Below are 50,816 nucleotides of genomic sequence, written 5' to 3' on the forward strand. Positions count from 1 at the left end.
GGAGTACTACAAGTGCCTATGGTTTTAAGCGTTTGGGATGACGAATACGGGATTTCGGTTCACGCCCGGCATCAAACTACCAAAGAAAATATTTCAGAGATCGTCAAGGGTTTTCAACGCGATGAAGACCATAAAGGTTACGAGATAATTATTGTAAACGGCTGGGATTATGTTGCTTTGGTTGAAGCTTATGAAAAAGCAGCCACAATTGCCAGAAAAGAACATTCTCCGGTGCTTATTCACGTGAAGGAATTAACCCAACCTCAGGGCCATTCTACCTCGGGATCTCACGAGCGGTATAAAAACGAACAAAGACTTACCTGGGAGCGGGAATATGATTGTAATGTGAAATTCAGGGAATGGATCATCAGCAATGATTTTGCTACGGAAGAAGATCTTGAAAACATCGAAAAAGAAATAAAGAAAGAGGTTCGGGAAGGTAAAAGAACCGCCTGGGATAATTATGCAAACCCAATGAAAGAGAAGCAAAAGGAGTTGATCAAACTTCTTGCGGAAATTTCAAAATCTTCCGAAAAAAAGAATGAGATAGTAAGCCTCGCCAAAGAGTTAAAAGCAATAAAAGATCCGCTTAAAAAGGATGTGTTTTCCGCAGCCAGAAAAAGTTTACGCTTCCTTGTTCAGGACGAGCTGGCATTGAAGCAGGAACTTCTGGGTTGGATGAAAACATTTGAAGTCCTGGTAAAAGATGCCTATAGCAGCCATTTATATATGGAAAATCAATCTCCTGTTGAAGAGGTAAAACCTCAATACGGCGCAGATGCCCAGGAAGTGGACGGGCGTATTATCCTTCGTGATAATTTCGACCAGATCTTTGGAAACAAACCGGAGACCTTAATCTTCGGAGAAGATTCCGGGGAAATTGGTGACGTGAACCAGGGCTTGGAAGGGCTTCAGAAAAAATACGGAAAACTTCGGGTAGCCGATGTAGGAATTCGTGAAGCAACAATTTTAGGTCAGGGAATTGGGATGTCGATGCGGGGCCTTCGTCCAATTGCAGAGGTCCAGTATTTAGATTATTTAATGTATGCCCTGCAAACCATTAGTGACGATCTTTCTACCTTGCAATACCGTACCAAAGGAAAACAAAAAGCTCCGCTTATTATAAGAACCCGTGGTCACAGATTGGAAGGAATCTGGCATAGTGGCTCCCCAATGGGTGGTATTTTAAACCTGGTACGCGGAATTTATGTTCTCGTTCCAAGAAATATGACCAAAGCGGCAGGATTCTACAACTCCCTTCTCGAGCAGGATACGCCGGCACTCCTTGTGGAATGCCTGAACGGATACCGCCTAAAAGAAAAAATGCCTGAAAACCTGGCTGAGATACGCACTCCTTTTGGGAAAGTAGAAACGGTAAAAGAAGGGAAAGACATTACTCTGGTTTCCTACGGTTCTACTCTAAGAATTGTTGAGCAAACCGCCCACGAGCTGGAAGAATTCGGGATCAATGCTGAAGTTATTGATATACAATCCCTGCTTCCATTCGATTTAGATCACGATATTGTAAAAAGCGTAGAAAAGACCAATCGTCTTCTCGTGATAGATGAAGATGTTCCAGGAGGAGCTTCAGCATTTATTCTGGATAAAGTGCTCAACGAACAAAATGCATACAGATTCCTGGATAGTAAGCCAGATACTTTAACGGCAAAAGAACACCGTCCTGCCTATGGTACCGATGGCGATTATTTTTCAAAACCATCATCTGATGATATCTTTGAAAAAGTTTACAGCATTTTTCACGAAGTAAATCCTGAAAAATATCCAAAACTTAGATAAAAAATTAATTAGTTAAAGGTGAAAAGCCACGGATAATTAAATAAATCCGTGGCTTTTTTATTCCGATTTTTTAAGAACGGCCTTACTTTCTCACATCCAGTTTTTTGAAGTAACTTCTGCCTTATACAATACATAATTTATGTAAGGCAAAACCTCCTTAGCAACCGCATAAAATCTTAGATCGCCTCCGGCAGTATGAAATACGATATTTACCAGGTTTCTTCGGCGATACCAGATTGGTTGCTTCACACTAATAGATTGTATTTTAAACAATTCCAGGGTTTCTTCGGTCTTATTCCAAAATCCCTTTTTCTTTTGTAAGAATTCCTCGGTTACTATTAGTTTTCGGGCTTTAAATGCAAGTATTTGTAAACTTACAGCAGCAATAATATATAAGCCCGCCAGAACCAGAACCGCCCAGAATTGCAATTTTATAAAATCTGTAAAATACCATAAAGACAGGAAGACCAACACAGGCAACATCGCCAGTGAAATTTTCCGGAATAACAATAACTTATCCGGTTTAAAAATAGTTCTGAAGCTGGATTCAGAAGATTCAGGATATAAAAAATATTTTATTCTTTTTACGATCCCTTTTCCTAATCCGGGAATCTTTATTTTATTTTTCTGAAGTTCATTCTCACTACTGGATAAGGAAATCTGGGCTTCGTAAAGATTTAAACGCCCCTGAACAGGATTTGTTTTGATTCGCATCAACTGAAGCCTTCTGGGTTGCAGGGAAACTTTGGTATTGGTCTTCAAACCCATTTCTACCTCCATTTTATTCTTATTCTGCTGAATTTTTAAACCGTAATATTTAATAAAAACTTCAATAATTGTAATACTGATACTCAACAGCAAAAGCAGTACAAAAAGCATCGCTAGGAAGCCGATGGATTGCAATACCCCTGAAAACTGAGAGACATAAACTTCAACATCCTCCATCCGATCTTCAAAATAAGTATTTATCCTGTTGTAAATTGTCATTACAAAAACGAAAATAAAAGACAGACCGCGTAAATAATTGGTGCTTATCCCAATTTTCAGTAATGTAAAAACTCCAACTTTATGGGTCCAGGCTTCCTGGCTTTCTCCTTCTATTGTAGATTCCTTACCAAATTGTTCTGTTTCAGTTTTCTCAGATTTAGCCTTTAAAAGAATTTTCGAAAGCCTGTTAGCATCCTCTCCGGAAATAGCTTTTATCTCCACTTCCTTTTGATTGCTTCCGGCGGTATCTATTACGAGGCTATAAACCTTTATCAATCTTTGCAGAATAGATCGCTTAAAATAAACTTGCTGGATCTTATCAAAAGGAATCGCGGTGTTTTCCGTAGAAAAAACCCCTTTTTCCAAAATAAATTCTTCCCGCTCATAATCAATATAAAAAATAAACCTGCGATAATACAGGTAGCTATAGATTAAGGTCAAAACTAATAATACAAGCAAACCTAAGCCGGTGTAGATTAAAGTAGTTTTACTAGGGCTACTTAATAATAAATAGGCACCCAGAGCCCAAAACATTCTAAATAATTTATAAAGACTGGAAAGGTAAATTAGAAGAATCCCGGCTATGGATTGGTGCTGGGTGGTGCTATAGGCTTCAGGATTCATCATTGGAGATCTTTACCGCAATGGCTTCTTTTAATTTGAGTGCCATTTCCGGTTCTAATCCGGGAATGGTGATATCGCTCCCACTTCCTCCGGCGGTAAAAACATTGAGGCTGGAAATGCCTAAAACCTTATCCCACACCCCTCGTGAAATTGAAGCGTGTTGCACCCTGTTAAATGGAATTACAGTTGTCTTATTGAAAATAAAACCTCTTCTGTAAATAATGTCTTTTTCCCTTATGGAATAACCCAAAGTTTGAAGCAGCTTATAATTGTTCCAAAACCGGAATACAAAAGCTATTAAAATAATTGAAAAAATAAGCCCTGACTGCAGAGGATCTAGCTGAAAAAACCAGAAAACACCTAGCGCAATAAACAAGACGAGCATAAAAATGCCCGTCTGAATATTCATTTTTATAAGATACTTAGACGAAACTGAAGAAAAAGCTACCGACTCATATTTGGGTAAAGAAGCTAAATCTATCTGTTCGTTATTAAAATCTTGGGCTATGGGATCCATTTTTTATCAAAATTAGGTTTTCTTTTTTCCAGAAAAGCATCACGTCCTTCTTTGGCTTCATCGGTCATATAGGCAAGACGCGTAACTTCTCCTGCAAAAACCTGCTGACCAACCATTCCGTCATCGGTCATATTCATGGCGAATTTCAACATTTTTATAGAAGTTGGCGATTTTTCCATAATTTCCTGCGCCCATTCATAAGCGGTATCTTCCAGCACATCGTGCGGAATTACCGCATTAACCATTCCCATTTCGTAAGCTTCCTGGGCTGAGTAATTTCTTCCGAGGAAAAAGATCTCACGGGCTTTCTTCTGGCCTACCATTTTCGCAAGATAAGCCGATCCATACCCGGCATCAAAACTGGTTACATCGGCATCGGTTTGTTTGAAAATAGCGTGTTCCTTACTGGCAAGCGTTAGGTCGCAAACCACGTGCAAACTATGCCCGCCACCTACAGCCCAACCGGGAACCACGCAAATAACAGCTTTCGGCATAAACCGAATTAGACGTTGAACTTCCAAAATATTCAGGCGGTGATAACCATCTTCCCCAACATAACCCTGGTGCCCGCGTGCTTTTTGATCACCTCCGCTGCAAAATGCCCACTTCCCATCCTTAGCTGAAGGTCCTTCTGCTGAAAGCAAAACAACGCCAACAGAAGTATCCTCGTGGGCATTATGAAAGGCATCCAGTAACTCGCTGGTAGTCTTAGGCCTGAAGGCATTTCTAACCTCCGGGCGGTTAAAAGCTATACGGGCTACCCCATTGGCTTTCTTATAGGTTATATCTTCATATTCTTTAACTGTTTTCCAGTCTATTTTGCTCATAAGTTCTATTTTAATGTAAAAATAAGATTTTTTGATGCTTCCGAAGAATTTAAAATTTAAACAAAAGCGCTTAGATTTGCATTGTTTTTGATATAATTACAAAAAACTCCCAAATGAAATTCCGCTTACTTTTTCTTTTTTTCTTCTTCTCTGGTATTTCAGGCCTTGTAGCTCAGGAATTTGAAGCCTGGAATGCCGCCGATTTTGAATTGAACCGGAAGGAACTCAACCGAAGCCTGGAATATTTTGATTTTGGATTTGAGAAATCTAACTTTAATTTACCCAATGGAAAATTCCTTAATATAAACCAAAATAAAAGAAACGGAATAGATATCGTTGCCCTAATCGATGAAAAGAATAACTACCGGCAGCGCACTGTAGATATTGGTTCGCCCATCCCTAAAAAGGAAAGAAAGGATTTTGAAATCTCTAATAACACTGGATTGTACAACCGGGCTGAAGTAGAAAACGAGGCCCTTAATTCAAACCCCTATTACCGAAACCAACGAATTTACCAAAACGCTCTCCACAACTCAGCAGTGAGAAGCATGTATGGGCGCAGACCATATTATTCTCCTTACGGCAGGTATTATTGATTTTCTCTTAGGTAAATCCCGTCTTCAGTGATGTCGATCTTGCGTTGCTTATAAAGATTTCCTGCAGCTCGCTTAAAACTCTTTTTACTCATCTCCAGCATATTTTGTATCTGGGCAGGATCAGATTTATCGGTGAGTTTAAGATGGCCGTGGTTTGCGGCGAGTTCATCTAAAATGCGTTGGGCATTGGGTTCAATACTTCGGTAGCCGGGCCGCTGAAGCATAACATCTATTTTCCCGTCGGGCCTTGTTTTTTTGATTATACCTTTCATATGATCCCCTACATTAATAGGCTGGAAGATCTCATCGTTATAGATCAGACCCTGATGAATTTCATTGATGATCACGTTATAACCCAAGTCAGACTTATTACTGATAATTAGATCTACTTCTTCAAAAGGTTCGACAGTTAACTCAGAATTATCAAGGAAAGCGTGAACCTTACTGGAAGCCACCAAGCGATTGGTTTCTTCGTCTAAATAACAAAAAATCAAATATCTACCACCTTGTTTCATCGGGTAAGCCTGTTCCTTGAAAGGAACAAACAAATGCTTTTCTAGTCCCCAGTCAAGGAAGGCACCGAATTCATTTACTTCCACACACTTTAAAAAAGCGAATTCATCAAGTTTCACCAAAGGTTTCAGCGTAGTCGCTACCGGCCTTTCTTCGTGGTCCAGGTAGACAAAAACTTCAATTTCTCCACCTATTTCCCAGGTTTCAGGGATGTATTTATTCGGAAGCAAAACCTCATCACCTTCTTCATTGGTAAGAAAAAGTCCGGGCTCGGTTTCCCGATCTATAGTAAGGGTGTGATATTCACCAATATTCAGCATAACAAAAATTTAAAATGCAAAGATACTTTATAATTACCGGCTTTCACTTAAAAACAGGAAATCCGCTTGTTGTTTCCAAAAAGCGGATTTCTCATTATATGTTCCGGTCTATTTATAGACGCTTTCTTTCTTGAAATGTTTGGTAAGCAGGTAATATACCACCGCACGATACTTGTTCCGGTTAGATTTCCCGTATTTCTCCATTACCGCATTTATGCCTACGTCCAGTTTCTCGTCGTCCTTAAGCCCCAGCTTTTTGATGAGAAAATTCTTTTTCACAGTTTCCATTTCAGACTCTGAAGAACTTGAAACAGTTTCCGCATCGCTTCTGAAGATACTTGGGCCTAAAGCTTCGGTCACTTTTCGTAATAGATCAACATCGGGCTCCTCTCCTACTTTTTCCTTTACGTCCTGGATATACTTTCCAACTTTTTCATCGGTTTTAGTTGCCATACTTTTTATTTTAAATGGTTAATAAACTTAAAGTTAGCAAAAACAGGACTTAATACCGAAGATCAAATCTTAAGATTTCATAAAATTGAAGTATTCCAGTAAGACTTCATCGTTAAGTTTTCTGGGAGTAAAAATCTCCAAAAGTTTAGGCCTTTTAGATTCATTAAAAAAGCTTTGCAGTTCCTTCTCAATTTCTTCTGAATTTTTAGCTGAAATATATTCCACCCCGTAAAGTTCACAAACCGGTTTTGCATCCAGTTGATGTATCGTCTCAAAATAAGTATCGAAATTCTCGGTATTCTTATTCCCCGGAAGTATTCTGAAAATTCCTCCGCCCTGGTTATTCAGAACAATTATCCTGAAATTAGAAGGCAGGTAGTTATTCCAGAGAGCATTACTGTCATAGAAAAAACTAAGGTCTCCTACGATAAGAAGCGTTGGTTCTATTGAAACGCAGGCGGCTCCGGCTGCGGTCGAGACACTGCCATCTATTCCGCTTGTGCCACGGTTACAAAAGATCCTCAAGGTCTCTTTCCATTTGAACAACTGCGCATAACGGATAATGGAACTGTTCCCCAGCTGAAGCATATAGTTTTCAGGAACCTCAGGAGCGACAAGCTGCATAGCCTTAAGATCGGAATATGGAATTTCATCCATATATTCTTCGTGCCTTTGCTGGCGTTTCTGCCAGATCTCTTTCCAGTAGTTCCCGTAATCGCTCTCCTTATTCTTTCCCAAAGGAAGAAAATTGCTGAAAAACGAATTTACATCGGTTTCAAAATGTTTGTTCAGGCAGAAAAAGGTGTTGTATGCTTTTTTATCGTCAATATGCCAGTGTTGGTGGGGCTGATATTTCCTTAGGAAAGCTTTGATCTTTTTAGAAACAATCATTCCCCCAAAAGTGAGCAGTATCTCCGGCTGGAGTTTTTTAAAAAACTCATCAGGATTTGCTTCCCTTTCAATAGGACCAATTACAGTATCTATTCGGGTAATGAAATCGGGGTGGTGCAAATTTGAGGTGGTTTCGGTAAAAAAGATCACCGAATCATCTTGCGCCAGTTCGTCCAAAAACCTTTGTTCAACTGCATTGGGTTGAGCCACTCCCACGATCACCATCTTTCGCTTTGCCTTATTCCAGATATCGGCATAGGCGCTTAATTGTTTTTCGGTATAAGTGCGCTCCTTGAGCTCTGGCAAGATCTGCAGCGGATTCACCTCAACATTTTCAACAAGGTCATACAAGGGCTCGTAAAAAGGCACATTGATGTGCACGGGGCCTTTTCCTTCTATGGCCTTATTCAATGCCAGATTGATCTCCCTTTCGTTGTGTTTCTGCGCTTCAAATTGTTTCTGCTGAAGCTTGGGATCAGTGGTGGTTTGGTCTAAAACCAGCTCTGAGTGCAAATTCGCCGAATAAAGAATATGATTCTCAAATACGTTTTTCTGTCTTATGGTTTGTCCGTCGCCAATGTCAATGCGCTCTATTGGCCTATCGGCTGAAATTATCACCAAGGGAATGTCACTGTAAAAAGCTTCGGCTATGGCGGGATAATAATTCAGCAAAGCCGATCCTGAACTGCAAACCAGCGCCACCGGCTGCTTTAGTTGCTGAGCAATTCCCAGGGCAAAAAATGCCGCGGAACGCTCATCTACTATGCTGTATGGTTTTATTTCGGGATGATGGGTAAATCCAAGGGTTAGCGGGGCATTTCGCGATCCGGGGGAAATTACTACGTGATGTATATTTTTGGCCACACAAAGTGCTACAACCGAGCGGGCAACTGGTATTTTGGAATATTTCACAAATCTATGTTTTGAAAAGTCGTCCAGCTGAAACTGAGTTCCAACTCAAAGAAACGCTCTATTTCTCACCCAAAATTACAATTTTCAAGCGGATTTATTTTACTAATACGGCCTTGATGGTTTGTGCCTTGTTTTGTGTCTCCTCAAACTCCTGTACAGGATCTGAATCTTTGGTAATCCCGCCCCCAACAAAGATCTCGGCTTCATCATCTTCAATCTTCATACAGCGCAGGTTGACAAATAATGACGTTGACGAACTGATGCTTGCATATGCCTGGTTCTCCTGGTTTCTTCGGTTCGAGCTGCGCTTAGTTTCTTTTTTGAAATTCAACTCACCCAGAAAACCGGTGTAGAATTCGCGGTCGTAATTTTCGTTTTCTAATATGAACTGCTTAGCAATATCCCTGGGCATACCACAAACGGCAGGAGTGGGATGAAGCGTCATAATCAATTCTTTTAAATTTGAAGTGCCGGGTTGAATATCGCCCTGAATATCGGTGCGCAGATGCAGGAGGTTTCCGGCTTTCGTTGTATAGGCCTCAGATCTATCCACCTTTCCGATGGTTACCTTTTCGACGTTTTCCAGAATAAAATCGGTCACGATCTTTTGCTCTTCAATTTCCTTCTTTCCCCAGGTCACATCGGTAATTCCCTTAAAAGCCTGAGTTCCCGCCAGGGCCATCGTTTTAAATTTATTCCTTTCTACCTTAAGCAGGGTTTCAGGAGTTGCGCCCAACCAGATATCTGTTTTTGGATGAAACCAGATATAAACAAAAGCCTCTTTATATTTCTTCAGCAGATCCTTAAATATTTCCAGCGGCCCCAATTGAGTTTCCACTTCTTCCTTTCGGGACAACACCACTTTTTTAAAGGCTCCGGCTTTAATTTCGTCAATACCTTTCTGAACAAGATTTTCGTGAGCAGATTTTTCCTTCTGAATAAATTGTTCCGGTGGAAAATCAGGACTTTCCTTCTCCAGGGCCTTTTCGTGATCTATAAACCCGGAATATTCCGTTTGCAGGAATTCAGCTTTTTCCTGCGGAATAATATAGGTTGGTAAATCATTCTGAAAAGGTGCGAAAACAAATCCGCTTTCATTAAAATCATCCACAAGATTTTCCGAAGCATCATCCTGCAACAAAGCGGTGGTCATTCCCCTGCCCGATCCCGGATCGTGCCAGGCTGCAAAAGGCTTATCTTGTTGCAAATGCTCTTCAAGCCGATTAAAAAATTCTTCTGCATTCATCATTTACTTATTTTTTGGTAAAGCAATAGTGGTGAGTTTCACAAGGGAGATCAGGTTGTTCTCCTCATCGGTGATCTTTATTTCCCAAAGCTGTGTGGTACGGCCTTTATGTATAAAACTGGCTTTTGCATAGACAAAACCTTCAGAAATACTTCTTAAATGATTTGCCGAGATCTCTATCCCGCGAACAAACAATTCTTCGGTATTCAAAAAGACATAACTCGCCAGGCTGCCCACGCTTTCGGCCAGGGCCACGCTGGCCCCACCGTGTAACACGCCATCAGGCTGATGTACTTTGGAGGTTACCGGCATTCGCGCGACAAGATAATCGTCTCCGGCTTCAGTAAATTCAATATCAAGGGTTTCCATCAGGGTGTTTTTAGACACTTTTTTGGAAAGCTCCAGAATTTCTTCTTGGGTCATCACAATAAGATTGGTTACTTTGTAAATTACCTCGGGGCACGCCCACGAAGCATTTTAGAAAAATATTGATTTCGAGGCCCGCCTGCGGAACGGGCAGGCAAACCTCAAAACCTTTAAATTCCCGATTATAAAGTAAAAATACGTAAAAATGAGCAGTGAGAAACAGGTTTCCTACCAAAGCACCAATACCTATGAAGTTTTAAACACTTTTACTTCAAAGACAAAAAATGTTTGGATGGTTTGCCATGGCATCGGTTATTTAAGCAGATATTTCCTGAAATATTTCAAACATCTGGACCCGGAAGAGAATTATATCATCGCTCCGCAGGCACCTTCCAAGTATTATCTCAACGGAAAATATACCCACGTAGGCGCTTCCTGGTTAACCCGCGAAAACACCGAACTGGAAACCGAAAATGTATTGAATTATCTCGATGAAATCTATAAAGCTGAAAATCTTCAAGATGCTCCAAAACTTCTTCTATTTGGTTATTCCCAGGGTGTTTCGGTGGTAACAAGGTGGGTTGCAAAAAAAAATATTACCTGTGACCACCTGATAATGCATTCAGGAAAAGTGCCTGCGGAATTAAATGCTGAAGATTTTTCTTTCCTGAAAAACACTAGCTTTTCTTTTATCTATGGGAAACAGGATGAATATTTAAAAGAGGGCGTTATAAAGAAAGAAAAAGCGCGCCTGAAAGAAATATTTCCATCAGATTTGAAGATCAAAACTTTTAACGGAGGTCACGAAGTGAGCAAAGAACTGATTTTAGAAATGGCAGAAATTTAATTAATCAGACCCTTATAAAAACCCTTGCAGGGTTCGCAACCCTGCAAGGGTTTTTGGATTAAATTGCAAAATCCGATAATCCTTTTAAATTTATATTCATAAAAGTTCAAACTAACTCAACTAATTTTTGAAAAATAAAAAAATCCTAAAAAGCATAGGCCCCGGCTTCCTGCTCGCGGGAGCTGCCATTGGAGTATCTCATTTAGTGCAGGCTACACGGGCAGGTGCCGATTATGGATTTATCTTAATCTGGGTACTTATTCTTGCCTGTATCTCTAAATATCCTTTTCTGGAATTTGGCCCACGTTATGCAGCAGCTACCGGCCAACATTTAATCTCAGGTTATAAACGCCTGGGAAAATTTCCCTACTGGATTTACATTTTTATTACCATTGGAAGTATGTTCATAATTCAGGCGGCGGTTACCATTGTTACTGCGGGCCTTGCAGAACGCCTTTTCAATTTTGGCTGGTCGCCTTTTATCTGGAGTCTAACAATTCTTGGAGCCAGTATCGCCTTACTTTTAATCGGAAAATATCCCGGCCTTGATAAAAGTATGAAGGTAATCGTGAGCTTGCTTACTTTGGCCACACTTTTCGCCGTAATTATGGCTTTTGGCGCAGGAACGCTGGAAACTGCTGTTAACACTCCGGCTCCCTCACTCTGGACCACCGCCAGTCTGGGCTTTATTATCGCATTTATGGGGTGGATGCCTATCCCGCTTGATGCTTCTGTCTGGCATTCTATCTGGACCCGGGAAAAAGCGATTCAAAGCAATCAGAAACTCTCCGTGCTAGGTGCATTCGCCGATTTCAATGTCGGCTATCTTGCCGCTGCTTTTATTGGATTACTGTTTTTCCTGTTGGGAGTTTTGGTGATGTTTGGCAGCGGATCTTCCTTTTCAGGAAACAGTGTGGAGTTTTCCAGCCAGCTGGTAGAACTCTACGGAAAAACTCTTGGGGCCTGGAGCAAACCCTTAATCTCTATTGCCGCATTCATCACTATGCTAAGTACTGTGATCACCGTTACCGATGCTTTTCCACGAGTAATTTCAGAATTAAAAGACCCGGAGAAAAATTCACCGAAAGACAGAAAACAAAAATGGAAGATCTACACCTGGACAATCTTTCTTATTCCGGTTTTCTCGCTTTCCATATTATTTTTTCTTTCAGGTTCCTTTACGCTTTTGGTTGATTTTGCCGCCGGACTTTCCTTTCTCTCGGCGCCGTTTTTAGCCTGGTTTAATTATAAACTGGTTACGGGAAATCAAATGCCCAAAAAACACCGACCCGGAAGAAATTACAAAATTTTTAGCCTGATATGCTTCTTATTTTTGGTGCTGTTTAATTTGGGGTATTTGTATTATACTTTATTTTAAGAAAAAAACCCTTGCAGGGTTCAATAAGGGTTGAATTGTAAACAAAAAACAAAAGCGCAACCTTTGCAGATTACGCTTTGCTTATTTAATTTATAGTGACTTGAGCTACCGATGTAATTCCCTAAAAAACCCTTGCAGGCTTTGGAAGCCTGCAAGGGTTAGTATTATTTGACTTGAGATCCCGAAACAAGTTCGGGATAAGCGATTCGTACACTTTTCACCTCCGCATAGCGGGGTGAAGAGTGGCTCTCTGCTTACTTCACTTCTTCAAAATCTACATCTTCAACATCATCTCCACCTTTGGAGTCTCCTCCTCCGGGTTGACCACCCTCGGCTCCGCCTTCAGGACCTCCTTGTGGGCCTCCGGCTTGTCCGCCCTGGGCTTCTGCCTGTGCTTTGTACATCTCTTCAGATGCGGTTTTCCAGGCTTCATTGATCTTATCCAATGCAGGTTGAATGGTTTCAATTTCTTTGGTTTCGTAAGCTTTCTTCAACTCTTCCAAAGCTTCTTCGATAGGCTTTTTCTTGTCGTCAGAAAGTTTATCACCAAATTCCTTCAATTGATTTTCGGTTTGGAAGATCATAGCATCAGCTTCATTAAGCTTATCTACTTTCTCCTTGGCCTTTTTATCGGTTTCAGCATTAGCCTCGGCTTCCTGCTTCATCTTTTGGATCTCTTCTTCGGTAAGTCCTGAAGAAGCTTCAATTCTAATATCCTGAGATTTTCCGGTAGCCTTATCGGTAGCGCTTACTTTAATGATACCATTGGCATCAATATCAAAGGTCACTTCAATTTGAGGTGTACCTCTTGGTGCCGGTGGAATTCCATCTAAGTGGAATCTACCAATTGTCTTGTTATCGGCGGCCATTGGACGCTCTCCCTGTAACACGTGAATTTCTACTGAAGGCTGATTATCTGCAGCGGTAGAGAAAGTCTGTGATTTTTTAGTAGGGATAGTCGTGTTAGATTCAATCAATTTAGTATTCACTCCACCCATAGTTTCAATACCAAGGGAAAGTGGGGTAACATCAAGAAGTAATACATCTTTAACGTCTCCGGTTAATACTCCACCCTGGATCGCAGCACCAATAGCCACAACCTCATCAGGGTTTACGCCTTTAGAAGGTTTTTTTCCGAAGAATTTCTCTACTTCTTCCTGGATTTTAGGCATACGGGTAGAACCTCCAACAAGAATTACCTCATCGATATCACTTTTTGAAAGCCCTGCATCATCCAAAGCTTTTTTCACCGGATTCATAGAACGTTTCACCAATTCGTCAGCCAATTGCTCAAACTTAGAACGGGTAAGGGTTTCTACAAGGTGTTTTGGCCCACTGGCAGTTGCAGTTACATACGGCAGGTTGATCTCGGTTTGAGTAGAAGAGGAAAGCTCAATTTTAGCTTTCTCAGCAGCTTCCTTCAAACGCTGAAGCGCCATCGGATCTTTTCTTAAATCGATATCTTCAGCTTTCTTGAAGCTATCAGCAAGCCAGTCGATGATCACTTCGTCAAAATCGTCTCCACCAAGGTGAGTATCTCCGTTTGTAGATAATACTTCAAAAACTCCATCTCCTAATTCAAGGATAGAGATATCAAAAGTACCACCACCAAGGTCATAAACCGCGATCTTCTGGTCCTGAGATTTTTTGTCCAATCCGTAAGCCAGAGCTGCTGCAGTAGGCTCGTTAATGATTCGCTGAACTTTAAGTCCGGCGATCTCTCCGGCCTCTTTTGTAGCCTGACGCTGAGAATCGTTAAAATAAGCCGGTACGGTAATCACCGCTTCGGTTACATCCTGTCCCAGGTAGTCTTCAGCAGTTTTCTTCATTTTCTGAAGGATCATTGCTGAAAGTTCCTGCGGAGTATATTTTCTTCCGTCTATATCTACACGTGGAGTATCATTATCTCCTTTAATCACTTTATATGGAACTCTTCCGGCCTCTCTTGAAGACTCAGAATATTTATTCCCCATAAAACGCTTGATAGACGCTACAGTTTTTTCAGGGTTGGTTACAGCCTGACGTTTTGCAGGATCTCCTACTTTTATTTCGCCGCCTTCCACAAAGGCAATTACAGAAGGCGTAGTTCTCTTACCTTCAGCATTAGGTATCACCGTTGGTTCGTTACCTTCCATTACGGCAACGCACGAGTTGGTAGTACCTAAGTCAATTCCAATTATTTTACTCATAACTTTATACGTTGAATTATATATTTACTAGATTCTTTTTGAGTTCGCTGTGTTAAAGTCAATCATTATGCCAGCGAAAAACTTCTGACAGGTTGTCACTTTTTCTAAAGAGCCTTGCCGAAATTGCTTTACGAAAACGTTGTAATCTTTCTGTTTTCTGCTATGTAAGCGATCTTCAATTCACTATTTTTGCACTCTAAATATTTGCTCTGAATGCGAAAAATTGAATGTATAAGCGTTTTTGATATGCTGAAAGTGGGTGTTGGCCCATCCAGCTCTCACACTCTTGGTCCCTGGCGTGCTGCCCAGCGTTTTATTGCTGAATTAAAGAAAAAAGGATGTTTCGACCAGGTTGAAAAAATACATATAGATCTTTACGGTTCACTTTCTCTAACCGGAAGAGGTCACGCCACAGATGTTGCCACGATATTGGGACTTTTAGGCCACGATCCGGTAACAATGGATATCAGTATAATTGACAGTGAGACAGAAAAAATCCGACAGGATGCTGAATTGTTGCTTAACGGAGAAAGATCTATCCCTTTTAATATTGAAACCGATGTAAAATTTAACCGGAAATTCCTGGAATTCCATCCAAACGGAATGACATTTAGAGCGACTCTTTCCGACGGTAAAAAATACTCATCTTCTTTCTATTCCATCGGAGGCGGATTTGTGGTGAAGAAGGAACGCAAGAACGCAAGCCAAAAAATGCAAAGCTTTTTGGAATTTCCGTTTCCCATAGAAAAAGCTACCGAATTACTTCAGTATTGCAGAGAGCAGAACAAGAGCATTTCAGAAGTAGTTCTGGAAAATGAAAAATCGCTCCGCAGTGATGAAGAGATCGATACCGGTCTGCGCCAGATCTGGAATGTGATGTTGGAATCTATGTATATTGGCTGTCACACCGAAGGCACGCTTCCCGGCGGACTTAACGTGAAACGCCGCGCCTTCGAAATGCACAAGCGTCTTATAGGAGACCAGCAATATTCAAATCAGGATGAATGGATCAACGCCATAAGAAGAACTGAGGTTAAATTCCGCCAGATCCTTAAATGGGTTAGTTGCTTCGCCTTTAGTGTAAACGAGGTAAATGCATCCCTGGGCCGGGTAGTCACCGCTCCTACAAACGGCAGTGCCGGAACCGTTCCCGCTGTGATGATGTACTATATGGTGATCGAAAACCATGATGCCACTTTTGAAGACCTGAAACGCTTTATGCTGGTAGCCGGAGAAGTGGGCAGTTTATTTAAAAAAGGAGCTACCATTTCCGCAGCGATGGGCGGTTGCCAGGCTGAAATTGGAGTTTCCTCTGCAATGGCCGCAGCCGGATTAACAGATCTACTGGGAGGCTCTCCCGAACAATCTCTTATGGCCGCTGAGATCGCGATGGAACATCATCTTGGCCTCACCTGCGATCCAATAGCCGGACTGGTTCAGATACCTTGCATTGAAAGAAACTCTATGGGTGCAATTAAAGCCATAAACGCCGCTGAAATTGCTCTGGAAAGCGATGCCAGTAAAGCTAAAGTACCCCTCGACAAAGTTATTGAAACGATGTGGGATACCGCAAAGGATATGAATTCTAAATATAAGGAAACTTCAGAAGGCGGTCTTGCCGTGAAGGTAAATTTGAGTGATTGTTAAAGGCCTCCCCCCAAAGGAAAGGAGCAGGTAATTTGGAAATAAATAATTATAAAGTCATAGCTTTAATCACAGACAGTTTAAATTGCAGTAATATTTAAAATTCGAATCTTGCAGTTACTGAAACTTTCCCCAAAAACCAGAAACCTATTCCGTAATTACTGGTTCATGCTGGGAACTTATTTTTTGTTCTTTTTTCTGTTGGGTTTCCTCACAACGGTTATTCCTTCGATAGACCTTGAAAAATACCAGCAAACCGAGCTATTTAATTTTATGAATGAAAGTCCGCTGGCTTTTGTGATAATGGCTGTGGTTATAGCTCCGATCCTGGAGGAAAGTCTTTTTCGAAGTTTGGTAAAACCCAGCCTTACCGAAATTTATATTTTCATTTGTGCGGTTTTAAGTTTTATCGCTCTCGCATTTATTCCTGCTGAAGCTAACGCTATTTTGAAATACAGCTTGGTAGTCCTTTCGGCTTTTCTGCTTTTTCTTTTCTTTTTGGCCCTGAAACCAGCCCGGTTTTTGAGAAAATTCAGGGTATTTCTTTACCGCAATTATGTTATTTTCTGGATAATCACCGCTATACTTTTCGGGTTGGTGCACGTATGGAATTATATCGAAGGTTGGCAGTTCGATATAATTCTTTTGATATTAATATTCCCGCGGATAATCGCAGGATATTTCTTCGGAAAGATAAAAATAGAAAACCAAAGTCTTATCTGGCCCATCTACTTGCACGCCATGAACAATGCCGTGGTGGTTTTCTTTCTCTTGCCCCGCCTTCTTTAATTTAACAAAGGCTTAAAAGTTGTTCCCTTTGCCATTTCGTAACTTATCAGCTAAACAAAATAATAATTATGAGAGCTGCACAAGTAAAAGAAAAAGGAGGGGATTTTGTCCTTGTTGATATGAATAAGCCCTCCCCAAAAGAAAATGAAGTTTTAATAAAAGTGGAAGCTTGTGGCATTTGCCATAGTGATGCTTTTGTAAAAGACGGGATTTTCCCCGGAATTGAATATCCACGTGTTCCCGGCCATGAGGTAGTGGGAATTGTAGAGCAAGTAGGAGAAAAGGTGAAAAACTGGAAAAAAGGTCAGCGGGTAGGTGTTGGCTGGCACGGCGGACATTGTTTCGAATGCGAACCCTGTCGACGCGGTGATTTCATTAGCTGCGAAAATGCCCAGATTAGTGGGATTTCCTATGATGGAGGCTACGCCGAATATATGTGTGCCCCAAAAGAAGCTATTGCGGCCATTCCCGAAGAACTTTCTTCGGCTGAGGCTGCTCCCCTGCTCTGTGCGGGAATCACGGTTTTCAATGCCCTAAGAAATTCGGGAATTAAACCCGGCGATCTGGTAGCGGTACAGGGAATTGGTGGTCTGGGTCATCTGGCCGTGCAATACGCCGCCAAAATGGGAATGCGTACCGTGGCGATTTCCACAAGTGAAAGCAAAAAGGAGTTGGCAAAAGAACTCGGAGCTCATCACTTCATCAATACCGATGAAAAGGATGCCGCAAAGGAATTACAAAACCTGGGAGGTGCAAAACTTATTCTCGCCACTGCACCGTATAGCAAAGCGATAACCTCAGTTATTGGAGGCCTGGGAACAGACGGAAAGTTACTTATGGTAGCTGCTACCGGCGATCCGATAGAAGTCTCGCCTATGGAATTGCTGATGGGAAGAAAATCGGTGGCAGGATGGCCCAGCGGTACAGCGATGGACTCTGAGGATACACTAAACTTCAGCGCACTGACGGGAACCAAAGCTAAAATTGAAGAATTTCCACTGGATAAGGTAAATGAAGCCTATGACAGAATGATCAATAACAAAGCCCGTTTCCGGGTGGTGTTGAAACCTTGATCTTTTGTCACATTGAATGAAAATGTATCACTTCGGGTGGAGTCGGAATATTTTGAGCTATATAAACAAATAATTCCCGACTGTGCTCGAACTGATATAATGGGATTCTTTATAGCGAAACTCCCACCTGGGGTTTCGTTGTTTGAAAGATACCTAATTCTTCTTACAGCCCGTCTTCTGCCGGGTATCTACCAGGTAAATGATCTTCCAATCCTCTTCCACTTGCATCAATTGGAAAGAGTTCACCCCACAATGACTGAATTCCCCATCCAGATAAAAAGAATAAGGCGTGGAAACATTGGCCATTTTGCCGTGAACGGAAATTTCAAAATCATGCAAAACCTCCTCGAACCTCGTGGTTTCAGGAATAGAGACAATTCCTTTTAAAAACTTTGAATAAGACTCTGTAGTGAGTTTAGTTTCTCCTTCTTCAGAAACCGAAATGCTTTGCAAAACCGCATCCTGATGTGCGAAACTTCTGAGTTTTACAGTGTCCTGCTGATGAAAAGCCTCAAAAAAGTTTTCAATTAAACCTTTAAGGTTTTCTTTCTCTGCATTCTGGCTCCAGCCTATCTGACACATAAGTAAAAAACTAATTAGGAATAACTTCTTCATTTCTGTAATTATATTTAAACGCTAATTTAGTATTTTAAAGTTTTAATCTAATCCTTCTAATTATGAAAAAAACATCCTTTATTGCCTTTTGTCTATTTGTAGGTTTTCTTTTTAATAATCTGGAAATACAATCTCAAGAGAAGAACAATAAAAAGATTATAGGCTATATCGTTGGAGGTAATGTGGATGATAAGTTTGGGGAGATTTCTCCGGAAAGACTTACCCATATTAATTACGCGTTCGCGAATATTAAAGACGGAAAAATCATATTTGGAAACTCAAAAGATGAGGAACGCCTGAAAAAGATTAACAGTTTAAAAGAAACAAATCCTGATCTAAAAATTCTAATTTCTGTGGGAGGCTGGGCGTGGTCTGGTGGTTTTTCTGAAGCAGTTGCAACTAAAACTGCAAGGGAGCGATTTGCCAACAGCGGAATTTCTTTTCTTCAAAAACACAAAATCGATGGGATAGATTTAGACTGGGAATATCCCGGGCAGCCGGGTGCTGGAAATGCACACGCCCCCGAAGACAAACAAAACTTTACTTTCGTTTTAAAGCTTTTCAGGAAAAAATTAGATTCTCTCGGTAAAGTTGACCAGAGAAATTATCTACTCACCATCGCGACTGCCGCTAACCAGGAATATTTAGATCATGTCGAATTAAGCAAAATTCATCCCTATCTGGATTTTATAAATATTATGAGTTACGATTATCAGGGCGGATGGAACGATTCTACGTCGCATCATACCAATTTATATATTTCAGAGACAGATCCTGATAATTATAAACAAAGTACCCAAACAGCAGTAAAAGAGCATTTGGAGGCCGGAGCCCCTTCAGAAAAAATCATTGTTGGAGTGGCTTTTTATGGAAGAGGTTGGCACGAAACCGAAAATAAAAACTTTGGGTTACATCAAAGAGCTTTCGGAAATGCATTCAGTATAAATTATCGCGAAATAAAGGATAGTTTGAAAACGGGAAAATATAAACGCTATTGGGATGAAGCAGCCAAAGCACCGTTTCTTTGGAGTGAAGCTACCGGTACTTTTATCACTTATGATGATCTAGCTTCTATACGTGCAAAAGCTAAATTTATAAAAGATAATGAACTTGGTGGCGCTATGTTTTGGCAATATCACGGCGATGATGGCGAATTACTTACCACGCTCTGTTCTGAACTTAAAAAACAATAAAACAAGCTCTATTGCCTGAAGACCGCGTGTTTTTGTATTTTTACCTTCCAAAATTGAAAATATGTCTGTTGCAAAAAAGGAATATAAAAGGGTAACCACCAAATCCCTGGTAGATATGAAACAAAATGGTGAGAAGATAGCAATGCTCACCGCCTACGATTATTCTATGGCGAAAATTGTGGATGGTGCCGGGATAGATGTGATTTTGGTGGGCGATTCGGCCAGTAACGTCATGGCTGGGCACGAAACCACCCTTCCTATAACGCTGGACCAGATGATCTATCATGCTCAGAGTGTTATCAGAGCTATTCATCGCGCCCTTGTGGTTGTTGATCTTCCCTTCGGAAGTTACCAGAGCGACCCCAAGGAAGCTTTACGTTCTGCCATTAGGATTATGAAGGAAAGCGGCGCTCACGCCGTTAAACTGGAAGGTGGAAAGGAAATAAAGGAATCGCTGAAGCGAATTCTTCACGCCGGAATTCCAGTGATGGGACATTTAGGTCTTACCCCACAATCTATCTATAAATTCGGGACTTATACCGTTCGCGCCAAAGAAGAAGCCGAAGCCGAAAAACTTAAATCTGATGCGAAACTCCTCGAAAAAATTGGGTGTTTTGCGATTGTACTGGAAAAAGTGCCTGCTAAACTGGCCAAAGAGGTAGCCGAAAGTATTAGCATTCCGGTCATTGGAATTGGCGCCGGAAATGGCGTTGACGGCCAGGTTTTAGTGGTTCACGATATGCTCGGAATGACCCACGAATTCAACCCCAGATTCCTTAGACGTTATGCAGATCTTCACGCTGAAATGACCAAAGCTTTTGAGAATTACCGGGATGATGTGAAAAACCGGGATTTCCCATCAGACCAGGAACAATACTAGGCCCCTCCCTGACTCCCCGAAGGGAGTTTATAAATCTTGTTTAATATTCTTTTGAGTGGACAAAATTGTTTCAAATAAAATCAACCTTCAGGTACTTTACGAAGACAATCACATTATCGCGGTTAATAAGCGCCCGGGAGATATAGTTCAGGGCGATAAAACCGGGGATAAACCCCTTAGCGAGGTAGTAAAAACCTATCTCAAGGAAAAATACAACAAACCCGGAAATGTTTATCTGGGAGTGGTGCACAGGCTGGACCGACCAACCAGCGGAATTGTCATTTTCGCCAAAACATCAAAAGCCCTTCCCCGCCTCAATAAATTATTCAAGGAAAAGGAAGCAAAAAAGACCTACTGGGCGATTGTAAAAAATGCTCCGCCAAAAGACACCGATATTCTCACGCATTTTTTAAAACGAAACCCGAAACAAAATAAATCTTACGCCCATATTAAAGAAGTACCAGACAGCAAAAGAGCAGTTCTGGAATACCGAATATTGAAAAAACTCGACAATTATTTTTTACTGGAAATAGACCTACATACCGGCAGGCATCACCAAATTCGCAGTCAGCTTTCGGCTATTGGTTGTCCCATAAAAGGCGATCTGAAATACGGCTTTGATCGCAGTAATAAGGATGCGAGTATACATTTGCACGCAAGAAAACTGGTTTTTGAACATCCGGTGAAGAAGGAGAAACTGGAGATTATTGCAGCTCCGCCTCAGGATTCCTTGTGGGATGCCAGCCTCTAAATACGGAATATTTTAGCGCAAAACCCTGTATAGTTATTTTCCTTTAAGCTTCCCCGAAAAAGAGATAAAAATCATTATCTTAAAGAATGATGATAGCCTGTATTTTCATATCTTTAATAGGGAATAAGCAAGAATTGAGGCTCACTTCAGCTCATCCTCCCAAATCAGATTAAAAACCGAATACTTTTCGTCTTCTGGCAATGGTGTTTATTTGATTCCCCTACAATTCCCCCCAAGAGTAATAATCTAATACTATTGATATGAGAACGTGCATTTTTTTCGGTCTTATCCTTGGAACATTCTTCTTCCAAAATTCTCCTGTAAATGCTCAAACATACGATGGCCCTGAACAACCTGCAGGGATTCCCTCCACGGGCGTTGAATTCATGGAACAGGATTCAACTAATTATATAAAAAGTCTGGTAAAAGATGCGGCCAAAATGGTTCGTACTCAGGGAGAAGTTGCTTTTGAGGAATTTCGAAAGCCAGAAAGCCGCTGGGGCAAAGGAGAGACTTATATTTTTATATTGGACAAAGAAGGAAATATGCTTTTACACGCTGATCCTGAAATGGAAGATAAGAATCAGCTTGATCTTAAGGATGTCAATGGCAAACCTATAATACGGGGACTCCTGGCGGCCGCTACGGACCTACCCGAAAAACAGGAAGGCTGGTTCCATTATCAGTGGCCGGTACCGGATGGGCTTCTCCCGCGCTGGAAAAGTAGTTTTGTACAATTAGTTCGAGCCCCAGACGGAAAAGAATATGTCATTGGCAGTGGCATGTACAATGATCGCATGGAAAAAGAATTTGTAATTGATATGGTAGAGGATGCAGCGGGACAAATTAAAAAAGAAGGAAAAGCTGCTTTTAACAAACTCTATGATCCCGCAGGTCCCTTTCTGGTAAAGGATACTTATATTTTCATTTTGGACACAACCGGGGTGGAACTTGTAAATCCAGGCTTCCGTAATCTGGAAGGGCGCAATCTCATGGATCTCAAAGATTCTGAAGGCAAATTGCTGGTGCAAGAAATGTTCAAAGCGGTCGAAAAAGATAGCACGGCCTGGATAGAATATATGTGGCCAAAACCGGGAGACAATCGCTCCACCCAGAAAGCAACTTATGTAAGAAAAGTACCATTAGGTGACAGCTGGGTTTTGGTAGGTGCAGGCGTCTATCTTGCCGATGCACCAAGAACTGCTTTAAAAAGAGAGATGATCACACCTTCTGACCTGAAGAATTTTGTGAACGATGCTGCGGATAAGCTGGAAGAAGAAGGTGAAAAAGCTTTTCCGGAATTCAGGTCAAAAGATTCGCGTTGGTATGATGGAGACAAATATCTGTTCGTATGGAATCTTGACGGGAAAAGAATATTCCATGCTGCAGACTCGACTTTAGAAGGAAAAATAGTTAACGGAACCAAGGATGCCCTGGGAAGGCCTTATGGAAAGATGTTCCTCGAAACAACATCTTCTAAGACAGGCGAAGGTTGGGTTCATTACATGTTCCCGGAACCTGAAGATATCTTTCCAGCATGGAAATCCAGTTACATTAAGCGGGTGAGCTTTCCCTCCGGAGAAGATCATCTGGTAGGCAGTGGTATATACAACATGAAAATGGATGAATTCTTAATTGAAGAAATGGTGCACCAGGCAGCTGCTTTGATTGAGGACCAGAGACGGGAAGCTTTTGATTTGTTACGGGATAAAAAAGGTCCGTTCTATTTTATGGATACTTATATTTTCGTCACCAGTCCCGACGGCACGGAGCTGGTAAACCCTGGCTTACCTTCTCTGGAAGGTAAAAATCTGATTGATATGAAAGATCTTAAAGGGAATCCTGTCGTAAAGGACGAGATAGCTCTTGCAATGGAGGAAGGCAGCGGATGGCTGGAAATGTCCTGGTTTAAACCAGGCACCAATACTCCCGCTACTAAAATGACCTTCGTGAAAAAGGTACAATCTAATGGGGATACCTTTATAGTAGGATCTGGTTATTATCCGGAAAAAGATTAGGTACCCCTTTCCGGATTTATTTATAATAAGGGCATTTTCGAAAGCTTTTGTGTATGGAAGTTTTTTTACTTCTCATAAATGGCCATTGCTGTAGTTCAGTAATCAAATATAACATTCCCGTGCATGCATGATTGAAAACAGGCTCCCTCAGCCTACCGTTTAATTATCTTATTTTTTTTATACAGGATCTTCTATATTCCGGGAGATATATTAACGACTCATCTCAGACAATTTCCTGGAGATCACTTCGGCAACTGGCTTGTTTCCTATCTTACTCTCCAACCAGGATAGAATGTCAAGATATAAAAATGCGCGACGTTCGTATGGGTGGTCCTCATATTGCTTCAAAGTAGCGTGAAGTATGCGAAATTCATCCTTGATTTTCAATGGAGAAACATCAGGTAAATTCCTCAGAAAACGTATCATTTCCTTCTGAACCTCGTGCAGGTCATTCATCTTAATAAGAAACTTATAAGTAGATTTGATGAGACTTTCCAGATGATAGTCCATCCCGGCTTCGTAATGCGCCACAAGGTTCAAAATTCTGGAAAAACACATCAGATCTTCCCGCATCTCCAGGGATTTATTATCGATTATCTTTTTCAGAAATACGATACATTTCTTATTATCCCCATTACCAAAATACAAACAGGCAATCTTATAATAGAAAACCATTATATGATGTTCGTCTATTCGGCCTTTATATTTTTTGATCTTTTTCTGTATCTTCTCCACCAATTCTTCGCCATTGGCAAACTCACCCTTCATAAAGCGTAAATTCAGCTTATTTGAATACAGATATAGAAAAGACAGGGCTTTTATATTATCGTCATCTGGAATTTTTGGATCCTTAAGGGTGGCCTCCATTTTCTTCAACACTTTCTCAAATGCCTTCACATGATTCAAATAAAAAAGCGACTCCAGTAAGTAATGATTGCCCTTAATATAAGAAACAGGATGTAATGAGACCAAATGCGGATATTCATTAAAAAGGTCTATCCATTTCATCGAGTAGCGGTAACAGGCCAAAAAATCCTGGGTGATGAAACTAAACCATAAATGCGCTTTATAAAGCCAGAGTTTTTCATGAAAACCCAACTCCTTAAAGTTATATTCGGGAATATTGTCGTAAAAATAACTCCTAATGGTAGCTGCTTCCTCCTCGGTCCTGGCATAACCCATTTTCAGAAAAATACCGTAAAGCTGTAAAGAGAGGTTTGATAATTTGGCGTTTAACTGCGTAAGTGCACTAAGCTCTTCAGTTTGTTGGATCAATAACTCAGCCCGGTTTCGAATGCTCCGGGTGATATACTGGGATTCAATTATCTTTTCCAATTCAAGAATCTCATAAGCCAGACTTTTCTCTTCATAATGCAGGGCTGTAGTCTTGGTTTTATCAAGCAGTTTAAGAGCCTGGTTGTATAATCCTTTCCGGTAAAGAATGTAGGCGAAATCCAGTTGCTCCCTAATTTGTACCGGAACTGTTTGGTTTGCGGGATTAAGCCTTAAACTCACCAATATCTGCTTATACAAATGAGCCTTAACATTTGAAAGCTGTTGTTTGCTAATCTTCGTTCTCTGTAAAATCTCATTCTCATCATATTTTTTCAGCTTAGTCATCACCTTGAATAAATTCAGAAATTTACTATCGGTGTTCACTCCAATTCTTCCAACATACAGAGAAAATTGTCGCTTTTCAGAAGGAGAAAGAGACTTTATAAGAGAAAACAGGTTATCGGTCAATTCATTAGTCATTGTAACAAGTAGGTTTCCAAAGCACTGTAAATCAGTGTATTTATAGCTTATGATTAGTTTTTAATTATCGTAATTCTCTTTCAGAAAACAAATTTAAGGGCAGGCTAAAACTATACTTTAGTTAAAGATAAAGCAAAATAAATCTCTTATGAGCACTGAAAAGGTAGAAATTTTTGACACGACGTTACGAGACGGAGAGCAGGTTCCGGGTTGTAAATTGAATACAGCCCAAAAACTTAAAATCGCCGCGCGCCTTGATGAGCTGGGAGTAGATGTTATTGAAGCAGGTTTTCCTGTTTCCAGTCCCGGCGATTATCAATCGGTTTATGAAATCTCTAAGCTGGCAAAGAATGCCGCCGTTTGTGGACTCACCCGTGCTGTTAAAAAAGATATCGAAGTTGCTGCTGAAGCTTTAAAATATGCTAAAAAACCGCGTATTCATACCGGGATTGGCACTTCAGATCCTCATATTAAATATAAGTTCAATTCTACGAGAGAAGAAATTATTGTGCGTGGTGTAGCCGCGGTTAAACACGCTAAGAATTTTGTAGACGATGTTGAATTTTATGCCGAAGATGCGGGAAGAACAGATAATGAATTTCTTGCCCGTGTTTGTACCGAAATGATCAAAGCCGGTGCAACGGTATTAAATATTCCGGATACTACCGGGTATTGTCTTCCGGAAGAATACGGAAGAAAAATAAAGTATTTAAAAGACAACGTAAAAGACATTGATAAGGTCACACTTTCCTGTCATTGTCATAACGATTTAGGTCTTGCTACGGCAAATGCTATTGCCGGAGTGATGAATGGAGCCCGACAAATAGAATGTACCATTAACGGAATTGGAGAGCGCGCAGGAAATACTGCTTTGGAAGAGGTTGTCATGATCTTAAGACAACACCCAACTTTGAATTTAAATACGCACATAGACCCGAAATTCCTTTTTGATACCAGTTGTATGGTTTCCCGCGAAATGGGAATGTTTGTACAGCCTAACAAAGCTATTGTAGGCGCCAATGCTTTTGCACATAGCTCCGGAATACACCAGGACGGCGTGATTAAAAATCGGGAAACTTACGAGATTATTGATCCTGCGGAAGTAGGGGTAACCGAATCTGCAATCGTACTTACGGCAAGAAGCGGAAGGGCAGCTTTGGCCTATAAAGCCAAGAAAATGGGATACGACTTAACTAAACTTCAATTAGATCAGGTTTATGCCGAATTCCTGAATTATGCCGATGCCAGAAGATGTGTGGAAGACAATGATATTCATGAAATTATGGAAATTTCAGAAAGAAAAATAAGAGCAATAGCCTAATGAACCGGCATGATGCTGGACCCCTAAAATGGCTTCACAGGTGAATAATTATAAGCCTGAGATGAATGCCCAATCTGGGATTGAATTTACAAAAAATGAAAAAAACTTTATTCGATAAAATTTGGGATGCACACGTGGTAGAATCTATACCTGATGGTCCCGATATTTTATATATCGATAAACACTTAATACATGAAGTCACGAGTCCGCAAGCTTTTAACGAGTTGAAAGAAAGGGATATTTCAGTGTTTAGACCAGATCAAATTGTAGCGACCGCAGATCATAATACCCCGACCGAAAATCAACATTTACCGGTTAAAGATTTGTTGTCCAGAAAGCAGCTTAAAGAATTAACCCAAAATTGCGAAGAAAATAATATAACGCTTTACGGCCTGGGCCATCCTTATAACGGAATTGTCCACGTAATGGCTCCAGAGTTGGGAATTACCCAACCAGGAATGACGATGGTTTGTGGAGACAGCCACACTTCCACCCACGGTGCTTTTGGTACTATTGCCTTCGGAATTGGCACCAGCCAGGTTTCCCAGGTTTTCGCCAGTCAATGTGTTTTGGTTCAAAGACCCAAAAAATTAAGGGTAAATGTAAATGGAAAACTCAAAAAAGGGGTTTTACCAAAAGATGTGATCCTTTACATCATTAGCAAACTCGGAACAAATTCAGGTACTGGGTATTTTTGCGAATATGCCGGAAATGTTTTTAAGGAAATGTCTATGGAAGGCCGAATGACGGTTTGTAATATGAGCATAGAAATGGGTGCTCGTGGTGGTTTGATCGCTCCGGATGAAACGACTTTTGAATATGTAAAAGGCAAAGAATTCGCACCAAAAGGGGAAGAATTCGAGGCGGCACAAGCTTACTGGGAAACGCTAAAAACCGATGAGGACGCAGAGTTCGACCAGGAATATTCTTTTGATGCCGAAGATATTGAACCTATGATCACCTACGGAACAAATCCCGGGATGGGCATAAAAATTAGCGGCGCCATTCCAATGGAAGGTGGAAAAAGCGATGCTAAAGCCTTAGCTTATATGGGCTTTAAATCCGGAGAATCTTTACTTGAAAAACAAATTAACTGGATTTTTATAGGTAGTTGTACCAATTCAAGAATTGAAGATTTTCGCCAGGCAGCGGCTTATATAAAAGGCAAGCAAAAAGCAGCAAATGTAAACGCCCTTATTGTACCTGGTTCACGCCAGGTTGCCGCACAAATTGAAGCCGAAGGACTACGTGAAGTTTTTGAAAATGCAGGTTTTACTCTTAGACAACCGGGTTGTTCGGCCTGTCTGGCAATGAACGATGATAAAATTCCTTCCGGCGAATATTGCGTTTCTACCAGTAACAGGAATTTTGAAGGAAGACAGGGACAGGGTTCCAGAACGATATTAGCGAGTCCGTTAACTGCTGCAGCCACTGCTGTTTCAGGTAAATTAACCGACTTCACAAAACATTTAAATTAAGATGGAAAAGTTTATCACATTAACCGATACGGCGGTTCCTTTAGAAGTAGAAAACGTAGATACCGACCAGATTATTCCGGCCCGGTTTCTAAAAGCAACCGATAAAGCCGGGTTTGGAGAAAACCTTTTCCGCGACTGGCGTTTCGATAAAAACGACGAACCGAATCCTGAATTTGCTTTAAACAAACCGGAATATAAAGGTTCTATTTTGGTAGCAGGAGATAATTTTGGTTGCGGTTCCAGCCGGGAACATGCAGCCTGGGCACTAAAAGCCTACGGTTTCACCGTTGTTGTTTCGAGTTATTTCGCCGATATTTTCAAAGGAAATGCGCTTAACAACGGATTGCTTCCGGTTCAGGTAAGTCCTGAGTTTTTAGAACAGCTATTCGTTGAAATTACTAAAGATCCTTCCGTAGAAATTAAAGTTGACCTCGAAGCCCAGAAGATTGGGATTCCGCAGCAAAATATTTCAGAAAGTTTTGAGATAGATCCGTATAAAAAAACCTGTATGATCAATGGTTTTGACGATATAGACTTCCTGGTAAGTAAACTGGATGCAATTAAAGAATTTGAAAAGAAAAAATCACAAAAAATACAAGCCGCCACACTCTTGTAGTTTTTGAAATTTAAAAGATTATCCCGATAGTTTTCGGGAAACCACACATAAAGAAGAAAAAAGATGAAATTAAAAATAGCAGTCTTGCCCGGAGACGGGATAGGTCCCGAAATCACACAGCAATCAGTGAAAGTTTTAAAAGCTGTAGCAGATCGATTCGATCACCACTTTCAGTTTGAAGACGCCCTGGTAGGTGCGGCAGCAATAGATTTGCTGAACAATCCGCTACCTGAAGCTACGCTGGAATTGTGCAAAAAATCTGATGCTGTGTTGTTTGGGGCTATTGGACATCCAAGATTCGACAATAACCCGGATGCGAAAGTTAGACCTGAACAGGGTCTTTTGCACTTAAGAAAAGGACTGGGTCTTTTTGCCAATATTAGACCGGTAAAAGCTTACGACAAGCTTATAGAACAATCTCCATTAAAAGCCGATCGCATTGCCGGTGCCGATATGGTTATTTACCGGGAACTCACCGGGGGTATTTATTTTGGCGATAAATTTACCGCGGAAGACGGACAAAGCGCTACCGATGTTTGCACCTATTCTGTAGAAGAAATTTCCCGGGTAGCTCACCTGGCGTTTAAAGCTGCCGAAAAGCGTTCGAGAAAATTAACATTGGTTGATAAAGCTAACGTTTTAGAGACTTCCAGACTATGGCGAAAAACAGTTACCGCAATTGGTAAAGAATATCCCGATGTAGCACTGGATTTCCTATTTGTAGACAACGCCGCAATGCAAATGATCCTGAACCCAACGCAATTTGATGTGATTCTTACCGAAAATATGTTTGGCGATATTCTTTCTGATGAGGCCAGCGTAATTGGGGGAAGTATTGGTTTATTGGCATCAGCATCTGTAGGAAATGAAAGTGCTATGTTTGAACCTATTCACGGTTCTTATCCGCAGGCAACCGGAAAAGGAATTGCAAACCCGGTAGCCTCTATTTTATCTGCTGCAATGCTTTTAGAACATTTCGGACTCATTGAGGAAGCTGAAGCCGTTAAAAAAGCAGTAGAACTTAGTATAAAACTGAACGTTTGCACCATTGATATTAACAAAGATAACCATTATACCACAGAAAAAGTGGGTGATTTCCTTGAGGGACTTATCAGCGAAGTTGATAACATTAGCATCAACAACGAAAACCTGAACCTCGGGCAAATGACTATTATTTAAGATTATTTTTTCTTCATTTATGTTTTGAACCCTTCGTGTTTGTGTGGTACTCGCGGAGGGTTTTTTAATGAAACTTGGTTTTACGGGCATTGGTAATGCCTGTAAAACCTTAGTTGAATTAACCCCGATGAAAAATCGGGGTCTTTATAGTTGTAAACTGATAGAACTATCGCGATTTTAGTCATGATCTTATTATTTCTATATGTTCTATTGAAAAGCCACAAATTCACGAATCTTTGTGTTCCAGGCTTACATGATATTTGCAACCGAAAAATTGTGGTTTATTAAAATATGCTTTCTGAATGGTGCCACTCCGCTGGAGCTCACCATCTTTGCGATTTTTGATTTTCTATAAATATAGTGCTCCTCTAGAACTTTTTTTACAAAAGATTTACGTCAGCTCCATAGGAGCGACATATCTGCAGGAGATTGAAAAACGAAATAAAGGGAGCTCCAGAGGAGCGGAATATAAATCCGCGAAATCCCCCTTAAAACCGAATCTTTAAACCTGATCCTTTTTTCTCCTAATCTCCTCCAACGCAAGATTATCTTTACTTCCTAAATGTGAATGCTTCTTCCCTTCAGCAGCCTCATAGGTTCCTTCCTGAACCTGTTCGCCAATTATTTGATAAGCTTCCCTAAACGATTTTCCTTGCATCACCAAATCGTTGATGCTATCTACCGTAAACAGGTATTTATATTTTTCATCCTGTAAATTGATATTCTTAACCTTGATTAAAGCGATGGAATGGATGAAAACATCCAGGATCTCTTTAATATTTTCCACCGCATAAATACTGTTTTCTTTAATTAACTGGTAATCCCGGTGATAACCACTGGGTAAATTATTGGTAATTAAAATCATCTCATTAGCGATGGCCTGAAGTTTATTGCATTTTCCACGTATCAATTCAAAAACATCGGGATTTTTCTTATGGGGCATAATGCTGGAACCGGTAGTTAGCTCATCGGGAAAAGTGATAAAATCAAAATTCTGACTCATATACAAACAAATATCCATGGCAAATCTGGAGAGCGTATTAGAAACCGAGGCGATGTTGGAGGTTACCGTTCGCTCGCATTTCCCACGTCCCAGTTGCGCGGCCACTACGTTATATTTTAAAGTCGCAAATCCTAATTCTTTGGTGGTAAATTCCCGGTCTATTGGGAAAGAAGAGCCATAACCCGCCGCAGATCCTAACGGATTCTGGTCTACAATTTTCAATCCTGCTTCCAGTAAATAAAGATCGTCTATTAATAACTCGGCATAGGCGGAGAACCATAAACCAAAGCTTGAAGGCATCGCTACCTGCAAATGAGTATATCCCGGGAGCAGTTTTTCCTGATGTTCCTTTGCAAGGCCTAAAAGAACCTCTATCAATTGTTTAGTCTTATCTGAAATTTCCTGCAGATTTTCCTTAAAATACAATTGCATCGCCACCAAAACCTGATCGTTCCTGGAGCGAGCGGTATGTATCTTCTTTCCAGTATCGCCCAATGCTTTGGTTAGTTCAAACTCGATTTTGGAATGTACGTCTTCAAAATCTTCTTCAATCTCAAAACTTCCATTCTCGAGTTGTTGCTGAAGTTTTGCCAGTTCCGCTTCTATATCCTTTACCTCCATGGAGGTCAGAATCCCTACTTTCCCAAGCATTTTGGCGTGTGCTTTTGAAGCTTTTAAATCGAATTCAGCCAGATGCATATCCAGCTCCCGGTCGTTTCCCACCGTGAAGTTTTCTATTTTTTTATCTATCGCTAATCCTTTATCCCAGAGTTTCATAATTTCATTTTTTTATCTAACCTCTGGACCTCACAGGTTTTAAAAACCTGTGAGGTCCAACAATTTTATTTAAGAACATCCATGTGAAAATCCAATAATTATTGAGATGGACGCCAGTTTAATTCAAACCTACAAGAAACCTTGCAGGATTTTCCTGCGGGGAATATATCGAAATTTTAAAGCTCCCCCTTCGGGGGCTGGGGGGCTATTAATTTTATATAAGTTTCAATCCCATCCTCTATTTCCTTCAGATAAATAAATTCATCTGCGGAATGCGACCTGCTAGAATCACCCGGACCTAATTTTAAGGAAGGGCAATTCAGCATCGCCTGGTCTGAAAGCGTTGGTGAACCATAAGTTTCCATTCCCAACGCTATTCCCGCTTTAACCAGCTCGTGATCTTTAGGAATCGATGAAGAGTTTAACCTAAGCGAACGTGCGGTAATTTCATCCACGGGGGCTTTTTCCTGTAAAATCTCATCGATCTCAGCATTGGAATAAGCGTCATTCACGCGAACATCAATTACCAAATCCACGTGTCCCGGCACCACGTTGTGCTGGCTTCCGGCATTGATCTGGGTGACGGTAAGTTTTACTTCACCCAAAGCTTCTGATTCCTTTGGGAAATCAAATTCCTCAAACCATTTTAAAACATCGGCAGTTTTATAGATGGCGTTATTCTCGTTGGGATGTGCCGCATGGGAAGGCGTTCCTTTTACTTTAGCGTCAAAAACCACCAGGCCTTTCTCGGCAATGGCCAATTGCATTAAAGTGGGTTCTCCAACAATAGCCACATCAATTTTAGGCATTTTTGGCAACATACAGGAAATCCCGTTTTTCCCGTTTATTTCCTCTTCTCCGGTTCCGGCAAAAATCAAGTTATATTTCAGGTCTTTGGTTTCATAATACCAGGTAAAAGTCGCGAGTAAGGATACCAGGCAACCGCCCGCATCATTGCTACCTAAACCATATAATTTTCCGTTTTCAATTTTCGCCTCAAATGGATCCCGGGTGTAAGCCGAATTGGGTTTTACCGTATCGTGATGAGAATTTAGCAGCAAGCTGGGCTTAGCTGGATCAAAATACTTGTTGGTAGCCCAAACATTGTTTAAATGCCGAGAAAAAGCCATCTCCTTTTCGCTAAACCATTTTTCCAGCAAATCGGCCGTTTTATCTTCTTCTTTTGAAAAAGACTGCGTACTAATAAGCTTTTTAAGTAATGCTATCGCATCTTTTTGTAATTCTTCGAGCTTCATCAGTTACTGATTTTTGTATAAACAGATTCTTCTTTTAATAGCCTGAAATCACCAAGAAATATATTCTTCACGCCATTTTCCAAAGCCTGAAAACAGTTATGCAATTTTGGCAACATCCCATCACTAATTACTTTTTCTTCCAACAATTTCTGATATTTATCCCTGGTAATTATTCCAATTACCGAATCGTCGTCTTCTGCATCTCCCAGCACGCCCTTTTTCTCAAAGCAAAAATAGAGTTCGGTTTCATAAATTGAACTCATTGCCTTAGCGATTTCCGCAGCTACAGAATCCCCATTGGTGTTTAAAAGCAATCCATCTTCTGTACAGGAAATTGCTGAAAAGACCGGGGTTATATTTTGTTTTAAAATTGAATTGATAAATTCTGAATTCACTTTCTCTACATCCCCAACAAATCCGAAATCTACTTCTTTAACAGGACGTTTTTTGGAAACAATGCTCAACCCATCCGCACCACTAAGACCTATGGCATTATTCCCAAGCCCCTGAAGCTTAGCAACGATATTTTTATTAATGACCCCCCCGTAAACCATGAGGATTACCCTGATCGAATCGGCATCGGTAATTCGTCTTCCTTCAAACATTTGGGTTTTGTAACCGAGTTTTTCCGTGATTTCCGTAGCCAGGTTTCCCCCGCCGTGAACAAGGATCTTTGGCCCCTTCAAGGCGACAAAATCACCAAGGAATTCAGCGAATTTTGCATCATCTTCGATAAGCTTCCCTCCTATTTTTACAACTTTTAAAACCTCTTTTTTCATAATAATGCCAAATTCACTAATGATTATTTTTTTAAGCATTTGGATTCCCCTTCGGGGGCTAGGGGGCTAAAATCCTTTTTAAAACTGCCTGTGCGGCATAAGTTCTGTTTCCCGCTTGTTGGATCACGACCGAATTTTCTGAATCCAAAACCTCATCAGTAATTACCATATTCCGTCTGACTGGCAAACAATGCATCACTTTAGCATTATTGGTTTGCTTTAATTTTTCTGCAGAAAAAGTCCAGGTTTTGTCCTCGCTCAGTTTCTGCCCGTACGTTTCATAACTGCTCCAGTTCTTTACATACACAAAATCGGCATCTTTTAAAGCTTCGTCCTGGTTATGAATTACAGGGATATTTTTAGTTATCTCAGGATTAAGATCGTAGCCCTTTGGATTAGTAATCACAAAATCAACATCCAACCTTTGCATAATTTCAGCAAAAGAATTAGGCACGCTTTGGGGTAATGCTTTTGGGTGCGGTGCCCAACTAAGCACAACTTTTGGCCTGTCATTCTTCTTTAATTCTGAAATAGTAATCGCATCAGTAAGCGCCTGCAAAGGATGTCCGGTGGCACTCTCAAGGTTCACAACCGGCACAGAAGCGTATTTTTTAAAACTATTCAACACTATTTCAGCTTCATCTATTTCTTTGTCCTGCAAATCCGGGAATGCCCTCACGGCGATAATATCACAATACTGCGACAAGACTCCCGCGGCTTCTTTGATGTGTTCAGCTTTATCAGAGTCCATTACGGCTCCGTCTTCAAATTCCAGTTTCCAGCTATCGCTTCCGGCATTCATCACCATCACGTCCATTCCTAGCAATTTTCCGGCCTTTTCGGTACTTAACCGGGTTCTCAGACTCGGATTAAAAAACAGCATTCCCAGGGTTTTTCCTTTACCAATTTCCAGGGTAGAATTACCCTTTTTTAGTTCCAGCGCTTCGGTGATCACCTGTTGTAAATCCTCTATATCTGATAATCCTGTGTAATTTTTCATAATATGTTTTTTTTAGACCTTCCAGGTTATAAAAACCTATGAGGTCTATTCTATTTTAAAACAATCTTTAAAGCTTTAAATAACTTATCAAAATGTTCTTTTTTGATATTTAAAGGGGGTAAAATCCGCAGGAGTTTCTTGTTTGCAGAAGCACCAGTAAAGATATGATGTTTAAACAAAAGCTCTTTTCTTAACTGGGCGATCTCAAAATCGAATTCCAGGCCTATCATCAATCCGCGGCCTTTTATTTTTTTAATCTGCGGAATTTCTGTTGCTTTTTCCTTTACATATTCGAAAAGGTCACTGGCATTCTTCAGAAGATTTTCCTTTTCAATTACTTTCAAAACCGAAATCCCTGCGGCACAAGCCAGGTGATTTCCTCCAAAAGTAGTTCCCAGCATTCCCGACTTTGCTTTAATAGATTTATCGATTAAAACCCCACCAACCGGAAACCCATTGCCCATTCCTTTGGCGACAGAAATAACATCAGGGCGAATATTGTGTTTCTGAAAAGCGAAAAAATCACCCGTCCTGCCGTAACCTGACTGCACTTCGTCTGCAATTAAAACCGAATTATATTTTTTACACAATTCAGCCGTTTTTTGATAAAATTCAGTAGATGCTTCATCCAGGCCGCCTACTCCCTGGATGACTTCAAAAATTACCGCTGCAACATCGCCTTTTTTCAGCTCACTTTCCAGGGATTCAGTATCTTCTTCAAAAGCAATTTTCGTAGCCTTATGATTCTGGTTAAACGGAGCCTGGATATTTTCGTTATCGGTAACCGCAACTACTCCGGAGGTCCTTCCGTGAAAAGCCTTTTCGAAATAAATAACCCGGTCTTTTCCGGTATGGAAAGAGGCCACTTTCAAGGCATTTTCATTCGCTTCAGCACCCGAATTACATAAAAACAGGCTGTAATCCTTTATTTGGGAAAGTTTCTCCAGTTTATCGGCAAGTTCCTGTTGCATAGGATTTTTAACCGAATTTGAATAAAAACCCAGTTCGGCAACTTGTTTGGAAATTGCATTCACGTAAGCCGGATGGGAATGCCCAATCGAAATTACCGCGTGACCGCCATAAAGGTCTAAATATTTCTTCCCCTCTTTATCAAAAACGTAAGCGCCCTTAGCCTTTACCGGGGTGATATCGTATAATGGATAAACATCAAATAATTCCATAGTTAGTCGGTTGTAATAGTATTAATTTTTTTGAATGAAGCCTGGATGCCTTTTATTAAAGAAGAACTAAGGCCGTTATGTTCCATTTCGTTCAGGCCCTCAATAGTGCAACCCCGTGGCGTGGTTACCTTATCGATTTCTTCTTCCGGGTGTTTCCCCGATTCGATGAGCAGGCTCGCAGCCCCCAAACAGGTTTGCATAGAAAGCTCGTGCGCGTCTTTAGCATCAAAACCAAGTTGTACAGCGCCCTGAGTGGTGGCGCGTATAAGACGCATCCAAAAAGCGATCCCGCTGGCACAAATTACTGTGGCAGCCTGCATTTTATTTTCAGGAATAATAATACTGGTTCCCAAACGATTAAAAATAGCCTCAGCAATAGCGATGCGTTTTTTGCCTTTCTCATTGCTACAAAGGCAGGTCATCGATTTGCCTACGGCAATAGCGGTATTTGGCATCGAGCGAACAATAAACTGTTCTTCCCCAACAATAGCCTCAATAGCTGGGATTTTAAATCCCGTGACAGTAGAGATGAGGACGTGGTTTTCGTGAAGATCATCTTTTATTTCTTTAAGAATACGCTCCATTTGGGTGGGCTGTACCGCAAAAATTAGAATATCTGAATGCTGCACCGCTTCCCGGTTATCGCTGGTAACCTTAAGCTTCGAATGCTGCTCATATTCCTGAATCTCTTCGGTCTTTCTTTTCGTAAGGTACAGCGTGGTAAACGCATTGTTTACAATCAGGCCTTTGGCAATGGAAAGCCCAAGATTTCCGGTTCCGATAATGGCTATTTTCATTGGTTTGGTTTTAGTCGTTAGCTTGCCACGAAATCACAAATATCCTTTTAACAATCTTCAGTGCTTAGTGATATTTCAATTCATAAATACAATTCGTGTATTAGTGGCTATTTTTTAAAAATAACTCGCTTTTAATTTTAATCCTGATGTCTCTTCAAAACCAAACATCAAATTCATATTCTGAACTGCCTGCCCCGAAGCACCTTTCAATAGGTTATCAATAATACTGGTAATTAATAGCTTATCTCCAAATTTCTGCAATTTCAACAGGCATTTATTGGTGTTTACCACTTGTTTTAAATGCAAATCTTCCTCAACTACAAACGTAAAAACCGAATCTATATAAGCTTCAGAATAGATTTTTTTTGCCTGCTCTAAATTACCGTCAAATTTTGTGTAGGCTGTTGCGTGAATTCCCCTGGAAAAATTTCCCCTGTTCGGAATAAAATTAATTTCCGGGAGCTTGTCCTTCTGAAGGATTTTCAAACTCTGCCCTATCTCATTTAAATGCTGATGTTCAAAAGCCTTGTAACTGGAGAAATTATTATCCCTCCAGGTAAAATGTGTAGTGGCCGAAAGTGAGGTTCCCGCGCCGGTTGCGCCGGTAACCGCATTTACATGCACGTCATCCTGTAACAAACCGGCTTTTGCAAGTGGCAAAATAGCCAGGCTAATCGCTGTGGCGAAACAACCAGGGTTAGCGATAAAATCGGCCTTTTTGATTTTCTCTTTATTAAATTCAGGAAGTCCGTAAACAAAAGAGTGTTCACCACTCATTCTATAATCTGTGCTTAGGTCTACGATTTTGGTATTTCCTGAAAACTGATTTTCCGCAAGAAATTTCACCGAATTTCCATGTCCCAGGCACAAAAAAACCACATCTACATTTTTATTGATTTGTCCACTAAATTGCAAATCGGTTTCTCCCAGCAAATCCTGATGCACTCCCGCCACCGGTTTTCCGGGTTGGGAAGTGCTGTATACAAAATCCAGTTTCACTTCAGGATGATTTATTAATATCCTGATAAGTTCCCCGGCCGTGTAGCCAGCCCCACCAATTATTCCTGCTTTAATCATTTTTTTCCATTTACGTGTTGGTAAATCTTCCCGGCATTCGATAAAATTTTGATGAATCCTTTCGCATCATCAGCCGTCCAGGCTTTATTCTCTTCGCCGTAGTTTCCGAAGCTGGAATTCATCAAATCGTTCTTAGATTTAATTCCATCAAGCGTGAATCGGTAAGGATTCAGCGTTACGAAAACCTCCCCGCTTACCTGCTTTTGTGAACTTTCTAAAAAAGCCTCCAGATCCCGCATTACGGGTTCTAAATACTGACCTTCGTGTAAATGGGTTCCGTACCAATTAGCCAGGTAATCCTTATGTTGTAATTGCCATTTGCTAAGGGTATGTTTTTCCAATAAATGGTGAGCTTTAATAGTAATTAACGCGGCGGCGGCTTCAAAACCAACTCTTCCCTTTATTCCTATAATCGTATCACCCACGTGAATATCCCGGCCAATGGCATATCTGGAAGCGATATTTTCAAGAATTTCAATATTCTTTTCCGGGGAATTTTCTTTTCCATTTACGGCTGAAAGTTCTCCTTTGATAAATGTCAAACTGATTTGTTTTGGTTCTTTCTCCTGAAGTTGGGAAGGATAAGCACTTTCAGGTAAGGGTTTTTCTGAGGTCAGGGTTTCCGCTCCACCCACACTGGTTCCCCAAAGTCCTTTGTTTACCGAATATTTGGATTTTTCCCAATTCATTTCAACACCGTTCTGCTTCAGGTATTCAATCTCTTCCTGTCGGCTGAGTTGCTTATCCCTGATTGGCGTGATAATTTCAATTTCGGGAGCTATTATTTGAAAGATCATATCGAAACGTACCTGGTCGTTTCCTGCACCGGTACTGCCGTGGGCAATATATTTCGCATCGATCTTTTTGGCATAATTAACGATCTCTATGGCCTGAACGATCCTTTCCGCACTAACAGATAGCGGATAGGTATTATTCTTCAAGACATTTCCGAAGATTAAATATTTCACCACTTTCTGGTAAAATGAGGAAACTGCATCGATATTCTTATAGGTCTTTGCCCCTATTTTTTGCGCGTTTTCTCCTATTTTCTTCACTTCTTCCTCTGAAAACCCACCGGTATTTACACTTACGGCATGGACCTCAAAATTCCCTTCTTTAGATAAATATTTTGCACAGTAAGAAGTATCCAAACCTCCACTGTATGCTATGACTACTTTTTTCATTTCTTTAATTTAAACTGTGGTTATGGCCACGAATTCACTAATATTTTTTTATTCCACTCGGGAAAGCCCCCTTGTTAACTTCCGTTCTTCTCTTTTTTATAAAAAAGGGTTTGCTTTATATTCTTCAACCTTTTAAAAGCTTTATCGTTAAAGCTTTCCTTTTTATTTGTTTTTTTTACATCCTTTTTTCTTTCAGGATCGTACATCATTCCCGTGCACAAGCACATTTTACGCTCTGTTCGGGTTAGGATATCGTAATTCTTACAGGTTTGGCAACCTTTCCAGAAAGCATCATTATCGGTAAGTTCAGAAAAGGGTACGGGTTGATATCCCAGCTCATAATTGATTTTCATCACGGCCAGGCCGGTGGTGATCCCGAAGATCTTTGCCTTGGGATATTTCTTCCTGGAATGCTCAAAAATTACCTCCTTGATCTTCTTGGCCAGTCCCTGATTCCTGTAATCTGGATGCACAATTAAGCCTGAATTTGCCACATACCTGTCGTGGCTCCAGGTCTCGATATAGCAGAAACCGGCAAATTTATCACCGTCAAGAGCGATCACGGCATTACCTTTTTCCATCTTGTTAATGATGTACTCAGGCGTTCTTCGGGCTATACCTGTACCACGCACCTTCGCCGACTCTTCGATAGTATCACAAATGATCCCGGCATACCGGGAATGAGAAGTATTAGCAATGAGTATTTTCACTGACTAAGAATTTAAGGATGAATTGAATTTTTATTTTTTCGCTGAAGGGGGAACCGGACTCACCTAAGTTCCATAGAATTACATACGCCCCGGGCGGCGGCGAATAAAGCGGGGGTTCCTGGTTGGAATTATAACAAGAACAGGGATTTCAGAATTATTTCTGAAGAGAATTGAAGTAAATATGGAAAAAAGTTTTTTCAAAATGTGATAATCAAATAATATTAAAAAAAAAGGACAGAACAGGTTAATCGCTTAGCAACGGCGAAGGCGGCACAAGCGAGAAACGGGGAATATTATTTGTGTCGTATTTATCACGCTGTAAATGTAATGCAATTTTCTAACCAACAAAAAAATCACACCAAAAATTGAAATAAATTTGGTTTATCATTCAAATATTCCCCGTAAAAATTCTTCGCTTTCATTCTGGCTACCAATGGTTCAAAGTCGGCCGGGTCGTTTAGTTCTATCCCTACCACCGCAGGACCATTTTCCCTGTGATGCTTTTTTGAATATTCAAAATGGGTGATGTCATCATTAGGCCCTAGCACTTTCGCGACAAATTCCTTTAAAGCGCCTGCCCGCTGCGGAAAGCTTATCACGAAATAATGTTTTAATCCGGCATACAACAATGCTCTTTCCTTGATCTCTGCAGTTCTGGTGATGTCGTTATTGCTGCCGCTTACGATGCACACCACATTTTTACCTTCAATCTCTTCAGCAAAATGATCCAGAGCCGAAATAGCCATAGCTCCTGCAGGCTCCACCACAATAGCATCCTGATTATAAAGATCCAGAATGGTTTGGCAAATTTTCCCTTCCGGTATAGTGATCATCTCATCAAGATTCTCCCTGCATATCGCAAAATTTCTACTACCGACCTTCTGCACGGCTGCTCCATCTACAAAGCGTTCAATATCGTCCAGTTCCACAACTTTTCCCTGTTTCAGGGAAGAAGTCATAGACGGGGCGCCTTCGGGTTCTACTCCTATAATTTTTGTATTGGGTGAAAGTTCCTTGAATATGGAGGAGAGCCCGGCTAAAAGTCCGCCACCTCCAAGTGGTGCAAAGACATAATCTATTGGTTCGCTGGCTTGCTCCAGGATCTCCAGGCCAATAGTGGCCTGACCTTCGATAACTTTCTCATCGTCAAAAGGATGAATAAAAACCAGATCGTATTTCTCACGGTGCTTCATCGCATTTTTAAAGGCATCGTCAAAGGTATCGCCCTTCAAAACAACATCAACCCACTCCCCGCCGAACATTCTGGTTTGTTCCACCTTTTGGCGTGGGGTGGTTCCCGGCATATAGATCACGCCCTTTGCCTGCAGTTTATTACAGGCAAAGGCAACACCTTGTGCGTGATTTCCGGCGCTGGCACAAATTACACCCCTGTCCAACTGCTCCTGCGGAAGGCTGGAGATTTTGTTATATGCTCCCCTAATTTTATAGGAACGTACCTGTTGCAAATCTTCCCTTTTCAGAAAAATATTTGCTGAATAGCGGTTGCTGTAGGTAAAAGAAGGCGCAAGTGGGGTTTTTACCACCACCTTTTTAATCCTCTCTGCAGCTTCTTTTACCGCTTCAAGACTTGGTTTGTATATTTTGGTTTCTGCCAGCAAAGTGCTCATCTTATTCGTGTATTTTTTTCATCGCGGTCATTGCTCTTCTTAGCCTTCCCCCTACTTTTTCAACAGGATGTTGCCTGATTTCATCATTAACCGCAATTAACTGCTGATTGTCCACTCCGGTATAATCAGTTCCGAAAGAATGGCCTATAACCTCTTTTGGCAAGCCGTTTACATAATCTTTAATAAGTGGTTTGGCCGAATGATCAAATAAATAACAACCATATTCAGCGGTGTCTGAAATGATACGGTTCATCTCATACAATTTCTTCCTGGCTATCGTGTTAGCGATAAGCGGAACTTCATGCAACGACTCGTAATAAGCCGATTCCTCGATAATTCCGGCCTCGACCATAGTCTCAAAAGCCAGTTCCACCCCCGATTTTACAAAGGCGGTTAGTAATACTCCTTTATCAAAATATTCCTGCTCGCTAATCTCTTCAGAAGTAGCTTCGGTTTTCTCAAATGCGGTCTGACCGGTTTCTTCACGCCATTCCAAAAGTTCTTTATCATCGTTGGCCCAGTCCTGCATCATCCTGCTACTGAAAGCTCCCGAAATGATATCGTCCATATGCTTTCTGAAAAGCGGACGCAGTTTCACCTTTAATTCCTCTGCAATTTCATTGGCTCTTAATTTGGCCGGATTAGAAAGCCGATCCATCATATTGGTGATCCCTCCGTGTTTTAAAGCTTCAGTTATGGTTTCCCAGCCATACTGAATTAGTCTTGCGGCATATTCCGGTTCAACTCCATCAGCCACCATCTTATCGAAACTCAAAATAGATCCTGTTTGCAATACGCCACAAAGAATGGTTTGCTCTCCCATAAGGTCCGATTTCACTTCAGCAACAAAAGAAGATTCCAACACTCCTGCCCTGTCCCCACCTGTCGCTACAGCATAGGCTTTAGCCCATTTCAGCCCTTTTCCGGCAGGGTCGTTTTCCGGATGCACCGCGATAAGGGTTGGCACCCCAAATCCGCGTTTGTATTCCTCCCGAACCTCAGTTCCGGGGCATTTGGGAGCGACCATAATTACGGTGATATCTTCCCGGATTTTCATCCCTTCTTCCACGATATTAAATCCGTGAGAATAGGAAAGCACCGCATCTTTCTTAATATGAGGCTGAATAGCTTTTATTACTGAAGTATGTTGTTTATCTGGTGTTAGGTTGATTACCAGGTCGGCCTGGGGAATAAGCTCCTCATAGGTACCCACTTTGAAACCGTTTTCTGAAGCGTTTTTATAAGATTGGCGCTTTTCCTTAATAGCTCCTTCTCTCAAAGCATAGGAAATGTCCAGACCGCTATCACGCATATTCAGGCCCTGATTCAGGCCCTGGGCTCCACAGCCAACAATTACTATTTTTTTGTCTTTTAAGGCAGCTACACCATCTTTGAATTCTTCGCTTTGCATAAAACGGCAGGTCCCTAACTGGGCCAGTTGTTCTCTTAATGGCAAGCTGTTAAAATAGTTTGTCATAACTTCTAATTAATTGGTTGTATTAAATTGTTCTAATAAATTTGAGATCTGCATCTCTTCCTTGGTCACCGCAATTGTACCCGAGCGCACAAACTGCATCAACCCGTATGGTTTTAATTTTTCGTAAAGACTGTCGGTCTCACTGCGCTTTCCTGTTTTTTCTATCACAAAGAATTTGGGAGTTACCGTCACGATTCGTGCATTGGTTCCTTTTATAAAATCCTGAATACTGAGATCGCCTACAAATTCTGATGAATTTACCTTGTAAAGCGCGGTTTCCTGGAAGATCATCTCTTCATCGGTATGATAAAAAGCTTTGATCACTTCTATTTGTTTTTCGATTTGCTTAACGACTTTCTGCACCTGTTCCTCATTCACCTGCACTACGATGATGAAGCGCATCACGCCTTCCACTTCGCTTTTTGACACGGTAACGCTTTCTATGTTGATGTGTCTTTTCAGAAAGATCGCAGCGATACGGCTTAACAGCCCCACATTGTTTTCGGTATAGATCGAAACTGTATAATTTTTCTTTTCCATTACTCCAATAATATTTCTGAACATGCCGCCCCGGTAGGAACCATAGGGAATACATTTTCTTCCTGTTCAACTTTTACTTCAAGGAAATAAGCTTCTTTAGATTCCATCATTTCCTTCACTGCATCTGCCAGTTGAGCCCTCTCAGTCACCTGGTTAGCTTTTATATGATAGCCTTTGGCAATGGTTACAAAATCAGGGTTTACCATTTCTGTGGAGGCATAGCGCTTATCAAAGAAGAGCTGTTGCCATTGGCGCACCATCCCGAGGAAACCATTGTTAAGGATTACGATCTTCACCGGAACTTTTGTCTGAAAAATTGTTCCCAACTCCTGAATGGTCATTTGGTACCCACCGTCTCCTATGACAGCCACCACTTCCCTGTGCGGAACACCCATTTTAGCACCAATAGCAGCCGGAAGCGCAAATCCCATAGTTCCCAATCCGCCGGAAGTCACCTTGCTGCGTGTTTGATTGAATTTCGAATACCTGCAGGCCACCATCTGGTGTTGCCCTACATCTGAAACTATTACCGCATCGCCTTTAGAACAGGTATTGATCTCATCGATCACCTCTGCCATTCCAATTTTTCCGCGTTCAGCATTAAGGTCGTTTTTAATGATCTTATCAAACTCTATCTTATAAAGATCTTTGAATTCCTGATGCCAGGTCTTGTGCTCTTTCTCCTCCACAAGGTCAAGCAGCAAGGCCAGGGTTTTATTCACATTTCCTAAAACAGGGATATCGGCTTTTACATTTTTATCGATTTCGGCCGGGTCTATTTCACAATGGATCACCTTGGCCTGTTTCGCATATTTCTCAAGATTTCCGGTCACCCGGTCATCGAAGCGCATACCGATTGCGATAAGCACATCGCATTCATTGGTAAGCATATTCGGGGCGTAATTTCCGTGCATCCCAACCATTCCCACATTTAGAGGATGGTCGGTAGGCAGGGCCGAAAGTCCCAGAATAGTCCAGGCAGCCGGGATGCCGGTTTTTTCCACGAGTTGCTTCAGCAATTTTTCTGCACCTCCCAAAATAACCCCCTGCCCGAAGACGATAAAGGGTTTTTTAGCCGAGTTGATCGCTTCCGCAGCATTTTCAAGCTGTGGCATACTAATCTCTGGTTCGGGTTTATAACTTCTGATTCCCGAACACTTTTTATAATTGAATTCCAGCGAAGCGAACTGTGCATCTTTAGTGATATCGATCAACACCGGCCCGGGTCTTCCCGACCTGGCGATATAGAAAGCCCTGGCTATGATCTCAGGGATCTCTTCGGCTTTAGTGATCTGGTAATTCCACTTTGTAACTGGTGTTGAAATTCCCACAATATCGGTTTCCTGAAAAGCGTCACTTCCCAGCAAATGTGAGCCCACCTGCCCAGTGATACATACCAATGGAGTAGAATCTATCTGGGCATCGGCAATTCCGGTGACCAGGTTAGTAGCTCCGGGGCCCGATGTGGCCACTGCCACTCCAACTTTCCCCGTTACCCTGGCATAACCCTGAGCCGCGTGCGCAGCGCCCTGTTCATGACGCGTGAGGACATGGTGAATCTCTTTCTGGTACTTGTACAATTCGTCATAAACAGGCATTATTGCCCCTCCCGGGTACCCGTAAATGGTTTCCACTCCCTCTTCCAATAAACACTTTATCACGGCTTCAGCTCCTGAAACCGTTGTCGTGGCAGGGGTGGCAAGCTTTTCGAAACTAGCTGTCTTTACTTCCATAATTCACCTTATTAAAATTCATCGGTTACACAACCTTGTGAGGCCGAGGCAACCGTTCTTGCATATTTGTAAAGCACCCCTTTGCTGAATTTAAGCGCGGGAGCTTTCCAGTTTTTCTTTCTTTTTTCTATTTCTTCATCGCTTAAAGCGACTTCAATCCTGTTGGTTTCGGCATTGATGGTGATCTGGTCTCCATCCTTCAGAAAAGCGATGAGTCCGCCTTCCTGGGCTTCGGGAGTGATGTGGCCTACCACAAACCCGTGGGTCCCGCCTGAAAATCTTCCGTCGGTGATTAAAGCCACGTCTTTCCCGAGTTTTGCACCCATTATGGCTGAAGTTGGTTTAAGCATCTCAGGCATCCCGGGCCCGCCTTTCGGACCTTCGTATCTTATTACCACTACATCGCCTTTCTTTACCTTTCCTTCGGAAATCCCATCGTTCGCGGCATATTCTGAATCGAATACCCTGGCCTTCCCGGTGAATTCCAGACCTTCCTTGCCGGTGATCTTGGCCACCGAACCTTCTTCTGCCAGATTTCCGTAGAGAACACGAATATGTCCGGTCTTCTTGATAGGATGCTCCAAATCCCGGATCACATCCTGCCCGGCTTCCAGATCCGGAACTTCAGCCAGATTTTCAGCTAATGTTTTTCCGGTTACGGTTAAACAGTCGCCGTGCAGCATTCCGTTTTGCAGCATATATTTTAAAACCGCAGGAATTCCGCCTATTCTGTGAACATCTTCCATCGCATATTTGCCGCTAGGCTTGAGATCGGCCAGGAAAGGTGTGCTGTCGCAGATCCGTTGAAATTCATTCAGACTAAAATCCACTTCAGCCGATTTGGCGATAGCCAGGAAATGCAGCACCGCATTGGTGGACCCACCAAGAACGGTAAGCAGCCTGATAGCATTCTCCAGAGATTTTTTAGTAACTATATCGCGGGGTTTTACATCTTTTTCAAGAAGCAAACGCATCGCTTTTCCTGCTTCAATGCTTTCGGTTTTTTTCAGTTCATTCGTGGCCGGATTTGAGGAATTATAAGGCAAAGACATTCCTAAAGCTTCAATAGCAGAAGCCATAGTATTCGCCGTGTACATCCCGCCACAGGCTCCGGCACCGGGGCAGGCTTTTTCAATGATACTTTCGTATTCCTCCTTATCGATATCGCCGGCAGTCTTTGCGCCCCAGGCTTCGAAAGCAGAAACCACGTCCAGTTTCTTCCCGTTATGGCAGCCGGAAGCAATAGTACCACCGTAAACCAAAATTGCCGGACGATTAATGCGCAGCATTGCCATTAAGGCGCCGGGCATATTTTTATCGCAACCAACAACCGTAACCATCCCGTCGTAAGACATGGCATGCACCACGGTTTCCATAGAATCGGCTATAATATCGCGAGAAGGCAGAGAATATCTCATCCCCGGGGTTCCCATAGAAATGCCGTCGCTTACGCCAATGGTATTGAAAATAAGACCAACCAGTTCTGCTTCTGTACAGCCCTGTTTTACCAGTTTTGCCAGATCATTAAGGTGCATATTACAGGGGTTGCCCTCGTAACCGGTACTGGCGATCCCTACAAACGGCTTTTTAAAATCTTCTTTGGTAAGACCAATTGCGTGCAACATAGCCTGAGAAGCCGGTTGCGAATCGCTTTGTGTTAAAACTTTACTGAATTTATTAGGCATTGCTTTTTTCTTCTTTCTCTTATGAAAGATTAAAAGTAGCCTGATAAGATTTTGACCTGAACATCTAAGCCATTGCTTAATTACTTTCAGAGCCTTTTAAATACAACTAAATACCTGATATTCAATAATTTGTCCGCAATAAAATTACGATAGCTGAAAATATAGTTTTTGGAGATGCAATTCTTCCCTGAAATTCCCTGGTAAAGCAGCAGGAACAGGGCTTTTAGGAGATTCTTATTTCTATGAGTTTATTCTGAAAAAAGAGGGTTTTTAAAGGGAATAATTAAGAATTCAATAATGAGGTTTTCCTTTGGAAATTCATAAGAAAAATTAAAAGGCCCACACTCCTAACAAAAGATCGCTGCACTTCGTTGCTCTACACTCGCGATGATGTGTTCAGTAGGCGAACGTCATTGCGAGACCCCTGATAAAAAATTATCTAGCGTATGATGATGAAGTGTTGCCAGCCTGGCGAGTTTAAACTCCGTTTGTGAGTGTAGCAAATCAGCAGCGTAAATAATTTATGAAGCCCTGGAAAAAATTTAGCTGCTGATTTGCGGTTTTTTGGCCTTGTTGCCAAAAAAACACCTCCACATAGGACGCCTTTTTTTGTTTCGTTTTTTGGGCGAGCAAAAAATGAAAATGGGAATTTCTAAACCAAGCGTCATTGCGAGGAGGCGGTAGCCGACGAGGCAATCGGTTTTTGATTACCTATTTCTATTCTGGATTTTCACTTAAAACGAAAGTTTGCCACGGCCTGCGGACTCGCAATGACGTTAATATAAACTCCTCACTGCCACTGCCCACCGCCCACTGGAAACTGCCAACTGAAACCTACTTTTTCTTCTTCAGCGAATACAGATCCTTCCGGCGGTCTTTCATATTTCTCACACTTCCGAAGTTATGAAGTTCTTTAAGCAAGTCCAGATCTACGTCTACCAGCAAGGTGCTTTCGGTGTTTGGCGTGGCTTCAGCCTTGATCCCGTTTACCGGGAAGGCAAAATCTGATGGCGTTAACACCGCGCTTTGGGCATATTGAATATCCATATTGTTCACCTTGGGTAAATTCCCCACCGAGCCGGCTATAGCCACGTAACATTCGTTTTCCACTGCTCTGGCCTGGGCGCAGATCTTTACGCGGGAATATCCGTTTTGGGTATCGGTCATAAAGGGTACAAAGAGAATATTCATCCCTTCTTCGGCAAGTATTCTTGATACCTCGGGGAATTCTATGTCATAACAGATCAAAACCCCAACTTTTCCACAATCGGTATCGAAGGTTTGTAGTTTTGAACCGCCTTTCATCCCCCAGGCAGTTTCTTCGGCCGGAGTGATATGCAGCTTTTCGTAGCGCTCGTAAGTCCCGTCACGGCGACACAGAAAGCCTACATTATACATATGCTCCCCGATTACCATTGGCATACTTCCGGTGACGATATTGATATTATAGGTGATCGCGAAATCCTGGAATGTTTCCAGCAGGCGTTCGGTATAGGTTGAAAGTCCGCGGATGGCTTCTGGTTCATTCAAATGATTGAACTCTGCCATAAGCGGCGCGTTGAAAAGTTCAGGAAAAAGGATGAAATCGCTCTGGTAGTCGCTAACCGCGTCTACAAAAAATTCTATCTGGGAAACCAGCGATTCATAATCCCGGAAAAGCCGCATCTGCCATTGTACCAACCCAAGCCTAACCACCGTTTTTGGCGTATCAATAAGCTTTTTGGTTTTGGTGTAGTAGATATTATTCCACTCCATCAACACGGCGTATTCCTTGCTTTCGGCATCGCCTGGCAGGTAACCTTTGATCACCTTTTTTACGTGAAAATCGTTGGAAAGCTGAAAAGATAAAACAGGATCGTGGATCTCCTGCAACTTTACTTTTTCAATATATTTCTTCGGAGTAAGTTCCTTCGCGTATTTGGCGTAATTGGGGATCCTTCCCCCAAAGGCGATAGATTTGAGATTCAGCTGTTCGCAAAGTTCCTTTCGGGCTTCATACAAACGCCGGCCCAAACGCATTCCGCGATATTCGGGATGAATAAAAACGTCTATTCCATAGAGCACATCGCCATTACTGGTGTGGGTAGAGAAATTCTCACCGCCGATGATCTCCTCGTAGGTATGGTTCTCGTCGAATTTCTTGGAGTCTATGATAATCGCCAAAGCGCAACCCGCGATCTTATTATCGATCTCGATACAAAACTGCCCCTCGGGAAACTTGTTCACAAGATTCCTGATCTCATCCTTGCTCCAATATTCCTCGGGCATCTTTTGATAACTTTTTATCATAGAGACCTTGAGTTCCTGGTAATCTTTTAATCTAAGATTTCGGAGGTCTATTTTGGGCGTTTCGTTCACGATCATAAGGTTTTACAGCCTGCGAAGATACTGCGGAAATTAATGCTTTGAAAGCGCTAATTCTTAAAGAAGATTAAAATATTAAAAAGCTTCGTCTGGATCTGAACTTTTTATAGCAGGTATATTTTATGCTTTATAGCAAAAAGTACAAGGCCAATCCGGCTGCGCACGTTGAGTTTATTGAAAAGACTTTCGCGGTAACCGTCTATGGTTTTCGGACTTAAATTCATCTTTGCTGCCACTTGTTTATAAGTCATTTCAGTACAAGCCAGGCTAAGGAATTCCACCTCCCGTGCACTAAGATTTTCAAAGGGTTTAGCTTTGCCCTGATTCTCTATAGCTTCAGAAACGGCATCGGTATAATAGTAACCTTCGTAGATCACTTGCTTCAGCGCGTAACGGAATTCATCGGGGTCTATATCTTTCAGCAAATATCCTCGGCAGCCAAGTTTCACCATTCTGAAGATGGTTTCCTCATCGTCTTCCATCGTTAATGCCAGCACTTTTTGGTCTGGATAATTTTCCTTGAGCCAGGCCATTGTTGAAGGCCCATCCATAACCGGCATTTTAATATCCAGAAGTACGATATCGGGTTTTGGGCGGTTAGCACCAAAGAACTCCACGAGTTCCTGCCCATTTTTATAAAGCCCGGAAACTTCGAACTCCTCAAAGGAATTTACCAGGTTTTGTAAAGATTTTGCAAACAGATTGTGATCATCAACAATAGCGACCGTGTTACTCATAATTATTCTTGCCCCTTGGTTGGATAGACCAAATATAAGCAAGTTCCCGCACCTGGTGAAGAATCGAGCGAAAACTTAGTGTTTACCAGTATTGCCCTGCTTTCCATATTAAAGAGTCCGGAGTTCTTCGCGATGCTTTCCTTATCGAATCCCTTCCCGTTATCACAGGCTTTAATACTTATCTCTTCAGGACCATAAGCAATAGAAACATCCAGTTTTGAAGCCTGCGCATGTTTTATAACGTTGGAAAAGAATTCCTGGAGTATTCTGAATAAAATAATACTGTGTTGCTGTGGAATCTCCTGTTTTTCCCCTGAAACTTCCAGGCTGGTTTCAATTACGCTCATCCGCTGAAACCTTTCCAGTTCATTTTCTACGGAAGTGTCTAAACCGGCATAGCCAATCACCTGATTGTTCAGGGATTTTGAAAGCGAACGCACCTCCTGAAGCGAATTGGCGACGGTTTCTTTAATTTCCAGGGCTGAAGCTTTCTCGGTTTCCGGGAGGTTTTTGGAAAAAATATTCAGCTGCATATTGGCAACTGAAAGCAACTGACCAATATTATCGTGTAATTCCCAGCCTACGTTCTTCAAGGTTTGTTCCTGCATTTCTATACGCGAGCTGGCAATTTCCCGTTCAAAACGCTGTTCAGTTTCAAATTGCTCCTGCAGCATTTTGTTTTTTCGTCTTTGGTACACCACAAAGAATACGATCACAAAGGCTGTAAGCAAAAGGATGACTACTATAAAGTAGACTATGAGTAAGAGTTCTTCTTTAGAGAGCATTTTTTAAATTCTTAGGGTATATCTTTTTCTTGTTTGCCAGCCTTAAAAAAACAATACTGTAGAAACTATACATAAAAATATTCATTGCAATTAAAACAATACTACTAAGTTCAACAAATTCCGGACTTTTGGTTGTAAAATATTTATAATAGATAAAAATAGGAGTTGTTGTTAGAAAATATATGAGTGTAATAAAGGAAATATAAAAACTGATTTCCCTTTTGATGAAAAGAATTTTTGAACTCAATAAAATTTCAAAATAATAGTAGAAAATTACTCCTAGCAGTAGAAAAGTTCCCGTGAGATAAGTCACTACAGAATGACTTTT

Annotated in this window: 43 protein-coding genes (1 of these 43 only partly in view); 15 read left to right on the forward strand and 28 right to left on the reverse strand. The window is 41.4% G+C overall.

Annotated features, from left to right (window positions below):
• On the forward strand, positions 1-1,797 hold the 3' portion of the coding sequence (locus BM266_RS08665; RefSeq protein WP_093408419.1) for an alpha-ketoacid dehydrogenase subunit alpha/beta. The gene continues 606 nt to the left of window position 1, outside the view; the window shows 1,797 of its 2,403 coding nt (coding positions 607-2,403); the start codon falls outside the window, past its left edge; its stop codon occupies positions 1,795-1,797.
• Between the two features lie 90 nt (positions 1,798-1,887).
• Here the strand turns inward: BM266_RS08665 and BM266_RS08670 are convergent, their stop codons facing one another.
• The 3 genes from BM266_RS08670 to BM266_RS08680 are packed head-to-tail and all read right to left on the reverse strand — an operon-like array spanning position 1,888 to position 4,752.
• Positions 1,888-3,411 carry a PH domain-containing protein gene (locus BM266_RS08670; RefSeq protein WP_093408422.1) on the reverse strand — a complete coding sequence of 508 codons (1,524 nt, stop codon included), beginning with the start codon at positions 3,409-3,411 and terminating at the stop codon, positions 1,888-1,890.
• A complete protein-coding gene (locus BM266_RS08675; protein WP_093408424.1) occupies positions 3,398-3,925 on the reverse strand; it encodes a PH domain-containing protein in 528 nt (175 codons plus the stop codon). Before BM266_RS08675 ends, BM266_RS08670 begins: the two co-directional genes overlap by 14 nt.
• Positions 3,913-4,752, reverse strand: coding sequence for a 1,4-dihydroxy-2-naphthoyl-CoA synthase (locus BM266_RS08680; RefSeq protein WP_093408427.1), 840 nt, complete (start codon positions 4,750-4,752; stop codon positions 3,913-3,915). Before BM266_RS08680 ends, BM266_RS08675 begins: the two co-directional genes overlap by 13 nt.
• A gap of 113 nt (positions 4,753-4,865) precedes the next feature.
• Between BM266_RS08680 and BM266_RS08685 the strand changes: the two genes are divergently transcribed.
• Complete coding sequence (locus BM266_RS08685) at positions 4,866-5,348, forward strand: hypothetical protein (RefSeq protein WP_093408429.1); 483 nt, start codon at positions 4,866-4,868, stop codon at positions 5,346-5,348.
• Here the strand turns inward: BM266_RS08685 and BM266_RS08690 are convergent.
• The 5 genes from BM266_RS08690 to BM266_RS08710 form a co-directional block, all read right to left on the reverse strand.
• The gene (locus BM266_RS08690) at positions 5,342-6,181 is read right to left on the reverse strand and encodes a CvfB family protein (RefSeq protein WP_093408432.1); all 840 of its coding nucleotides are present in this window, start codon (positions 6,179-6,181) and stop codon (positions 5,342-5,344) included. The genes BM266_RS08685 and BM266_RS08690 overlap by 7 nt on opposite strands.
• 108 nt (positions 6,182-6,289) lie before the next feature.
• Complete coding sequence (locus BM266_RS08695) at positions 6,290-6,634, reverse strand: DUF2853 family protein (RefSeq protein WP_093408434.1); 345 nt, start codon at positions 6,632-6,634, stop codon at positions 6,290-6,292.
• Positions 6,635-6,703: 69 nt separating this feature from the next.
• Positions 6,704-8,437 (reverse strand): 2-succinyl-5-enolpyruvyl-6-hydroxy-3-cyclohexene-1-carboxylic-acid synthase, encoded by a 1,734-nt coding sequence (menD, locus tag BM266_RS08700; protein WP_093408437.1) that lies wholly within the window; start codon positions 8,435-8,437, stop codon positions 6,704-6,706.
• A 94-nt stretch (positions 8,438-8,531) separates the two neighbouring features.
• Positions 8,532-9,686: a chorismate-binding protein gene (locus BM266_RS08705; RefSeq protein ID WP_093408439.1), complete on the reverse strand. Its 1,155-nt coding sequence runs from the start codon at positions 9,684-9,686 to the stop codon at positions 8,532-8,534.
• Positions 9,687-10,106, reverse strand: coding sequence for a PaaI family thioesterase (locus BM266_RS08710; RefSeq protein ID WP_093408442.1), 420 nt, complete (start codon positions 10,104-10,106; stop codon positions 9,687-9,689). It abuts the gene before it with no gap.
• Positions 10,107-10,254: 148 nt separating this feature from the next.
• Here BM266_RS08710 and BM266_RS08715 point away from each other — a divergent pair, with 148 nt between their 5' ends.
• Together BM266_RS08715 and BM266_RS08720 are read left to right on the forward strand one after the other, a co-directional pair.
• Positions 10,255-10,896, forward strand: coding sequence for an alpha/beta hydrolase (locus BM266_RS08715; protein ID WP_093408445.1), 642 nt, complete (start codon positions 10,255-10,257; stop codon positions 10,894-10,896).
• Between the two features lie 127 nt (positions 10,897-11,023).
• Positions 11,024-12,274: an Nramp family divalent metal transporter gene (locus BM266_RS08720; RefSeq protein ID WP_093408447.1), complete on the forward strand. Its 1,251-nt coding sequence runs from the start codon at positions 11,024-11,026 to the stop codon at positions 12,272-12,274.
• 254 nt (positions 12,275-12,528) lie between these two features.
• Here the strand turns inward: BM266_RS08720 and dnaK are convergent, their stop codons facing one another.
• On the reverse strand, positions 12,529-14,463 hold the full coding sequence (dnaK, locus tag BM266_RS08725; protein WP_093408450.1) for a molecular chaperone DnaK: 1,935 nt from the start codon (positions 14,461-14,463) through the stop codon (positions 12,529-12,531).
• A gap of 213 nt (positions 14,464-14,676) precedes the next feature.
• On the opposite strand from dnaK, the gene BM266_RS08730 reads away from it, so the two are divergent.
• The 3 genes from BM266_RS08730 (at position 14,677) to BM266_RS08740 (ending at position 17,969) form a co-directional block, all read left to right on the forward strand.
• Positions 14,677-16,110 carry an L-serine ammonia-lyase gene (locus tag BM266_RS08730; RefSeq protein WP_093408451.1) on the forward strand — a complete coding sequence of 478 codons (1,434 nt, stop codon included), beginning with the start codon at positions 14,677-14,679 and terminating at the stop codon, positions 16,108-16,110.
• Positions 16,111-16,218: 108 nt separating this feature from the next.
• Complete coding sequence (locus BM266_RS08735; protein ID WP_245760412.1) at positions 16,219-16,896, forward strand: CPBP family intramembrane glutamic endopeptidase; 678 nt, start codon at positions 16,219-16,221, stop codon at positions 16,894-16,896.
• Positions 16,897-16,964: 68 nt separating this feature from the next.
• Positions 16,965-17,969, forward strand: a complete 1,005-nt coding sequence (locus tag BM266_RS08740) for an alcohol dehydrogenase (RefSeq protein WP_093408454.1) — start codon at positions 16,965-16,967, stop codon at positions 17,967-17,969.
• Between the two features lie 153 nt (positions 17,970-18,122).
• On the opposite strand, the gene BM266_RS08745 is transcribed toward BM266_RS08740, so the two are convergent.
• On the reverse strand, positions 18,123-18,584 hold the full coding sequence (locus BM266_RS08745) for a Cif family virulence factor (protein ID WP_093408456.1): 462 nt from the start codon (positions 18,582-18,584) through the stop codon (positions 18,123-18,125).
• A gap of 62 nt (positions 18,585-18,646) precedes the next feature.
• Here BM266_RS08745 and BM266_RS08750 point away from each other — a divergent pair, with 62 nt between their 5' ends.
• The 4 genes from BM266_RS08750 to BM266_RS08765 all read left to right on the forward strand — a co-directional run bounded on the left by BM266_RS08750 (position 18,647) and on the right by BM266_RS08765 (position 23,426).
• Entirely contained in the window at positions 18,647-19,777 is a 1,131-nt protein-coding gene (locus BM266_RS08750) for a glycoside hydrolase family 18 protein (protein ID WP_093408458.1), read from the forward strand.
• A 61-nt stretch (positions 19,778-19,838) separates the two neighbouring features.
• Complete coding sequence (gene panB / locus BM266_RS08755) at positions 19,839-20,657, forward strand: 3-methyl-2-oxobutanoate hydroxymethyltransferase (RefSeq protein ID WP_093408460.1); 819 nt, start codon at positions 19,839-19,841, stop codon at positions 20,655-20,657.
• Positions 20,658-20,712: 55 nt separating this feature from the next.
• Positions 20,713-21,408 (forward strand): RluA family pseudouridine synthase, encoded by a 696-nt coding sequence (locus tag BM266_RS08760; RefSeq protein WP_093408462.1) that lies wholly within the window; start codon positions 20,713-20,715, stop codon positions 21,406-21,408.
• 260 nt (positions 21,409-21,668) lie between these two features.
• The gene (locus tag BM266_RS08765; protein ID WP_093408464.1) at positions 21,669-23,426 is read left to right on the forward strand and encodes a cache domain-containing protein; all 1,758 of its coding nucleotides are present in this window, start codon (positions 21,669-21,671) and stop codon (positions 23,424-23,426) included.
• A gap of 210 nt (positions 23,427-23,636) precedes the next feature.
• On the opposite strand, the gene BM266_RS08770 is transcribed toward BM266_RS08765, so the two are convergent.
• Positions 23,637-25,181, reverse strand: coding sequence for a hypothetical protein (locus BM266_RS08770; protein ID WP_093408466.1), 1,545 nt, complete (start codon positions 25,179-25,181; stop codon positions 23,637-23,639).
• A gap of 148 nt (positions 25,182-25,329) precedes the next feature.
• Here BM266_RS08770 and BM266_RS08775 point away from each other — a divergent pair, with 148 nt between their 5' ends.
• The 4 genes from BM266_RS08775 (at position 25,330) to leuB (ending at position 29,775) form a co-directional block, all read left to right on the forward strand.
• On the forward strand, positions 25,330-26,502 hold the full coding sequence (locus BM266_RS08775; protein ID WP_093408468.1) for a 2-isopropylmalate synthase: 1,173 nt from the start codon (positions 25,330-25,332) through the stop codon (positions 26,500-26,502).
• Between the two features lie 95 nt (positions 26,503-26,597).
• A complete protein-coding gene (gene leuC, locus BM266_RS08780) occupies positions 26,598-27,980 on the forward strand; it encodes a 3-isopropylmalate dehydratase large subunit (protein ID WP_093408575.1) in 1,383 nt (460 codons plus the stop codon).
• Position 27,981: 1 nt separating this feature from the next.
• Positions 27,982-28,596 carry a 3-isopropylmalate dehydratase small subunit gene (gene leuD, locus BM266_RS08785; RefSeq protein ID WP_093408471.1) on the forward strand — a complete coding sequence of 205 codons (615 nt, stop codon included), beginning with the start codon at positions 27,982-27,984 and terminating at the stop codon, positions 28,594-28,596.
• Between the two features lie 63 nt (positions 28,597-28,659).
• Positions 28,660-29,775 (forward strand): 3-isopropylmalate dehydrogenase, encoded by a 1,116-nt coding sequence (gene leuB, locus BM266_RS08790; RefSeq protein WP_093408473.1) that lies wholly within the window; start codon positions 28,660-28,662, stop codon positions 29,773-29,775.
• A gap of 502 nt (positions 29,776-30,277) precedes the next feature.
• On the opposite strand, the gene argH is transcribed toward leuB, so the two are convergent.
• The 17 genes from argH to BM266_RS08875 all read right to left on the reverse strand — a co-directional run bounded on the left by argH (position 30,278) and on the right by BM266_RS08875 (position 50,488).
• Positions 30,278-31,555 carry an argininosuccinate lyase gene (gene argH, locus BM266_RS08795; protein ID WP_093408476.1) on the reverse strand — a complete coding sequence of 426 codons (1,278 nt, stop codon included), beginning with the start codon at positions 31,553-31,555 and terminating at the stop codon, positions 30,278-30,280.
• 176 nt (positions 31,556-31,731) lie between these two features.
• Entirely contained in the window at positions 31,732-32,811 is a 1,080-nt protein-coding gene (locus BM266_RS08800) for a M20 family metallo-hydrolase (protein WP_093408478.1), read from the reverse strand.
• Positions 32,811-33,590, reverse strand: a complete 780-nt coding sequence (argB, locus tag BM266_RS08805) for an acetylglutamate kinase (RefSeq protein WP_093408577.1) — start codon at positions 33,588-33,590, stop codon at positions 32,811-32,813. The genes BM266_RS08800 and argB overlap by 1 nt, the downstream gene beginning before the upstream one ends.
• Before the next feature lie 58 nt (positions 33,591-33,648).
• A complete protein-coding gene (locus BM266_RS08810) occupies positions 33,649-34,590 on the reverse strand; it encodes an N-acetylornithine carbamoyltransferase (RefSeq protein WP_093408481.1) in 942 nt (313 codons plus the stop codon).
• Between the two features lie 50 nt (positions 34,591-34,640).
• Positions 34,641-35,771 (reverse strand): aspartate aminotransferase family protein, encoded by a 1,131-nt coding sequence (locus tag BM266_RS08815; RefSeq protein ID WP_093408484.1) that lies wholly within the window; start codon positions 35,769-35,771, stop codon positions 34,641-34,643.
• A gap of 2 nt (positions 35,772-35,773) precedes the next feature.
• Entirely contained in the window at positions 35,774-36,568 is a 795-nt protein-coding gene (gene proC, locus BM266_RS08820; protein WP_093408486.1) for a pyrroline-5-carboxylate reductase, read from the reverse strand.
• A 114-nt stretch (positions 36,569-36,682) separates the two neighbouring features.
• Positions 36,683-37,645, reverse strand: a complete 963-nt coding sequence (gene argC, locus BM266_RS08825; protein ID WP_093408489.1) for an N-acetyl-gamma-glutamyl-phosphate reductase — start codon at positions 37,643-37,645, stop codon at positions 36,683-36,685.
• Positions 37,642-38,829, reverse strand: a complete 1,188-nt coding sequence (locus BM266_RS08830) for an argininosuccinate synthase (protein ID WP_093408491.1) — start codon at positions 38,827-38,829, stop codon at positions 37,642-37,644. Before BM266_RS08830 ends, argC begins: the two co-directional genes overlap by 4 nt.
• Positions 38,830-38,903: 74 nt before the next feature.
• Complete coding sequence (locus BM266_RS08835) at positions 38,904-39,539, reverse strand: GNAT family N-acetyltransferase (protein WP_093408494.1); 636 nt, start codon at positions 39,537-39,539, stop codon at positions 38,904-38,906.
• 353 nt (positions 39,540-39,892) lie between these two features.
• Entirely contained in the window at positions 39,893-41,167 is a 1,275-nt protein-coding gene (ilvA, locus tag BM266_RS08840) for a threonine ammonia-lyase (RefSeq protein ID WP_093408497.1), read from the reverse strand.
• 1 nt (position 41,168) lies between these two features.
• Complete coding sequence (gene ilvC, locus BM266_RS08845) at positions 41,169-42,644, reverse strand: ketol-acid reductoisomerase (protein ID WP_093408499.1); 1,476 nt, start codon at positions 42,642-42,644, stop codon at positions 41,169-41,171.
• Between the two features lie 9 nt (positions 42,645-42,653).
• Positions 42,654-43,184 carry an acetolactate synthase small subunit gene (gene ilvN, locus BM266_RS08850; protein WP_093408579.1) on the reverse strand — a complete coding sequence of 177 codons (531 nt, stop codon included), beginning with the start codon at positions 43,182-43,184 and terminating at the stop codon, positions 42,654-42,656.
• Positions 43,184-44,917 (reverse strand): biosynthetic-type acetolactate synthase large subunit, encoded by a 1,734-nt coding sequence (ilvB, locus tag BM266_RS08855; protein ID WP_093408502.1) that lies wholly within the window; start codon positions 44,915-44,917, stop codon positions 43,184-43,186. The genes ilvN and ilvB overlap by 1 nt, the downstream gene beginning before the upstream one ends.
• A gap of 11 nt (positions 44,918-44,928) precedes the next feature.
• Entirely contained in the window at positions 44,929-46,602 is a 1,674-nt protein-coding gene (ilvD, locus tag BM266_RS08860) for a dihydroxy-acid dehydratase (RefSeq protein WP_093408505.1), read from the reverse strand.
• Between the two features lie 834 nt (positions 46,603-47,436).
• The gene (locus BM266_RS08865; RefSeq protein ID WP_093408507.1) at positions 47,437-48,966 is read right to left on the reverse strand and encodes a bifunctional GNAT family N-acetyltransferase/carbon-nitrogen hydrolase family protein; all 1,530 of its coding nucleotides are present in this window, start codon (positions 48,964-48,966) and stop codon (positions 47,437-47,439) included.
• Positions 48,967-49,070: 104 nt separating this feature from the next.
• The gene (locus BM266_RS08870; RefSeq protein WP_093408510.1) at positions 49,071-49,703 is read right to left on the reverse strand and encodes a response regulator transcription factor; all 633 of its coding nucleotides are present in this window, start codon (positions 49,701-49,703) and stop codon (positions 49,071-49,073) included.
• A gap of 2 nt (positions 49,704-49,705) precedes the next feature.
• The gene (locus BM266_RS08875; RefSeq protein ID WP_093408512.1) at positions 49,706-50,488 is read right to left on the reverse strand and encodes a sensor histidine kinase; all 783 of its coding nucleotides are present in this window, start codon (positions 50,486-50,488) and stop codon (positions 49,706-49,708) included.
• Positions 50,489-50,816 lie beyond the last annotated feature (328 nt).

The sequence above is a fragment of the Salegentibacter flavus genome (assembly GCF_900115145.1).
Taxonomy (GTDB): Bacteria; Bacteroidota; Bacteroidia; order Flavobacteriales; family Flavobacteriaceae; genus Salegentibacter; species Salegentibacter flavus.

Excerpts from the sequence above, each read along its gene's own strand:
- BM266_RS08670 (WP_093408422.1), bottom strand. The coding sequence starts at position 3,411 with ATGATGAATCCTGAAGCCTATAGCACCACCCAGCACCAATCCATAGCC.
- BM266_RS08675 (WP_093408424.1), bottom strand. The coding sequence starts at position 3,925 with ATGGATCCCATAGCCCAAGATTTTAATAACGAACAGATAGATTTAGCT.
- BM266_RS08680 (WP_093408427.1), bottom strand. The coding sequence starts at position 4,752 with ATGAGCAAAATAGACTGGAAAACAGTTAAAGAATATGAAGATATAACC.
- BM266_RS08685 (WP_093408429.1), top strand. The coding sequence starts at position 4,866 with ATGAAATTCCGCTTACTTTTTCTTTTTTTCTTCTTCTCTGGTATTTCA.
- BM266_RS08690 (WP_093408432.1), bottom strand. The coding sequence starts at position 6,181 with ATGCTGAATATTGGTGAATATCACACCCTTACTATAGATCGGGAAACC.
- BM266_RS08695 (WP_093408434.1), bottom strand. The coding sequence starts at position 6,634 with ATGGCAACTAAAACCGATGAAAAAGTTGGAAAGTATATCCAGGACGTA.
- BM266_RS08705 (WP_093408439.1), bottom strand. The coding sequence starts at position 9,686 with ATGATGAATGCAGAAGAATTTTTTAATCGGCTTGAAGAGCATTTGCAA.
- BM266_RS08710 (WP_093408442.1), bottom strand. The coding sequence starts at position 10,106 with ATGACCCAAGAAGAAATTCTGGAGCTTTCCAAAAAAGTGTCTAAAAAC.
- BM266_RS08715 (WP_093408445.1), top strand. The coding sequence starts at position 10,255 with ATGAGCAGTGAGAAACAGGTTTCCTACCAAAGCACCAATACCTATGAA.
- dnaK (WP_093408450.1), bottom strand. The coding sequence starts at position 14,463 with ATGAGTAAAATAATTGGAATTGACTTAGGTACTACCAACTCGTGCGTT.
- BM266_RS08730 (WP_093408451.1), top strand. The coding sequence starts at position 14,677 with ATGCGAAAAATTGAATGTATAAGCGTTTTTGATATGCTGAAAGTGGGT.
- BM266_RS08740 (WP_093408454.1), top strand. The coding sequence starts at position 16,965 with ATGAGAGCTGCACAAGTAAAAGAAAAAGGAGGGGATTTTGTCCTTGTT.
- BM266_RS08745 (WP_093408456.1), bottom strand. The coding sequence starts at position 18,584 with ATGAAGAAGTTATTCCTAATTAGTTTTTTACTTATGTGTCAGATAGGC.
- BM266_RS08750 (WP_093408458.1), top strand. The coding sequence starts at position 18,647 with ATGAAAAAAACATCCTTTATTGCCTTTTGTCTATTTGTAGGTTTTCTT.
- panB (WP_093408460.1), top strand. The coding sequence starts at position 19,839 with ATGTCTGTTGCAAAAAAGGAATATAAAAGGGTAACCACCAAATCCCTG.
- BM266_RS08765 (WP_093408464.1), top strand. The coding sequence starts at position 21,669 with ATGAGAACGTGCATTTTTTTCGGTCTTATCCTTGGAACATTCTTCTTC.
- BM266_RS08770 (WP_093408466.1), bottom strand. The coding sequence starts at position 25,181 with ATGACTAATGAATTGACCGATAACCTGTTTTCTCTTATAAAGTCTCTT.
- BM266_RS08775 (WP_093408468.1), top strand. The coding sequence starts at position 25,330 with ATGAGCACTGAAAAGGTAGAAATTTTTGACACGACGTTACGAGACGGA.
- leuC (WP_093408575.1), top strand. The coding sequence starts at position 26,598 with ATGAAAAAAACTTTATTCGATAAAATTTGGGATGCACACGTGGTAGAA.
- leuD (WP_093408471.1), top strand. The coding sequence starts at position 27,982 with ATGGAAAAGTTTATCACATTAACCGATACGGCGGTTCCTTTAGAAGTA.
- leuB (WP_093408473.1), top strand. The coding sequence starts at position 28,660 with ATGAAATTAAAAATAGCAGTCTTGCCCGGAGACGGGATAGGTCCCGAA.
- argH (WP_093408476.1), bottom strand. The coding sequence starts at position 31,555 with ATGAAACTCTGGGATAAAGGATTAGCGATAGATAAAAAAATAGAAAAC.
- BM266_RS08800 (WP_093408478.1), bottom strand. The coding sequence starts at position 32,811 with ATGAAGCTCGAAGAATTACAAAAAGATGCGATAGCATTACTTAAAAAG.
- argB (WP_093408577.1), bottom strand. The coding sequence starts at position 33,590 with ATGAAAAAAGAGGTTTTAAAAGTTGTAAAAATAGGAGGGAAGCTTATC.
- BM266_RS08810 (WP_093408481.1), bottom strand. The coding sequence starts at position 34,590 with ATGAAAAATTACACAGGATTATCAGATATAGAGGATTTACAACAGGTG.
- BM266_RS08815 (WP_093408484.1), bottom strand. The coding sequence starts at position 35,771 with ATGGAATTATTTGATGTTTATCCATTATACGATATCACCCCGGTAAAG.
- proC (WP_093408486.1), bottom strand. The coding sequence starts at position 36,568 with ATGAAAATAGCCATTATCGGAACCGGAAATCTTGGGCTTTCCATTGCC.
- argC (WP_093408489.1), bottom strand. The coding sequence starts at position 37,645 with ATGATTAAAGCAGGAATAATTGGTGGGGCTGGCTACACGGCCGGGGAA.
- BM266_RS08830 (WP_093408491.1), bottom strand. The coding sequence starts at position 38,829 with ATGAAAAAAGTAGTCATAGCATACAGTGGAGGTTTGGATACTTCTTAC.
- ilvA (WP_093408497.1), bottom strand. The coding sequence starts at position 41,167 with ATGAGCACTTTGCTGGCAGAAACCAAAATATACAAACCAAGTCTTGAA.
- ilvC (WP_093408499.1), bottom strand. The coding sequence starts at position 42,644 with ATGACAAACTATTTTAACAGCTTGCCATTAAGAGAACAACTGGCCCAG.
- ilvN (WP_093408579.1), bottom strand. The coding sequence starts at position 43,184 with ATGGAAAAGAAAAATTATACAGTTTCGATCTATACCGAAAACAATGTG.
- ilvB (WP_093408502.1), bottom strand. The coding sequence starts at position 44,917 with ATGGAAGTAAAGACAGCTAGTTTCGAAAAGCTTGCCACCCCTGCCACG.
- ilvD (WP_093408505.1), bottom strand. The coding sequence starts at position 46,602 with ATGCCTAATAAATTCAGTAAAGTTTTAACACAAAGCGATTCGCAACCG.
- BM266_RS08865 (WP_093408507.1), bottom strand. The coding sequence starts at position 48,966 with ATGATCGTGAACGAAACGCCCAAAATAGACCTCCGAAATCTTAGATTA.
- BM266_RS08870 (WP_093408510.1), bottom strand. The coding sequence starts at position 49,703 with ATGAGTAACACGGTCGCTATTGTTGATGATCACAATCTGTTTGCAAAA.
- BM266_RS08875 (WP_093408512.1), bottom strand. The coding sequence starts at position 50,488 with ATGCTCTCTAAAGAAGAACTCTTACTCATAGTCTACTTTATAGTAGTC.